Annotated in this window: 39 protein-coding genes and 2 tRNA genes; 11 read left to right on the top strand and 30 right to left on the bottom strand. The window is 73.3% G+C overall.

What is annotated here, in order from left to right; genetic code table 11:
- From PUR61_RS33965 to PUR61_RS33930, 8 genes are all read right to left on the bottom strand, one after another.
- The coding region (locus PUR61_RS33965; protein ID WP_329883372.1) for an NAD-dependent epimerase/dehydratase family protein at nt 1-149 on the bottom strand (149 nt) is incomplete at its 3' end.
- A gap of 325 nt (nt 150-474) precedes the next feature.
- The gene (locus PUR61_RS33960) at nt 475-1143 is read right to left on the bottom strand and encodes a response regulator transcription factor (protein ID WP_329883360.1); all 669 of its coding nucleotides are present in this window, start codon (nt 1141-1143) and stop codon (nt 475-477) included.
- 169 nt (nt 1144-1312) lie between these two features.
- Nucleotides 1313-1385: transfer RNA gene (locus tag PUR61_RS33955), tRNA-Thr, on the bottom strand.
- A 109-nt stretch (nt 1386-1494) separates the two neighbouring features.
- Nucleotides 1495-1905 (bottom strand): winged helix-turn-helix transcriptional regulator, encoded by a 411-nt coding sequence (locus PUR61_RS33950; protein WP_329883359.1) that lies wholly within the window; start codon nt 1903-1905, stop codon nt 1495-1497.
- 211 nt (nt 1906-2116) lie between these two features.
- Nucleotides 2117-3457 (bottom strand): MFS transporter, encoded by a 1341-nt coding sequence (locus PUR61_RS33945; protein ID WP_329883358.1) that lies wholly within the window; start codon nt 3455-3457, stop codon nt 2117-2119.
- A gap of 158 nt (nt 3458-3615) precedes the next feature.
- Nucleotides 3616-4794 carry a type VII secretion-associated serine protease mycosin gene (gene mycP / locus PUR61_RS33940; RefSeq protein WP_329883357.1) on the bottom strand — a complete coding sequence of 393 codons (1179 nt, stop codon included), beginning with the start codon at nt 4792-4794 and terminating at the stop codon, nt 3616-3618.
- Nucleotides 4795-5034: 240 nt separating this feature from the next.
- Entirely contained in the window at nt 5035-6684 is a 1650-nt protein-coding gene (locus PUR61_RS33935; RefSeq protein WP_329883356.1) for a WXG100 family type VII secretion target, read from the bottom strand.
- A 44-nt stretch (nt 6685-6728) separates the two neighbouring features.
- Nucleotides 6729-7280 (bottom strand): hypothetical protein, encoded by a 552-nt coding sequence (locus PUR61_RS33930; protein WP_329883355.1) that lies wholly within the window; start codon nt 7278-7280, stop codon nt 6729-6731.
- A 408-nt stretch (nt 7281-7688) separates the two neighbouring features.
- On the opposite strand from PUR61_RS33930, the gene PUR61_RS33925 reads away from it, so the two are divergent.
- On the top strand, nt 7689-9695 hold the full coding sequence (locus tag PUR61_RS33925; protein WP_329883354.1) for an FUSC family protein: 2007 nt from the start codon (nt 7689-7691) through the stop codon (nt 9693-9695).
- Nucleotides 9696-9852: 157 nt separating this feature from the next.
- On the opposite strand, the gene PUR61_RS33920 is transcribed toward PUR61_RS33925, so the two are convergent.
- The 7 genes from PUR61_RS33920 to rsmI all read right to left on the bottom strand — a co-directional run bounded on the left by PUR61_RS33920 (nt 9853) and on the right by rsmI (nt 18425).
- Complete coding sequence (locus PUR61_RS33920) at nt 9853-11667, bottom strand: ABC-F family ATP-binding cassette domain-containing protein (protein WP_329883353.1); 1815 nt, start codon at nt 11665-11667, stop codon at nt 9853-9855.
- Between the two features lie 165 nt (nt 11668-11832).
- Nucleotides 11833-12765 (bottom strand): 4-(cytidine 5'-diphospho)-2-C-methyl-D-erythritol kinase, encoded by a 933-nt coding sequence (locus PUR61_RS33915; protein ID WP_329883352.1) that lies wholly within the window; start codon nt 12763-12765, stop codon nt 11833-11835.
- A gap of 9 nt (nt 12766-12774) precedes the next feature.
- Nucleotides 12775-13644 carry a 16S rRNA (adenine(1518)-N(6)/adenine(1519)-N(6))-dimethyltransferase RsmA gene (gene rsmA, locus PUR61_RS33910; RefSeq protein WP_329883351.1) on the bottom strand — a complete coding sequence of 290 codons (870 nt, stop codon included), beginning with the start codon at nt 13642-13644 and terminating at the stop codon, nt 12775-12777.
- Between the two features lie 278 nt (nt 13645-13922).
- The gene (locus tag PUR61_RS33905) at nt 13923-14801 is read right to left on the bottom strand and encodes a TatD family hydrolase (RefSeq protein ID WP_329883350.1); all 879 of its coding nucleotides are present in this window, start codon (nt 14799-14801) and stop codon (nt 13923-13925) included.
- A 37-nt stretch (nt 14802-14838) separates the two neighbouring features.
- Complete coding sequence (gene metG, locus PUR61_RS33900) at nt 14839-16464, bottom strand: methionine--tRNA ligase (RefSeq protein ID WP_329883349.1); 1626 nt, start codon at nt 16462-16464, stop codon at nt 14839-14841.
- A 267-nt stretch (nt 16465-16731) separates the two neighbouring features.
- A complete protein-coding gene (locus PUR61_RS33895) occupies nt 16732-17199 on the bottom strand; it encodes a hypothetical protein (protein ID WP_329883348.1) in 468 nt (155 codons plus the stop codon).
- A 359-nt stretch (nt 17200-17558) separates the two neighbouring features.
- Nucleotides 17559-18425 carry a 16S rRNA (cytidine(1402)-2'-O)-methyltransferase gene (gene rsmI / locus PUR61_RS33890; RefSeq protein WP_329883347.1) on the bottom strand — a complete coding sequence of 289 codons (867 nt, stop codon included), beginning with the start codon at nt 18423-18425 and terminating at the stop codon, nt 17559-17561.
- A 289-nt stretch (nt 18426-18714) separates the two neighbouring features.
- Between rsmI and PUR61_RS33885 the strand changes: the two genes are divergently transcribed.
- The gene (locus PUR61_RS33885; protein WP_443035287.1) at nt 18715-20481 is read left to right on the top strand and encodes a dolichyl-phosphate-mannose--protein mannosyltransferase; all 1767 of its coding nucleotides are present in this window, start codon (nt 18715-18717) and stop codon (nt 20479-20481) included.
- A 179-nt stretch (nt 20482-20660) separates the two neighbouring features.
- Nucleotides 20661-22433, top strand: coding sequence for a penicillin-binding transpeptidase domain-containing protein (locus tag PUR61_RS33880; protein ID WP_329883345.1), 1773 nt, complete (start codon nt 20661-20663; stop codon nt 22431-22433).
- Between the two features lie 94 nt (nt 22434-22527).
- Here the strand turns inward: PUR61_RS33880 and PUR61_RS33875 are convergent, their stop codons facing one another.
- The 5 genes from PUR61_RS33875 to PUR61_RS33855 all read right to left on the bottom strand — a co-directional run bounded on the left by PUR61_RS33875 (nt 22528) and on the right by PUR61_RS33855 (nt 29436).
- Nucleotides 22528-23937: a glycosyltransferase 87 family protein gene (locus PUR61_RS33875; RefSeq protein WP_329883344.1), complete on the bottom strand. Its 1410-nt coding sequence runs from the start codon at nt 23935-23937 to the stop codon at nt 22528-22530.
- Nucleotides 23938-24061: 124 nt separating this feature from the next.
- Nucleotides 24062-25561, bottom strand: coding sequence for an amino acid permease (locus PUR61_RS33870; protein WP_329883343.1), 1500 nt, complete (start codon nt 25559-25561; stop codon nt 24062-24064).
- A 285-nt stretch (nt 25562-25846) separates the two neighbouring features.
- Nucleotides 25847-27397 carry a penicillin-binding transpeptidase domain-containing protein gene (locus PUR61_RS33865; protein WP_329883342.1) on the bottom strand — a complete coding sequence of 517 codons (1551 nt, stop codon included), beginning with the start codon at nt 27395-27397 and terminating at the stop codon, nt 25847-25849.
- Entirely contained in the window at nt 27397-28725 is a 1329-nt protein-coding gene (locus PUR61_RS33860; RefSeq protein WP_329883341.1) for an FtsW/RodA/SpoVE family cell cycle protein, read from the bottom strand. Before PUR61_RS33860 ends, PUR61_RS33865 begins: the two co-directional genes overlap by 1 nt.
- Before the next feature lie 198 nt (nt 28726-28923).
- Nucleotides 28924-29436, bottom strand: a complete 513-nt coding sequence (locus tag PUR61_RS33855) for a DUF1269 domain-containing protein (RefSeq protein WP_329883340.1) — start codon at nt 29434-29436, stop codon at nt 28924-28926.
- 288 nt (nt 29437-29724) lie between these two features.
- Between PUR61_RS33855 and PUR61_RS33850 the strand changes: the two genes are divergently transcribed.
- From PUR61_RS33850 to PUR61_RS33840, 3 genes are all read left to right on the top strand, one after another.
- Nucleotides 29725-31041, top strand: coding sequence for a VWA domain-containing protein (locus tag PUR61_RS33850; RefSeq protein ID WP_329883339.1), 1317 nt, complete (start codon nt 29725-29727; stop codon nt 31039-31041).
- A 2-nt stretch (nt 31042-31043) separates the two neighbouring features.
- Complete coding sequence (locus tag PUR61_RS33845) at nt 31044-31928, top strand: peptidase (RefSeq protein WP_329883338.1); 885 nt, start codon at nt 31044-31046, stop codon at nt 31926-31928.
- Nucleotides 31929-32016: 88 nt separating this feature from the next.
- A complete protein-coding gene (locus tag PUR61_RS33840) occupies nt 32017-32454 on the top strand; it encodes a universal stress protein (RefSeq protein ID WP_329883337.1) in 438 nt (145 codons plus the stop codon).
- A gap of 222 nt (nt 32455-32676) precedes the next feature.
- On the opposite strand, the gene PUR61_RS33835 is transcribed toward PUR61_RS33840, so the two are convergent.
- The 8 genes from PUR61_RS33835 to PUR61_RS33800 all read right to left on the bottom strand — a co-directional run bounded on the left by PUR61_RS33835 (nt 32677) and on the right by PUR61_RS33800 (nt 39245).
- Nucleotides 32677-32750 (bottom strand) — tRNA-Ala (locus tag PUR61_RS33835).
- A gap of 92 nt (nt 32751-32842) precedes the next feature.
- Complete coding sequence (gene sepX, locus PUR61_RS33830) at nt 32843-33916, bottom strand: divisome protein SepX/GlpR (protein ID WP_329883336.1); 1074 nt, start codon at nt 33914-33916, stop codon at nt 32843-32845.
- A 151-nt stretch (nt 33917-34067) separates the two neighbouring features.
- Nucleotides 34068-34694 (bottom strand): GNAT family N-acetyltransferase, encoded by a 627-nt coding sequence (locus PUR61_RS33825; protein WP_329883371.1) that lies wholly within the window; start codon nt 34692-34694, stop codon nt 34068-34070.
- The gene (locus tag PUR61_RS33820) at nt 34691-35194 is read right to left on the bottom strand and encodes a MogA/MoaB family molybdenum cofactor biosynthesis protein (protein WP_329883335.1); all 504 of its coding nucleotides are present in this window, start codon (nt 35192-35194) and stop codon (nt 34691-34693) included. The genes PUR61_RS33825 and PUR61_RS33820 overlap by 4 nt, the downstream gene beginning before the upstream one ends.
- The gene (gene moaC, locus PUR61_RS33815; RefSeq protein WP_443035286.1) at nt 35191-35631 is read right to left on the bottom strand and encodes a cyclic pyranopterin monophosphate synthase MoaC; all 441 of its coding nucleotides are present in this window, start codon (nt 35629-35631) and stop codon (nt 35191-35193) included. Before moaC ends, PUR61_RS33820 begins: the two co-directional genes overlap by 4 nt.
- Nucleotides 35632-35832: 201 nt before the next feature.
- Complete coding sequence (glp, locus tag PUR61_RS33810) at nt 35833-37197, bottom strand: molybdotransferase-like divisome protein Glp (protein WP_329883333.1); 1365 nt, start codon at nt 37195-37197, stop codon at nt 35833-35835.
- A gap of 26 nt (nt 37198-37223) precedes the next feature.
- Entirely contained in the window at nt 37224-38144 is a 921-nt protein-coding gene (gene galU / locus PUR61_RS33805) for a UTP--glucose-1-phosphate uridylyltransferase GalU (RefSeq protein WP_329883332.1), read from the bottom strand.
- A gap of 12 nt (nt 38145-38156) precedes the next feature.
- Nucleotides 38157-39245 (bottom strand): GGDEF domain-containing protein, encoded by a 1089-nt coding sequence (locus tag PUR61_RS33800; protein WP_329883331.1) that lies wholly within the window; start codon nt 39243-39245, stop codon nt 38157-38159.
- 107 nt (nt 39246-39352) lie between these two features.
- On the opposite strand from PUR61_RS33800, the gene PUR61_RS33795 reads away from it, so the two are divergent.
- Entirely contained in the window at nt 39353-39928 is a 576-nt protein-coding gene (locus PUR61_RS33795) for a 5-formyltetrahydrofolate cyclo-ligase (RefSeq protein ID WP_329883330.1), read from the top strand.
- Nucleotides 39929-40017: 89 nt separating this feature from the next.
- On the opposite strand, the gene PUR61_RS33790 is transcribed toward PUR61_RS33795, so the two are convergent.
- Complete coding sequence (locus PUR61_RS33790; RefSeq protein WP_329883329.1) at nt 40018-42735, bottom strand: penicillin acylase family protein; 2718 nt, start codon at nt 42733-42735, stop codon at nt 40018-40020.
- 315 nt (nt 42736-43050) lie between these two features.
- Between PUR61_RS33790 and PUR61_RS33785 the strand changes: the two genes are divergently transcribed.
- The 4 genes from PUR61_RS33785 (at nt 43051) to mscL (ending at nt 47773) form a co-directional block, all read left to right on the top strand.
- Entirely contained in the window at nt 43051-44538 is a 1488-nt protein-coding gene (locus PUR61_RS33785; protein ID WP_329883328.1) for a potassium/proton antiporter, read from the top strand.
- 403 nt (nt 44539-44941) lie between these two features.
- Nucleotides 44942-46288 (top strand): MFS transporter, encoded by a 1347-nt coding sequence (locus tag PUR61_RS33780; protein ID WP_329883370.1) that lies wholly within the window; start codon nt 44942-44944, stop codon nt 46286-46288.
- A gap of 138 nt (nt 46289-46426) precedes the next feature.
- Nucleotides 46427-46723, top strand: coding sequence for an FmdB family zinc ribbon protein (locus tag PUR61_RS33775; protein WP_329883327.1), 297 nt, complete (start codon nt 46427-46429; stop codon nt 46721-46723).
- Between the two features lie 630 nt (nt 46724-47353).
- Nucleotides 47354-47773 (top strand): large conductance mechanosensitive channel protein MscL, encoded by a 420-nt coding sequence (gene mscL / locus PUR61_RS33770; protein ID WP_329883326.1) that lies wholly within the window; start codon nt 47354-47356, stop codon nt 47771-47773.
- A gap of 23 nt (nt 47774-47796) precedes the next feature.
- Here mscL and PUR61_RS33765 read toward each other — a convergent pair whose 3' ends face one another.
- The gene (locus PUR61_RS33765) at nt 47797-48087 is read right to left on the bottom strand and encodes a hypothetical protein (protein ID WP_329883325.1); all 291 of its coding nucleotides are present in this window, start codon (nt 48085-48087) and stop codon (nt 47797-47799) included.
- Nucleotides 48088-48217 lie beyond the last annotated feature (130 nt).

Raw genomic sequence — 48217 nt, 5'->3', positions numbered from 1 at the left:
TCGACGAACTCCGCACCGGACGGCACGCCCGCACGGAAGCCCGTGGAGAGATCGTCCAGGACGGTCACCTGGTGACCCGCCTCCAGCAGGTGGGCGGCCACCACACTGCCGACATAGCCGGCGCCACCCGTGACCAGGTACTTACTCATGCTCGACCTCCAGCGGACGATGGTTTCCGCCGTCGGCGGGCCATCGGAGACTTACGTACGACTGCGGCCCATTCTCCCCGGCCCCCAGGGTGCTCCGGACCATCGGGACGGCCACCCTATGCCAGGTTTGACCCGGTTCCGGATGCCCGTACGAGCCCCGTACGCCCGCACGACACTTCGGGCTTCGCGCCCGCAGCCGGGCCGCGCGTTCCCGAACGGCGGAGCACCCCGGTCCGGGGCCCGCAGCGGAGGCCGGAGCCGGGCCGGGCGCCCGGAGGCGGGACCCGGGCCGTGGAACCGGGGCGGATTCGGCGCCGCGCCACGCTCAGGGCCGGGCCATCCGGTCCAGCAGCCCGGTGCGCGCCGCGACCGCCGCCGCCTCCAGGCGGGTCCGGGCACCGAGCTTCATCAGCACCCGCTGGACGTGCGTCCGCGCCGTGCTCGCGGCGATCCGCATCCCCGCCGCGATCGCCGCGGTGTCCTCGCCGTCCGCGATCCGCGCCAGCACCTGGACCTCACGCCGGGTCAGCAGCCGCAGCAGCCGGACCGCCTCGTCGTCCGGCTCCGCCGCCGGCCTGAGCAACTGGTCGAAGGCGCCCCGGAGCACCTCCACGGTGACCGCCGCCTCGCCCGCCCGGGCCCGGGCGATGGCCCGCTCGACCACCTCGATCCGCTCGTCGCTCGGCACGTAGCCGGCCGCACCAGCGGCGAACGCCCCTGCCACTCCCCGCAGTTCACCAACCGGACCGAGGACGATGACGGCCACCTCGGGCCGCTCCCGGCGGATCCGGCGCAGCCCCTCGAAGGCCCCCGGATCGGCCGGCGCGGACACGCCCAGCAGGCACACCTCCGGCCGCCGGCCCGCCACCAGGTCGGCCGCCGACCCCGCCGGGGAGCCGACCGCGAGCACCCGGTGACCACGTAACTGGAGCGCGGTGGCCAGCGCCTCCGCCAGTAGCCGGTGGTCGTCGACCACCACGAGTCGAACACCCATGAGGCCCTCCAGGTCGGCGTCCGGCCCGCGCCCCCGCCCGCTCGGGACAGGTGGCCGATGACGCACCATCACAGCGCATTCCGTACCCGACTTGCTAGGCCGTCTCACCGCCACCGCGAGGGCGGACACACGAAAAAGACCCCCGCCTGATGGCGGAGGTCCTTTGCCGAGCCCCCATGCGGAATCGAACCGCAGACCTTCTCCTTACCATGGAGACGCTCTACCGACTGAGCTATAGGGGCTTGTTCACCTCGTCCGTGCCGGCCTGACCACTGCCCGCTCGAACAAGGAAGACACTACACGGCCCGGCGCCGGAAAGGGAAATCGACCCGGGCCGGGATCCGGCCGCGTTCAGCCCTCCCCGTTCGCCCGGTCGACCCCCTCCCGAACGGCCAGCATCGCCGGGGCGTGCTCCTCGGTCCAGCGACCGAGCGGCGCGACCAGATCGGCCAGCTGCAGGCCGAGCGGCAGCAGCTCGTAGACCACCCGCGGCGGCGTCTCCGGGTACACCGTACGCCGGACCAGCCCGTGCCGCTCCAGCGTGCGCAACGACTGGGTGAGCATCTTGCGACTGATCCCGTCGACGGCTCGCCGCACCTCGGAGAACCGCTGCCCGCCCACCTCGCCGAGGCTCATCACGATCAGCAGGGCCCACTTGTCCGCCAGGACGGCGAAGACGACCCGGCTGGGACAGAGCCGGGCGAAGACATCGAGCCCCTGCGCCTGCCCGACCACCGCCGGACGGCGCTCCTGTGTCGTCATGCCGCCAGCGTAGCGATCCGGGTCCCCGATCCCCCTCGGTCACCAGAGGGGACCCGGTCCCCCGCCCGGACACTCCGCCTTCCCTTCCTTCCCGGCGGCACGGGCTCGCCGCCACCGGCCTCACCAACTCGGCCTCCGGGAGCGGCGACCGGAGCACGGCCCGGGCCACCGCGCCTGCGCCGACCCCCGGCCGACCCCCCGCCACCGCGCGCTACGCCGCCGGGTCCGCCCCCGCCCCCAGGCGGCCGGTCACCCGGCGACGCCCGCCGTGCGCCCCGGCCACCGCCAGGTCCGTCCCGCTCGTCTCCGGCAGCAGCCGCAGGCAGAGCAGTGCCACCACCCCCCACACCGCCAGGTACCAGCCGACCGGCTCCGCCGTCCCGTACGCCTCCGTCAGCCTGGTCGCGATCAACGGGGTGGTCGCCCCGCCCACCACCCCGCCCAGGTTGTAGGTGAGCGCCGCCCCCGTGTACCGCACCCGGGTCGGGAACAGCTCCGGCAGGAACGCCGCCAGCGGACCCAGCAGGCACCCCAGCACCACCATCGCGCCCGCCAGCGCCAGGAACATCAGCGGCCGGCGCACCGTCTCCAGCAGCGGGAACAGCACCAGACCCCACGCCACCGCCAGCACCGTCGCCAGCTGCAGCGTCCGCCGCCGCCCCCACACGTCACTGCGCCGCGCGCTCAGCCACACCGTCACACCCTTCCCCGCCGCGCCCGCCAGCAGCATCGACAGCACCAACGTGCTCGGCACCCCGAGTCCCGTCGTGGCGTAGGCCAGCGCGTACGTGGTGGTCAGGTAGAACAGCGCGTACCCCACGGTGATCGCGCCGCAGCCGAGCAGCACCGTCCGCCAGTGCCCGCGCAGCACCTCCATCACCGGCGCCCGCTCCGCCCCCGTCCGCACCTCCCCCTTGAACAGCGGCGTCTCCTCCAGCCGCAGCCGCACGAAGAGCCCCACCGCCACCAGCGCCAACGACGCCAGGAACGGCACCCGCCAACCCCAGGACCGGAACGCAGCCTCGTCCAGGCCCAGTTGGAGCGCCAGGAACACCCCGTTGGCCAGCACGAAGCCACTCGTCGGCCCCAACTGCAGATACGCCCCGTACCGCCCGCGCTGCCCGGCCGGCGCGTTCTCCGCCACCAGCAGCGCCGCACCGCCCCACTCGCCGCCCAGACCCACCCCCTGGCACACCCGCAGCACCACCAGCGCCACCGGCGCCCACCACCCCCACACCGCGAACCCCGGCAGCAGTCCCACCGCGGCCGTCGACAGCCCCATCAGCAGCAACGACACCACCAGCGTCGTCTTCCGCCCCAGCCGGTCCCCGAAGTGCCCGAACGCCACCGCCCCCAGCGGCCGGGCCAGGAACGCCACCGCGTACACCGAGAACGCCGCCAACAGCGCCCCCACCGTGCCCAGTTCAGGGAAGAAAACCCCGCCGAAGACGAGCGCGGCCGCCGTCCCGTAGATAAAGAAGTCGTAGAACTCGATCGCCGTACCGATCAGCGCCGCAGCCGCAGCCCGCCGCATCTGTCCCTTCGCACCCATACCACCACCCTGGCGACCTCCCGACGCCCCGGACCAGCCTCCACCCGAGTGACACCGGCGCCCTCGCCCCCACCACGCGCCGCCCCGCACGCCGGTCCGAACTCCCGCCCGGAGAAGGCCGCGTGCCGCGCAAGGCGCGGGGCGCACCTGCCGTCGGGCTACCGCACGTACGGGTGGTCACTCGGCGGCAGAGGCGGCACCCCGGCCACCCCGGGCCGCGCCGACCGCCGCCGCACCACCAGGAACGCCACCCCTCCGGCCACCAGCACCAACCCGCCGACCACCGCCGCAACCACCGGCACCACACCACCCGAGCCGGCCGCTTCGCCGACCGCCTTACCCTCCCCCGGAACACCCGAGGAACCCGACGGCCTCACCGGAGCCGCCGGAACGGCCGGAACGGCCGAGGACGGAGCGGGTGAGGATTCACCGACCGCCTGCTCCGGAATCGGATAGACATCCGCCGGCCCCGGATCCCCTGGCTCGGTCAGGGCAACTCGCGGGCGCACAATGCCGTATCCCACGATGTCATTCCGATGGGACCCGTCCGTCGGCTTCCCGGCGGTGTTGATGAGTACCCGCACAACTTGATTGGCACTCCATTCAGGGTGAACCGCCCACAGCAGCGCAGCGGAAGCCGAGACGATCGCTGCGGCATCGGACGTTCCGTGAGTCTTGCAGTACCCCGAAGGCCCAATACACGCGTTGTACATGTCGACACCGGGTGCAGCGACATCGACCTGCGGCCCCTGTTCCGACTCCGGCGCAACCCAGCCGTTCCGGTCGACCGCCCCGACACCGACCACTCCCGGCAATGCTCCTGGATACTCGATCGGATTGCCCGACTGCGCCGAGTTCCCGACGCTGGCGACCACCAAGGCACCCTTGGCGGCTGCATGCGAGACGGCACCCGTCATCGCCGCCATGTCGGCCTCCGACGCGCCAGCCAAGGTGCCGCCCTGGGAGATGTTGATGACCTTGGCACCCTGGTCAGCCGCATACGTAATGGCCTGTCCGATCTGCTTGAAGAACTCCGCCGTGGCAACCCGACCCGCGTTCGAGTCGTTCTTGATCTTCAAAGGCAGAACCCTTGCGCCTGGGGCCAGGCCGAATGCCCCCTTACCGCCCATCCCCTTGCCGGATCCAGCAATGAGACTGGCAATACCGGTGCCATGCCCATCAGAAGAGGTCCCCACCCCGCCTGGCAGACCGCTAAAGTCTTTCCCCGGTAAGAGCTGGCCGAGAAGGTCCGGATGCTCAAAGTTGAAACCACCGTCAATGACAGCGACTGTGATGCCCTGGCCTTTGCTGGTCGTCCAGATTTCGGGCACCTTCATGACATCAAGGTGCCATTGCTGCTCTCGGATCGATTCCACAGCAAGTGCAGGTCCCGCCACCGGACCGGCGACGATCCCTGCCGCGAGCACCGTCGCAGTGACCCCCCGCCCACGCGCCCATACGCTCGTCCGCCGCATCACAGCTCCCTCGTCGGTCTCGCCGTCAGGCAAGGACCACACCCCGGACAGGTCCGCACCGGCCACCAGGGTGAGCCCAACGGCCGGGCGATCGTTTCCGCGCTACTCGATCACGCCCGGATTACTCCTCGGAGTACCGGTGGTCCAGGTCTCCTCGTCCTCGTGCAGGTAGTCGGCCCGCTTGCGGCGATCGCGGCCGCTCCGCCCCGCCGTACCGCCCATCATGCCCGGCCCCATCATGCCGTTCTGGACCTGACGCGCCCCGCCCTCGGCAGCAGCCCCGGCGCCTGGAGCCCGGTTCCGTAGGCCACTCCCGCCAGGCGTGAACTCCCCGCCGGCCACCGGGCCGCTCTGCCCACCGATGACACCGCCACCGGTAGAACCGGAGCCGCGACCACGCGAGCCACCTCCCACCACACTGCCGCCGCCAAAACCGCCCATGCCCGGTTGAACACCACCGCCCACACCGCCGGTGCCGCCCTGACCACCGGCCGTGCCCGCCCGGCCCTGAGCCTCGCGCGTCCCGAAGATCGGGCCGGACCCACTCGGTCCCGAACCACTGTTTCCCGCAGGAAGGTTCCCGCCTCCGAAGATGCCTGCACGGTTCGGCGGGACAGATCCGCCACCACCCTTGACGGGCGCGACAGCGCCACCGAACGGACCGGCCCCTCCGAACGGGGCAGGCCCACTAACGGGGTGAAGGACGGGATCGTTGCCGGGAGTGGTCGGATACCCGGGCACGCCCCCTTGGCCGTGCGGTGACACGGAACCGCCATAGCCAGGGCCCGCAGAGCCGGTCGGAGTCGGCGCGGGCGGAAGGCCATCGAGGCCGGTACCGGGCCGGTCAGTGGGGTACCACGGGGACGGGGACTCTGCCGACTCGCTCGGGTATCGCGGCAGCGGCGCCGATCCACCGGGAGACGAACTCGGTGGGACGTGGCCCAAAGGGCCGGCTCCCTGCGAAGCCGACGCAGACGGATGACTCGCCATGGAGCCGCCACCAGCGACGTAGCCGGTACCTGCTGGGCTGTAGCTACCACCGCGGTAGCCACCACCACTTCGCGAACCGCCCGTGGAGCCACCGGATCCTACGTACGCACCACCACCAATCGTGACGTTCTCCTCACTGTTACGTGCGCCATGGCTTGATTCGCCCGGCAGCTCAGGCAGCTTGAGGCCGTTCAGTTTGGTGGTCGCGGCCTCGTACGCCTGCCCCAACTTCTCCATCTGGTGGATGGCTTCCTGGTGCGCGGCCTCGACGCGCTTGTGGGCCGCCGCGGCCTCCGCGTAGGAGACCCAGGTCGGGTCCTCCTTCTTCATGATCGCGTCGGTCATCACGGACGGGTTGCCGATCCCGGCCACACTCACCGTCGAGGGCTTCAGGCAAGGCTGCCTGGAGTGGCGGTCCACCGTGTCGATGTCGGTCTTCGGCGGTTCCGGCACGCCGGTCTTCGCGGTGCTCAGCGCCTCGCCGGCCTGGACCATCGCGTCGCCGGCCCCCTTCGAGTACTCGCTGATCATCGCCGCCGACCTGTTCAGGTCCGTGGCCCAGGTCTTGAAGCTCTCGGCGGCCGGGCCTTCCCACTGGATCTGGCCGAGGTGGGCGGCCAGCGCCCGGCTGAGGTCGTCCAGGACCCGGCTGGCCGCCTTGAGCTGGTTACCCCGGCTGGTCACCTTCGTCGGATCGCTGTTGATGACCATCGACTTGAGCCTGGCGTGCTCGATTCCCTCGAAGTTCGTCCCGCCTGCCATCAGTTGCTCCCCGTGTCACTGGAACTCTTCCCCCCGGAGCGGCGTCATGAGAAAGACCCGCCACCGCCCTGCTTCGGCGCCGGTCCGTGCGGTCCGGCCGCCGGAATGTAGGTGTCGGCGTTCTTCGCGACCGCCTTGACCGCCGCCGTCTGGTGTTCCTCGTTGCTCCCGTACGTGCCCGCCGTCTGGGCGACCGCCGCGCTCATCCTGCCGATCTGGTCGGCGAAGGCCTTCGAGAGCTGGGCGATCGCCGCGTGCGTCTTGTCGTACGCGGCCATCAGGTCCTTGGACTCACTGAAGCCGGTGCCGAGGTTCCCCTCCGCCAGTTTCTGTTCCTTGACCTTGTGCTGGGCGGCCTCCGACCCCTCCAGGGAGGCCAGCAACGCGTCGACCTTCTTCTTGAAGTTGATCAGCGTGTCGAGTTCGACCTTGACGTCCTTGGATCCGAACGCCGCCACCAGCGCTGTGGCGCTGACGTCGACCTGGACCTGACTGGCCGTCCTGCCGATCCAACTGTTGTCGAGCGGCCACGGCTTCACTTCGCCGTTGGGGCCGTCCGCCCAGCCCGCGCCGCCCGGTCCAGCCTCGCCTGGCACAGCAGTCCACCTCTCCCCCGTTCGCGGGGCGCCCCCGGCGCCACGCCGCGACGTACCGTCAACTACACGGCTGTGCAAGCGGAACGGGCCCGACGAGCATCGTCCCGCCCGGGCGCGACGAGCATCGTCCCGCCCGGGCGCACTCGTCCGCCCGTAGGCCGGGTGCCGCCCCGGCCATGGTAGCCACCGCCCCGTCGGACGGGCAGGGACCATGGCCCGCCTGTAGGCGTTCGGTACGAACGTGACACACGGCGAGGGGCCCCGCGCCCCGGGGCAGGCCGGCCCGCGGCCCCGCCCGCGGCCCCCGACAGCCGGGGACACCCGGCGGGCGCACCCGGAGGACGCCCCGCCCCGACGGTTAGACTGATCGGGTCCGGTTCCGCCGGATACGACCTCATCTGCCGCGCAATGTCGCACAGCAGCGATCCGGGCCGCCCCGCCCTCCACCCGGGGCAGGCCCCGCAGCAGATCGGACGCAGCCTCGTGACCGCCGCCCCGCCCGCCGACGCCCCCTGGTGGGCCCGCGCCGCCCGGCCGGCGCGGCCTCCGCTGCCGCTCGCGCTGATGGTGCGCGCCGCGTTCGGCATGGCGGTGCCGCTGGCGGTCGGCCTGCTGACGCACCGGGTGGACCTCGGTGTGTTCGCCGGGCTGGGTGCGATGCACGCCACCATGAACGACCGGATCGAGCCGGTCCGGCTGCGCGCCCCGCGAATCGGCGGAGCCGTCCTCGTGTCGGCACTCGGCATGCTGATCGGCACCGCGCTGCAGCACCTCCAGCCGACTGCGCTCACGCTGGGCGCCGTGTTGACCGTCACGGCCTTCGTCTCGGGGGCGCTGAGCGCGACCGGCCCGCGGGGTTCGGCGGCCGGCATGCTGCTGCTGGTGTCGGCGGCATTGGGCAGTGGCATGCCGCTGCCTCACCCCTGGTGGGCGGCGGCGCCGATGATGCTGGCCGGTGCGGCGTTCGTGGTCCTGCTGGGCCTGCCGTCGCGCAGTTACCGGCGGCCCGCGGCGGATCCCCGCAACCGCGCGCTGGCGGCCGCGTACGACGCGCTGGGCCGGGTGCTGGCCGATCTCGGTACGCCGCAGGGCGCGTCCTCCCGCCAGGTGCTGACGGCCCGTCTGAACCAGGTGCAGGACCTGCTGCCCCCGCCCCGCCCCCGTCTGCCCGATTCGCCGCGCACGGTCCGGCTCCGCCGGATGTACGAGGCGGCGCTGGCGGCGACCGAGGCGGCGGCCGGTCTGCTGTGGGCGTGGCGGCCGGTCCCGGCCGAGGTGGCGGAGGTGCCTGCCCGGCTGGCGCGGGCCGTGGAGCGCGGCGGCGGCGAGGTGCCGGTGCCGGACTGGCTGCCGGACACGCCGTCGCGGCGGGCGTTGGACGTGGCTCTGCGGGCGGCCTCGGAGACGGTCGCGGGCCGCGAGGCGGCGCCGGGCACCGCGCCCGCCCCGCCGCCGGATCCGTGGCGGCTGCGGGTGCGGCTGCTGTCGGCCGCCTCGGTCCGGTACGGGCTGCGGGTGGCGCTCTGCATCGCGGTCGGCTCGGCCGTCACGGCGTCGCTGCCGCTCAGCAAGAGCTACTGGGTGCCGATGACGATCGCCTTCGTGCTGAAGCCGGACCTCGGGTCGGTGTTCCTGCGTGCGGTGAGCCGCTCGGTCGGAACGGTCCTCGGGGTGGCGGTGACGGCGGGTCTGCTCTCGCTGACCACCGACGCCTGGGCGCTGACCGGGATCGCCGCGCTCTGTGTGGCCCTGCTGCCGTACGCGACGGCGGCGCACTACGGGCTCAACACCGTGGTGATGACGCCGATGGCGTTGGTCCTGTTGCAGTTGGGCGGGCAGAGCGGGGCGGCCGAGTTCTGGCCCCGGCTGCTGGACACCGTACTGGCCAGCGCGATCGTGCTGCTGTTCGGCTACCTGCTCTGGCCGGAGCGTGCGCGTCACCGGATCGAGCCGCGCCTGGTGACGGCGGCTGCGGCGCTGGAGTCCTACCTGGCCTCCGTGGCGCAGCCGGACGGTCCCCAGCCGCTCGCCGAGGTGTGGTTGCGCCGGACCGCCTACCGGGCGCTGGCCGACGCCCGGTCGGAGGTGGAGCGGGGGCTCTCCGAGCCTCCGCCGACCGGGCGGCTGGCCGCGCAGTGGCTGCCGGCGACGGCCGCGCTGGAGCGGCTGAGCGGCGCGGTGGCGGCGTTCGCGGCTCAGCGCCGGTACGGCGGCCGGGTGCCGGATCCGGTCGAGGTGGCGCGGGTCCGGCGGGCGCTGGACGATCTGACGGCGGCGGCCCGCGCGCATCGTCCGCCCACGCGCGCGGCGGTGCGGCCGACCCGGCCGCACGACCCGACGCGCAGCGCGCTGGGCCGTGCGGCGGACGAGCTGGACACGCTTCTCGGCAGTGGTCGGCCCGACGGTGGCCGGTAGGCACCCGCAGGCCGACCGCAGAGGGCAGGCGGACGCCACCGGCCCGGCACCCGCAGGGCGCCGGGGGCCGCCTCGCCGGACGTGGACCGACCCAGCGCCGACCCAGTACCGGCCTGGCACCGACCCAGATCCGGCCTAGAGCCGGCCTGGTACCGGCCTAGACCTGCTCGGCCAGCTCCAGCCAGCTCAGCTCCAGCTCCTCCTTCTCCTCCCGCACCGCCCGCAGCTGGGTGTCCAGCTCGGCGACCTTGGAGAAGTCCGCGGCGTGCTCCGCGAGCTGGGAGTGCAGCTTGGACTCCTTCTGGTCCAGCTTGGCGATCTGCCGCTCCAGCTTCTGCATCTCCTTCTTCGCCGCCCGGGCGTCGCCGGACGACAGCCCGGTGGCGTCGGTGGCGGAGCCGGAGGCCGCAGCGGGGACGGCCGGGGCCGAGGCGGCGGCCATCCGGGCCCTCCGCTCCAGGTACTCGTCGACGCCGTTCGGCAGCATCCGCATCCGCTGGTCGCCGAGCAGCGCGTGCGTGACGTCCGTGGTCCGCTCGATGAAGAAGCGGTCGTGGCTGATGACGACCATGGAGCCGGGCCAGCCGTCGAGGAGGTCCTCCAGCTGGTTGAGCGTCTCGATGTCGAGGTCGTTGGTGGGCTCGTCCAGGAAGAGCACGTTGGGCTCGTCCATCAGCAGCCGGAGCAGCTGGAGCCGGCGTCGCTCGCCGCCCGACAGGTCGCCGACCGGGGTCCACTGCTTGTCCTTGCCGAAGCCGAACTGCTCGCAGAGCTGGCCGGCGCTCATCTCCCGGCCCTTGCCGAGGTCGACCCGCGAGCGGACCTGCTCGACGGCCTGGAGGACCCGGATGTCCGGGTCGAGCTCGACGACCTCCTGGGAGAGGTAGGCCAGTCGGACCGTCTTGCCGACCTTGATCACGCCGGACGCGGGCTGGACGTCGCCCTCCGAGGCGTACGCGTCGCGCATCGCGCGCAGCAGCGAGGTCTTGCCGGCCCCGTTGACGCCGAGCAGGCCGATCCGGTCGCCGGGGCCGAGCTGCCAGGTCAGGTTCTCCAGGAGCAGCTTGGGCCCGGCCTTGACGGTCACGCCCTCCAGCTCGAAGACGGTCCGGCCGAGGCGGGCGTTGGCGAACTTCATCAGCTCGCTCTTGTCCCGCGGGTCGGGGACGTCGGCGATCAGGGCGTTGGCGGCCTCGATCCGGTAGCGCGGCTTGGAGGTGCGGGCGGGGGCGCCGCGGCGCAGCCAGGCGAGCTCCTTGCGGGCCAGGTTCTGGCGCTTCTGCTCCTCGACGGCCTCGATCCGGGACCGCTCGGCGCGCGCGAAGACGTAGTCGGAGTAGCCGCCCTCGTACTCGTGGACGGCGCCGTTCTGGACGTCCCACATGCGGGTGCAGACCTGGTCGAGGAACCAGCGGTCGTGGGTGACGCAGACGAGTCCGGAGCGGCGCGCCTGGAGGTGCTTGGCGAGCCAGGCGATGCCCTCGACGTCGAGATGGTTGGTGGGCTCGTCGAGGACGATCAGGTCGGGCGAGCCGAGCAGCAGCTTGGCGAGGGCGATCCGGCGGCGCTCGCCGCCGGAGAGCGGGCCGATGACGGTGTCCAGGCCGTTGGGGAAGCCGGGCAGGTCGAGTCCGCCGAAGAGTCCCTCGATGATGTCGCGGATGCGCGCGTCGCCGAGCCACTCGTGGTCGGCGCGGCCGGCGATGACCTCGTGCCGGATGGTGGCCTCGGGGTCGAGCGAGTCGTGCTGGGTGAGGACGGCGAGCTGGAGGCCGCCGGAGTGGGTGATCCGTCCGCCGTCCGGTTCCTCCAGCTTGGCGAGCATCCGGATCAGGGTGGTCTTGCCGTCCCCGTTGCGTCCGACGACGCCGATCCGGTCGCCCTCGCTGACGCCGAGGCTGACCCCGTCCAGAAGGGCCCGGGTGCCGTAGACCTTCGTGACGGACTCGATGGTGGCGAGGTTGACGGCCACGTGTGCTGCGCTCCAGGGTTCGAGGAATCGGGGCTCGGGCGGAGCCCCGATCCTCCCCAGCCTAGTGGGCCGCCTCGGCCGACCCGGCCGCCGAGCGGTTCGCCGGGGCGGGGCCCGCCCCGCTCGGAGCCGTCCGCGCCCCGCGGGACGAAGCCCCCGGCCGCCTCACCCGGCGAGGACCGCCGCCCCGGGCACCGGCCCGTGGGTGGCGTGCGCGGCCCGGCAGCTGCCGGAGGCGCGCAGCGCGGTGGCGACGGCCTCGGCCGCGTCGGCGTCCTTGGCCAGGAAGGCGCAGGTCGGTCCGGAACCGGAGACCAGGGCCCCGAGCGCGCCCGCCTCGGTGCCGGCCCGCAGGGTGTCGGCCAGGGCCGGCCGCAGGGAGAGCGCGGCGGGCTGGAGGTCGTTGGCGAGCGCCCCGGCGAGGGCGACGGCGTCACCGCCGGCGAGGGCGGCGAGCAGGGCCGGGTCGGCGTCGGGGGTGGGTACCTCGGTGTCGGCGGAGCCGGTGCCGGCCTCCTCGCGGAGGCGGTCGCACTCGCGGAAGACGGCGGGGGTGGAGAGGCCGCCGTCGGCGACCGCGAAGACCCAGTGGAAGGTCCCGGTGACGGGCAGCGCTTCGAGGATCTCGCCGCGGCCGCGGCCCAGGGCGACGCCGCCGGCCAGGGCGAACGGCACGTCCGAGCCGAGCTCCGCCGCCAGGTCGAGCAGCACGTCCGCAGGCGTGTCCAGGCCCCACAGGGCGTCGCAGGCGACCAGCGCCGCCGCACCGTCGGCGCTGCCGCCGGCCATGCCGCCGGCCACCGGGATGGCCTTGGCGATGTGCAGGTGGACGTCGGGCTCGGCAAGGCCGTGGTGGGCGGCGAGCAGCCGGGCGGCGCGGGCGGCGAGGTTGTTCCCGTCCAGCGGGACGGCGTCGGCGTCCGGACCGGTGCAGCCGAGCGTGACGCCCTGCCCGGGCTCGCCCCGGGTCGCCGTCACCTCGTCGCCGAGGGCGACTGCGAAGAAGACGTTGGCCAGGTCGTGGAAGCCGTCGGCGCGCAGTCCGCCGACTCCCAGCTGGACGTTGACCTTGGCGGGGACTCGTACCGTGACGCTCACTGAGGGCCCTTACTCCGGTTTGTGTTCGGCGATCGCGGCGAACTGCTCCACCGTCAGCATCTCGCCGCGCAGCTTGTGGTCGATCCCGGCGCCGGCGAGTGCCTGCTCGGCGGCGGCGGGGGAGCCTGCCCAGCCGGCGAGTGCGGCGCGCAGGGTCTTGCGGCGCTGGGCGAACGCGGCGTCGACGACCGCGAACACCTCGTCCCGGGTGGCGGTGGTGACGGGGGGCTCGTGGCGGATCAGCGAGACCAGCCCGGAGTCGACGTTGGGCGCGGGCCAGAACACGTTCCGCCCGATGGCCCCGGACCGCTTCACGTCGGCGTACCAGTTGGCCTTGACGGACGGCACGCCGTATACCTTGTTGCCCGGCTTGGCGGCGAGCCGGTCGGCGACCTCGCTCTGCACCATCACCAGCGTCCGTTCGATGCTGGGGAAGGTGGCGAGCATGTGCAGCAGCACCGGCACGGCCACGTTGTACGGGAGGTTGGCGACCAGCGCGGTCGGCGCGGGGCCGGGCAGCTCGGTGACCACCATGGCGTCGCTGAGGACCAGGTCGAAGGCGTCGGCCTTGCCGGGCATCCGGGCGGCGACGGTGTCCGGCAGGTGCCGGGCGAGCACCGGGTCGATCTCGACCGCGGTGACGTGCCGGGCGGCCTCCAGCAGGGCCAGGGTCAGCGACCCGAGCCCGGGCCCGACCTCGACCACCGCGTCCTCGGCGGTCACCCCCGCGGCCCGGACGATCCGCCGCACGGTGTTGCCGTCGATGACGAAGTTCTGCCCGCGCTGCTTGGTCGGCTTGACGCCGAACGCTTCCGCCAGGGCCCGGATGTCCGCGGCGCCGAGCAGATGGCTGTCAGGGGTGGGGTCGGTGGTGCTCACGCGCCAAGGATACGGGCGCGGAGGGTGCTCGGAGTTCGACGACCGCCGCGAGGTCGATCTCCACGGGGTACGGCACCGAGGTCCGCAGCACGCCCTCGTGCTGCGCGACGGGCAGGTGGACGCCCTTCTCCTCGTCCCGGTGGAACTCGTGGACGCTCGGCAGGTTGTCGGCGCCGCGACTCCCTCACTGCACTGATGCCGGCCAGCCCAGGGGTGCCCCGGGACTGCCCCGGGAGTGCCGAACCGTTCCTCCGGAACCCGATGTTCGTTCGATCGGATCAGTACCCGAACGCCCGGGCCGTGTTCGCCGCGAGGGCCGTGGACAGCTCGTCCTCGTGCAGCCCCAGGGTGTCCGCCATCGACCGCACCGTGACCGGGATCAGGTACGGGGCGTTGGGGCGGCCGCGGTAGGGGTGCGGGGTGAGGAAGGGCGCGTCCGTCTCGACCAGGATCCGGTCGAGCGGGGTGACGGCCAGCGCGTCGCGCAGCGGCTGGTTGGCCTTGAAGGTGACCGGTCCGGCGAACGACAGGTACCAGCCGTGCTGGGCGCAGACCTTGGCCATCCCGGCGTCGCCGGAGTAGCAGTGGAAGACGGTCCGCTCGGGGGCGCCCTCCGCCAGCAGGACGGCGATGACGTCCTCGTGCGCGTCCCGGTCGTGGATCACCAGGGCCTTGCCGTGGCGCTTGGCCATCTCGATGTGGCGGCGGAACGACTCCTTCTGGATCTCCACGCCCTCCGGCCCGGTACGGAAGTAGTCGAGGCCGGTCTCGCCGACCGCGACGACCTGCGGCAGCGCGGCGAGCGCGTCGATCTCGGCCAGCGCCGCGTCCAGGGCGGCGGCCCCTCCCGGGGCCCGCCGCTGACCGGACCAGCCGTCCGGGTCGCCGAGGAAGATCCGCGGCGCCTCGTTGGGGTGCAGCGCGACGGCCGCGTGCACCTGCTCGTACTGGGCCGCCAGCTCGGCGGCCCAGCGCGAGCCGGGCACGTCGCACCCGACCTGGACGACGGTGGTCACCCCGACCGAGGCGGCGCGCGCCAGGCCCTCGGCGGGGGTGCCCGACTGCATGTCCAGGTGGGTGTGCGAGTCGGCCACCGCCACCGCCAGCGGGGCCGGCAGCGGAGGCGGGGTCGACCGGTCGTCGTCCTTCTTCGGCATCAGTCGTCGTCCTTCTTCTCTGCCGCGAGGGCAGGCCTCAGGAGGCCGGCTTCTCTTCGAGCCGCGGGAACAGGATGTCGCCCTTGGTGACGGTCGAGCCGACGGGCAGCAGGCCCCATCGGGCGGCACCGACGACGTCCTGCTCCGCGAGCGCGCCCAGGCCCTCGGCCGCGCCCAGCGAGAGCCAGAGCTTCTCGGCGGTGGCCGGCATCACCGGGTTGAGCAGCACGGCGGTGGCGCGCAGGGACTCGGCGGCGGTGTAGAGGATGGTGGCCAGGCGGGCCCGGCCCTCGGCCGACTCGTCCTTGGCGACCTTCCACGGTGCCTGCTCGGTGAGGTAGCCGTTGACCTGCTTGACGAACTCGAAGATCGCCGCGAGCCCGCCGGCGAAGTCCAGCTCCTCGCCGATCTTCCGGTCGGCGGTCCGCACCGCCGCCGCGAGGCCGTCCGCGACGGCCTGCTCGGCGTCGCCGTGCGCGGTCGCGGCCGGGAGCGCGCCGTCGTAGTACTTGCCGACCATCGCCGCCACCCGGGAGGCGAGGTTGCCGAAGTCGTTGGCCAGCTCGGAGGTGTACCGGGCGGCGAAGTCCTCCCAGGAGAACGAACCGTCGGTGCCGAACGGGATCGCCCGCAGGAAGTAGTAGCGGTACGCGTCGACGCCGAAGTGCGAGGTCAGGTCGGTCGGGGAGATGCCGGTCAGGTTGGACTTGGACATCTTCTCGCCGCCGACCATCAGCCAGCCGTTGGCGACGACCCGCTTGGGCAGCGGCAGCCCGGCGGCCATCAGCATCGCGGGCCAGATCACCGCGTGGAAGCGGAGGATGTCCTTGCCGACGAGGTGTACGGAGGCGGGCCACAGCTCGGCGAACCGCTCCGGGTCGGCGCCGTAGCCGGCCGCGGTGATGTAGTTCTGCAGCGCGTCGACCCACACGTAGAGGACGTGCTTCTCGTCCCAGGGCAGCGGGACGCCCCAGTTGAAGGTGGAGCGGGAGATGGAGAGGTCCTGCAGGCCCTGCTCGACGAAGCGCAGCACCTCGTTGCGGGCCGTCTCGGGGGCGATGAAGCCGGGGTTCTCCGCGTAGAACTCCAGCAGCTTCGGGCCGTACGCGGAGAGGCGGAAGAAGTAGTTCTCCTCCTCCAGCCACTCGACCGGCTTCTTGTGGATCGGGCAGAGCTTCTCGTCCTCGGTCGCCCCGTCGAGCAGCTCGGCGGGGAGCTTGTACTCCTCGCAGCCGACGCAGTACGGGCCGGAGTAGCCGCCCTTGTAGATCTCGCCCTTGTCGTACAGGTCCTGGACGAACTCCTGCACCCGGGCGGTGTGCCGCTCCTGGGTGGTGCGGATGAAGTCGTCGTTGGCGATCTCCAGGTGCTGCCAGAGCGGCTTCCACGCCTCCTCGACCAGCTTGTCGCACCACTCCTGCGGGGTGACGCCGTTGGCCTCGGCGGTGCGCAGGATCTTCTGACCGTGCTCGTCGGTGCCGGTCAGGTACCACACCTTCTCGCCCCGCTGGCGGTGCCAGCGGGTGAGGACGTCGCCCGCCACGGTGGTGTACGCGTGGCCGAGATGGGGGCGATCGTTCACGTAGTAGATCGGGGTGGTGACGTAGTACGCGGAGGTGGTGCCCCCGGTGCTGCTGGTGCTGTGGTCTGCAGTGGCCGCCATGGTCGGAAAGCTTAGTCGGGTGCGCGGACCGCCCTCGACCGGCCGCTCGGCGAGGGGCCTCGCCGCAGCCTCGGGCAGGACCTGTCCGAGGGGCCGGACCGCCCGCGCGACCGCCCGGCCACCACTGCCCGGCCCTCCGGCCGTCCACCCCTGGAGCCCCGCGAGCGCCGCGAGCGCCGCGAGCCCCGATAGCCCCCGTAAGCCCGCGCGAGCCCCGAGAACCCTTCGGTCCCTTCGCTCCCCGCGGCCTCGCAGCCTCGCGGCCGATCAGCCCCGCAGCCGCGCCCAGAACCGCGACCAGGCTCCTCCCGCCGCGCCGGCACCCTCCGCCGCCCCGCGCGCCCGGACCGGCCGGGCGACGACCGGCCCGGCGGGCTCGGCGTGGTCGGGGTAGCCGGGGGCGTGCTGGCCGGTCCGCTCGGCGACGGCCACCCGGCCCTCGCGCATGATCCGCACGGTGTGGCCGCCGCAGCCCGGGCAGGTCGGCTTGAGCAGCGGCGACGGCACCCGGACACCGTTGGCGTGGTACTCGAACACGACGTGCCCGTCACGGGCCACGTGGTGCTCGATGTCGTACGCCTGCTCCCACCCGTACCCGCAGCTCAGGCACGCGAAGGAGTAGGCCTCCCGGACGGTCTCGACGGGAGTGTGCGGCCGGCCGGTCGGGCCGGGGCTGCTCGGGCCGGGGTCGCTCAGGGCGTTGCCGCCGCGGGGGCTACCGATCGTCTCGCTCATAGCCGTCTCCCAGCGCCCGCCGGACGCTCGCCCGGCTGGGTCTTTCCATCCCAGGAAATGCCCGGAACCTCCCCGCCGATGCCCGTCTTGTGAAGACTTGGAGGCGGGTTGGGAATCCCTATACGAAAGGGTGGTTCCTGCCCGAAAACCTCGACCGAAACTTCAGCTGGGTGGGCGTTTACCGGGGCCTTCTCTCCAAGGTACGCGCCGGTCCGTCCACCGGCACCCCCGCGCGCCGGACGGCCGGGGCGGCGCCGGGGTCCGGCCCGCCGCGGCGCACCGCCCCGGCCCCGACCCGGACCCCGGCTCAAACCCCCGGCTCAAACCCCTGAACCAAGCCCCCGAACCAAGCCCCCGGTTCAGGCCCCGGCCGCCGCCGCGTTCTTCGCCGCCACCACGGCGTCGAACACGTCCCGCTTGGGCAGCGCCAGCTCGGCCGCGACCGCCGCGATCGCCTCCTTGCGCCGCTCGCCGGCCTCCTCCCGGACGGCCACCAGCCGGGCCAGCTCGGCCGGGGTCAGCTCCTGCGGCGCGGCCGGCGGGGCGCCGGCCACCACCACGGTGATCTCCCCCCGCACGCCCTCGGCCGCCCAGGCCGCCAGCTCGCCGATCGGCCCGCGCTTGACCTCCTCGTAGGTCTTGGTCAGCTCGCGGCAGACGGCCGCGGGCCGGTCGGCCCCGAACGCCTCGGCCATCGCGGCCAGCGCCTCGGCGATCCGGTGCGGGGCCTCGAAGAAGACCATCGTGCGCGGCTCGGCGGCGACGGTGGCGAGCTGCCGGGCCCGGTCCCCGGTCTTGCGGGGCAGGAAGCCTTCGAAGGTGAAGCGGTCCACCGGCAGGCCGGACAGCGCCAGCGCGGTGAGCACGGCGGACGGCCCGGGCACAGCGGTGACCTTGATGTCGGCGGTGACCGCGGCGGCGACCAGCCGGTAGCCGGGGTCGGACACCGACGGCATCCCGGCGTCGGTGACCAGCAGCACGCGGGCGCCGCCGAGCAGCGCCTCGACCAGCTCGGGGGTGCGGCCGACCTCGTTGCCCTCGAAGTAGGAGACGACCCGCCCTGCCGTGGTCACCCCGAGCGCCTGGGTGAGCCGGCGCAACCGCCGGGTGTCCTCGGCGGCGATCACGTCCGCGGTGGCCAGCTCGGTGAGCAGCCGGGGAGGGGCGTCAGAAACGTCGCCGATGGGGGTGCCTGCGAGAACGAGTACTCCTGTCACGGACCCCATCCTTCCAGCAACCGGCGCCCGGGTGCTTTTGGTGACGATTCGGGCAGCTTCGGAGGGAGCCGTCCCACGCTCACGGCACACCCCTACCATGTGGCTGGTGAATGGCGACACGGCGGCCCAGACGCCTACTGGTACAGACCACACCCCGCGAGGTGACGTCGGCGTGCCGGTCCTGACGGACCAGCCGTCGTCCGCCCTGCCGGGTCCGCGCGAGGCCGCCCCGGGGGACGACCCCGGCCCCGGCCCCGTCTCCGACCGCGTTCGGGGCCACGCCGAGGGCCCCGAGCCGTTGGCCGGCACCGGCACGAGCACCGTCACGAGTACCGCCGGCGACACCGCCGGCGACACCGAGGCCGACGGCGCCCGGGAACCGCGCCCGGCCTGGCTGCGCGGTCTCGCCCGGTTCGGCTACACCCCGGCGCTCAAGGCGTCGCAGGCCGAGCGCCTGGCGCCACCGATGCCGGACGGCCGGGGCGTGACGCCGAAGCGGGTCCCGCCCTCGCCGCTCCTGCTCCGCCTGGGCATATCCCTGCCGGCGCCGTTCTGGTCCTGGCTCTGTCGCTGGGCGGGCTGGCTCGGCCCGCTCGCGGTGGCCCTGTTCGCCGGACTGCTCCGGTTCACCGGCCTCGGGCAGCCGAACGCGATCATCTTCGACGAGACGTACTACGCCAAGGACGCCTACGCGCTCTGGCACGGCGGCTACGAGATCAGCTGGCCGGAAGGCGCCAACGACAAGATCATGGCGGGCGCCGGGGTCCCGTACCAGTCGAACCCCTCGTACGTGGTGCATCCGCCGGTCGGCAAGTGGATCATCGGGGCCGGCGAGCAGCTGTTCGGGATGAACCCCTTCGGCTGGCGGTTCGCGGTGGCCCTGCTCGGCACCCTCTCGGTGCTGATGGTGGCCCGGATCGCCCGCCGGCTCTTCCGCTCCACCCTGCTGGGCTGCGTGGCCGGGCTGCTGCTCGCGGTGGACGGCCTGCACTTCGTGCTCAGCCGGTCCGCCCTGCTGGACCTGGTGGTGATGTTCTGGATCCTCGCCGCCTTCGGCTGCCTGCTGCTGGACCGAGACCGCACCAGGGCCCGGATCGCCGCCCGGATCGGCGACGGCCCGGACACGGGGCTCGCCCACCGGCTCAACCTGGGCTGGCGCCCGTACCGGATCGCGGCCGGCGTCTGCGTGGGCCTGACCTGCGCGACCAAGTGGAGCGGCCTGTACGTGGCGGCGGCCTTCGGCCTGCTGACGGTGCTGTGGGACGTGGGCTCGCGCCGGCTGGCCGGCGCGAGCCGCCCGTACCTGTGGACGCTGGTGCGCGACGCGGTGCCCGCCTTCGTCTCGATCGTGGGCACCTCGGTGGTCGTCTACATCACCTCCTGGTGGGGCTGGTTCGCCAGTAGCATCGTCCCCAACCAGGGCGGCTACGGGCGGGACTGGGCGGTCGGCCGGTCCACCGACTTCCCCTGGATCCCGGAGGGCCTGCGCGCGCTCTGGCACTACCACTCGACGGTCTACGACTTCCACACCCACCTGAGCGACCCGCACACCTACCAGTCGAACCCGTGGAGCTGGCTGGTGGTGGGCAGGCCGGTCTCGTTCTTCTACGAGTCGCCGAAGCAGGGCCAGGCCGGGTGCACGGTCAGCGAGTGCGCCCGCGAGGTGCTGGGCATCGGCACCCCGCTGCTCTGGTGGACCGGCGCCGTCGCCCTGGTCTACTGCCTCTGGCGCTGGGCGGTCCGCCGCGACTGGCGGGCCGGCGCCGTGCTCTGCGGCCTGGCGGCCGGCTACCTCCCCTGGTTCGTCTACCAGCAGCGGACCATCTTCCTGTTCTACGCGGTCTGCTTCGTGCCGTTCCTGGTGCTCGCGGTGACCATGCTGATCGGTGCGATGATCGGGCCCGCGGGAGCCTCCCGGGACCGCCGGATCATCGGCTCGGCCGGTGCCGGTCTGCTCGTCCTGCTGATCATGTGGAACTTTCTCTTCTTCTACCCCCTGTATACGGGCGAGACGATTCCGATGGACGACTGGCGACAGCGGATGTGGTTCAACAGCTGGATCTGACGGACCCCGGGCACGGGGCGGGGAGGGTACCGGAGCGGTGTGCGACACGTACCAGATCCGTCACAAGACCCGGGCGTTTCGTCGGCGCACGGAGTTCGGCTGCCTAGGCTGGGCACCGAACGCGCATCCGGCCACCTCCGGCTGCGGCCCGATCGCCCGACCCTTGGGGGAGCAGCACCATGCGCAGTGGCGCGAAGACCGGCATCATCACCGGCGTGGCCGTCGCCATGCTGGCGGCGGGCGGCTACGGGGCGTACAGCCTCGTCGGCGGCTCGGGCGACTCGGACGAGGCACCCGCCAAGAAGCCGCGCACGGTGGTCGCCGAGCCCCCGAGCGCCGAGCAGGCGGCGGCCGGCGCCAAGGACTTCCTGGCGGCCTGGGCGGCGGGCGACCTCGCCAAGGCGGCCTCGCTGACCGACGACCCGGCGACCGCGACCACGGCGCTGACCGCCTTCCGGGACCAGGTGAAGCCGAGCGGGCTGACCCTCGCGCCGGCCGGCCCGGCCACCCCGGCGGCCTTCGCCTCGGCGACCGGCACCCCCTCTCCGGCGAAGCCGTCGGCCCCCGCCGCCTCCGGCACGGCCGCGCCGACCGCCGCCGCCACCGACACGCCGTCGGCGGCGCCGACGCCCGGGCCGACCGGCGTGCTGATGGGCTTCAAGGCCCGCGCCGAGTTCGAGGGCACCAACCGGGTCTGGGACTACAACGGCTTCCTCAACGTCGTGAAGATGAGCGACGACACCCCGGCCGTGCACTGGGCGCCGACGGTCCTGCACCCGCACCTGGCCCCCGGCGAGGTGATCGCCACCCAGCCGGTCCTCGCCCCGCCCGGCAACGTCGTGGACCGCAACAACAAGGCGTTGAACAGCCCCTCGATCACCGCGTCGCTGGTCACCGAGGCACAGACGAAGGTCCAGAAGCTCCTCGCGGAGCAGAACAAGGACCAGAGCGACGCGGGCAGCGGCGTGGTGATCACCAACCCCGCCGACCCGAACAGCGCCGTGGACCGGCTGTTCACCATCGTCGAGCCCAAGCCCGCCAAGCCGTTCAAGCTGACCGTCGACGCCACCCTGCAGGCGGCGGCCGAGAAGGCGATGACCGACCTCGGGGGCAAGAAGGGCTCGATCATCGCCATCGAGCCGAGCACCGGCCAGATCCTGGCCTTCGCCAACGCGCCCGTGACCGGTCAGAACCGGGCCTTCCAGGGTCAGCTCGCCCCGGGTTCCACGATGAAGATCGTCACCTCGGCCGCGCTGCTGGAGGCCGGGGTCAACCCGGACACCGTGGTGGCCTGCCCGGCGAAGAGCAGCAACCCGCAGGCGATCCCGAACTCGTTCAAGGAGGTGTACCCGAACAACACCCTCCAGCAGGACTTCATGATCTCCTGCAACACCGCCTTCATCGACCAGGGCCTGGCCAGCCTCAAGCCGGGTGCGCTGACCACCACCGCCAAGGACGTCTTCGGCCTCGGCCTGAACTGGCAGACCGGCCTGCGCAGCAGTGACGCCCAGGTGCCGGACGCCGGCACCAACAAGGACGAGCAGGCCATGCAGTCGATCGGCCAGGGCAAGGTCCAGATGAACCCGCTGGCCATCGCCTCGGTGGCCGCCACCGTGCAGAGCGGCACGTTCAAGCAGCCGATCCTGGTCGCCGAGCTGCCGCAGCAGAAGGCCGCCCGCGACCTCTCCCCCGACGCCGCCGCGAAGCTGAAGGCCATGATGGCGGCCACCGCCAAGGACGGCACCGCCAAGGACGTGATGGCCGGGATCTCGGACAACGCCGGTGCCAAGACCGGCTCCGCCGAGGCGACCGGCATCACCACCACCAACAGCTGGTTCACCGCCTTCCGGGGCAACATCGCCGTCGCCGCCGAGGTCGAGGGCGGCGGTCACGGTGTGGACGCGGCCGGACCGGCCGTCGCCTCCGTCATCAAGGCGGCCGGCAACCGCTGAGCCGCGCACCGCGGCCGCTCCGCACCCGCCCTCCCCGGACCCGCCCGTCCCGCCCGCGCCCCGGAGGCCCGACCGGCCCCGGGGCTCCGGCGTCTCAGCGCCCCGGGAGGGCGGGTTCCGGCCGGGCCAGCAGGCAGCCGACCGGGCGGGGTGGCCGGGCGGTCCACCGCCGGGCCGCCAGCCGGGGCCAGATCATGAGCACCACCGGCAGCGCCAGGTACCCGAACCGTCCGGCCGGGGCCAGCATGAACGCGATCGCCAGCCCGGCGGCCAGCAGGTCGGCGGCGGCAATCGCGGAGACCGGCGGACGGGCCAGCAGCCAGATCGCCACACCGAGCCCGCCCACCGTCAGCAGGACCAGCGAGGCGGTGTGCCCGGTCGGCCCGAACCCGGCCAGCACCTTGCCGGGCAGCGGGCTGCCCGCCGGTGTCTGGATCGCGGTCAGCCCGAGCGGGAACCGCACCACCTGCTCGCGCAGCGCGTCCGCCCGGACCAGCGCGATCGGGGCCATGACGACCAGGCCGGCGCCGAGGGCGGTGAGCCCGGCCTTGCCGGCCGGCCGCCGCCCGTAGAGCCGCCAGAGCAGCAGGACGGCCACCGGCAGCGCCGGCCAGACGGTCCACTTGAGGGTGCCGGCGAGCGCCAGCACCAGTCCGGCGGGGACGGTGCGGTCACGCTCGGCCAGGGCCATGGCCAGGCAACAGAGCCCGATCAACGGCAGGTCCACGCCGCCGCCGACCAGCGCGAGGGCGATCAGCGGCGAGGCGGTGAGCACGGTCAGCGGCAGCAGCGGCGCACGGTCCCGGGACGGCCGCAGCAGCCGCCAGCCCGCCACCAGGCAGGCCACGAAGGCCAGCGCGAACCAGATCCGGGCGTCCCCGGCCAGCCGCGCCACCGCGTTGCCGTCGCCGAGCACCGCGCGCGGCACCCCGAACACCGCCATCCCCGGCAGGTACGGGTTGTAGTCGGTGACCGTCACCGGGTCCGGCAGGTACGGGCTGCCGGTGGTGAACAGCAGGTGCGCCGAGCGTTCGACCACCATCACCTCGGACTGGTGGCGGCCCTGGAGGGCGAGCACGGCCAGCGGCACCAGGACGGCGCCGAGCAGGGCGACCGCGGCTGCGCTCCGGGCGGCGACGCGGCGCGGGAGGGCCAGGCAGAACAGCCCGGCGAGGAGGTAGGAGGGGGCGGCGACGGCGCCCCAGAGCCTCTGGTTGGGCAGGTCGGAGACGACCGGGAAGGCGGCGGCCCAGCCGGCCGCGACCAGACAGCCGAGCAGTTGGACGCCCCGGTGCCCGGCGAGCCGGGCCGGATTCAGCCGATCGAGCGGGACCGGCGGACCGCTCTCGCCGCGCTGGTGGGGGAACGGACGATGGGGCGGACGGCCCCGCAGCCGGGCGCGTCTGGCCGGGGGGACGTCGGGGCCGGGCGGGTCCGGGGTCCCGCCCCGACCGGTGAAGCGGCCGCGCGGGCGGGAGTAGCCGGGCGTGCGGGTGCTCACCATGGTGGAAGGTTAGGGCCGGGGGCGGCGCCCTGTCGCCATGTCTGCGCCGCGAGTATCCCCAGGTGCGAACGGGGCCGTCCGGGGGACGGAACCCCCGGACGGCCCGGTTCTCTGCTCAAGGGACTCAGCCGGCGTTCGTGTCGGTCGGCTGCCCCGGACCGGCCGGCCGCCCGGCCCGCTCCAGCTTGGAGTGCTTGATGCTGTAGCCGAAGTACACGACGACCGCGACGACCAGGGCGATCGCACCGGCCCGGAAGGTGTCGGCGTGCAGGCCGGTGATCAGGTAGACGCAGAAGCCGATGCTGATCAGCGGGACGACCGGGTAGCCGGGCACCCGGAAACCGCGCGGCAGGTCGGGCTGGGTGCGGCGCAGGATGATCACGCCGATCGAGACCACCGAGAAGGCGATCAGGGTGCCGAGGCTGGTGATGTCGGCCAGGACGTTGAGCGGGATGAAGGCGGCCAGCGCACCGACGCCGATACCGACGACGACGGTGTTCCAGACCGGGGTGCCGGTCCGCGGCGAGAGCTGGGCGAAGCGCTTGGGGAGCATCCCGTCGCGGCCCATCGAGTACAGGATGCGGGTCTGGCCGTAGATCACCACGAGGGTGATCGAGAAGATCGAGATGATCGCGCCGAACGCGAAGACCATCGCGGGCCAGCTCTGGCCGGTGATGTCCTGGAGGATCTGGGCGAGGCCGGCCTCCTGGCCGTCGAACTTCTCCCAGGGCTGGGCACCGATGCCGGCGACGGCCACCAGGATGTACAGGACGGTGACCACGACCAGCGAGATGATGATCGCCATCGGCAGGGTGCGGCGCGGGTTCTTGACCTCCTCACCGGCGGTGGACACGGCGTCCAGCCCGATGAAGGAGAAGAAGATGCTGGAGGCCGCGACCTGCACGCCGCCGATGCCCAGCGGCATGAACGGGGTCAGGTTGCCGGAGTGGAAGCCGGTCAGCGCGACGCCGATGAAGAGCAGCAGGATGAGGATCTTGATGCCCACCATGGCCGCGTTGACCTTCACCGACTCGCTGACGCCGCGGATCAGCAGGAAGCACACCATGGCGACCAGCAGCAGCGCGGGCAGGTTGAACCAGTGCCCGTCCCCGGGCGCGCCGGAGAGCGCCTCCGGGATCTGGAACCCGAAGGCCAGGTCGAAGAACTTGTTCAGGTACTCGGCCCAGCTGACCGCGATCGCGGAGGCCGAGACCCCGTACTCCATCAGCAGGCAGATGCCGACGCCGAACGCGACGCCCTCGCCGAGGGTGGCGTAGGCGTACGAGTAGGAGGACCCGGAGACCGGGATGGCGGAGGCCATCTCGGCGTAGCAGAGCGCGGTGAGCCCGGCGGTGACGGCGGCGATCACGAAGGAGAGGATCACGGCCGGGCCGGCCGAGGGCACCGCCGTGCTGAGCACGAAGAAGATGCCGGTGCCGATGGTGGCGCCGATGCCGATGGCGGACAGCTGCCAGAGCCCGATCGAGCGTCGCAGGTGGATGCCGGAGCGTCCGCCCTCCTCGGGCGCACCGGCGGGCGGGCCGTCGCGGCCTTCGGTCTCGGCGATCAGGGTGGAGACGGGCTTGCGCCTCATGAGGCGCGCGCCGAGGGTGTTGCTGGCCAAAACGAGGGTCCTTCTAGGCGAGGGAGGGTGTCCCAGGGAGGGTGTCCTAGCGGCCGGTCACTCGACGCGCCGTGGGGTGCCATCGGGGACCAACCGAACAAAGATGGGACAGGACCGCGCGAAAGCACCAGTGTCGCAAACGAACAGTCCCGCGGCGCGCATTGTACGAACCGTCGCATCCGCCTACACAAACCGGACACTTCGCAAACGGCGGATCTGCCATCGAGCAGATAAAGCAGCAGGTCAACCCGGTGGACGCGGGGCCGGCACGGGGAGGTGAGGGCCTCATCCGGCGAGCACCGCCTGCATCACCGCGCGGGCGACCGGCGCCGCGAGCCCGCCACCCGTGACGTCCGTGGCGTCACTGTCCGCGATCACCACGGCGACCGCCACCGGCGGTACCCCGCCGGAACCGGCCGGTTTGGCCCAGGAGACGAACCAGGCGTACGGCGTCCCGCTGTTGTCCGGCCCGTGCTGGGCGGTGCCGGTCTTGCCGCCGACCACCGCGCCGTCGATCCGGGCGTTCCGTCCGGTGCCGTTCTCCACCACGTCCGTCATCAGCCGCTGCACCTGCCCGGCCGTTCCCGGGCTCATCGCCTGCCGGTACACGGACGGCTTCATCAGCTGGACGGCGGTGCCGTCGCTCTTCGTCAGCTTGTCGACGAGCTGGGGACTCATCACGGTGCCGTTGTTGGCCACCCCCGCGGCGACCATCGCCATCACCAGCGGGGTGGCGGCGGTGTCGAACTGGCCGATCGAGGAGAGCGCCAGCTGCGACGCGTTCATCCGGGTGTCGAAGTTCGAGCGGGCCGCCCGCACCGGGGTGTCCAGCCCGGCGTCGTTGAAGCCGAAGTCCTCCGCCATCGCCGTCATCCGCTCCAGACCGACCTGCACACCGAGGTGGCCCAGCACGCTGTTGCAGCTGCGGACCATCGCCGCGTCCAGCGACTGCCCGGGCTCGTCGCAGGCCCGGGTGTCGTTGACCAGCGGCGTGGTGGTGCCCGGCATGACGTACGGGAAGGGCGCGTCGGTGGGCGCGTCGATGTCGGTGACCACGCCGCTCTCCAGCGCCGCGGCCGCGGTCACCACCTTGAACGTCGAGCCGGGCGGGTAGGTCTGCCGCAGCGCCCGGTTGAGCATCGGCTGATCGGCGTCGGCCTGCAGCCGGTTCCAGGCCTCCTGGTCGTCGGCCGAGGTGCCGGCGAAGCTCCCCGGGTCGTACGACGGCGTGGAGGCCAGCGCCAGGATCCGCCCGGTGGCGGGCTCGATCGCGGCGACCGCGCCCTTCTGCCGGCCAAGCCCCCGCATCGCGGCCTGCTGGGCGGCCCGGTCGACGGTGGTGTGGACGTCCCCGCCGGGGTTCTGCCGGCGCGCCACCGCGTCCCAGACCGCCCAGCTCGCCAGCCGGAGGTCGGTGCCGGAGAGCAGCTCGTCCTCGGTCCCCTCCAGCTGGGTGTTGCCGTAGGTCTGCGAGGAGTAGCCGGTGACCGCCGCGTACAGCGGACCGTCGGTGTAGGTGCGCTTGTAGTCGTAGCGCCCGCCGGTGGGCTCGGAACCGGTGACGGTGTCGGCGCCGACGCGGATGTCGCCCCGCGGCTGGGAGTAGCGCTCGATGGTGAGCCGCTGGTTGGCGCTGTTGTGGTTCAGCTCCCCGGCCCGGAACACCTGCACCCTGGTGGCCTGGGCGCAGAGCACCACGATCAGCAGCAGGCAGAACGTGCCGGCCCGGCGGCCGGTGACGGAGATCCCCGGCAGGCCCTGCGGCCCGTCCCCCGGCCGGCCTCCCCCCGGCCGGTCGCCGGCGGGCCCCCCGCGGCCGGCGCGGTCGCGCGCCATCAGACCTCCCCGGGGGCGGGCCGCCGGGCGATGTCGCTCATCCGCACCAGCAGCGCGACGATGATCCAGTTGGTGACGACCGAGGAGCCGCCCTGGGCGACGAACGGCAGGGTCATCCCGGTCAGCGGGATCAGGTCGAGCACCCCGCCCGCCACCACGAACACCTGGAGGCCGACGATCGCCGCCAGCCCGATCGCCAGCAGCCGCCCGAACGGGTCCCGCAGCGCGATCCCGGTCCGGAACCCGCGCGAGACCAGCAGCGCGTAGAGCAGGAAGAGCGCGACCAGCCCGGTCAGCCCGAGTTCCTCGCCGATGGTCGCGAGGATGAAGTCGGACTTGGCGGCGAAGCCGATCAGCGCCGAGTGGCCGTTGCCCAGCCCGGCACCGAGCTCCCCGCCCCAGGCGAAGGCGAACAGCGACTGGGCGATCTGGTTGGCCCCCCGCCCGGCGGCGATCGATCCGAGCGGGTCCAGCCAGTCGTTGACCCGGCTGTGCACGTGGGGCGAGAGCAGGCCCACCCCGACCGCGGCGATCCCCGCCAGGAAAAGCCCGATGGCGATCCAGCCGGTCCGCGCGGTCGCCACGTACAGCATCACCACGAACAGGCCGAAGAAGAGCAGCGAGGTGCCGAGGTCGGTCTCCAGCACCAGCACGCCGACGAACGCCGCCCAGATCACCAGGACCGGAGCGAGCACCCGTCCGCGCGGTAACTGGAACCGCCAGACCCGCCGCCCGGTGAGCGCCAGCGCGTCCCGGTGCACCGCCAGGTAGGCGGCGAAGAAGACCGCCAGCAGGATCTTCGCGAACTCGCCCGGCTGGAAGGAGAGCGGCCCCAGGGTGATCCAGATCCGCGAGCCGTACACCGGGGGGAAGAAGATCGGCAGCACCAGCAGGACGAGCGCCGCCAGCGCCCCGATGTACGCGTAGCGCTGAAGCCGCTTGTGGTCCCGCAGCAGGAACAGCACCAGGATGAACAGGCCCACCCCGAGCGTGGACCAGAGCAGCTGGGTGGGCGCCGCGTCACCCGGGGTGGAACGGTCCAGCCGGTAGATGACGACCAGTCCGATGCCGTTCAGCAGCACCCCGATCGGCAACGGGAGCGGATCCGCGTACGGCGCCTTCCAGCGGACCGCGGCGTGCGCCAGCAGGGCGAGCACGCCGAGCGCGGCCCCGTACTCGCCCGCGTCGGCGGGCACCGTGCCGTCGATGTTGAGGCCGACTTCGGCGTACCCGAGGACGGCGGTCAGCACCGCGGCCAGGACCAGCGCGAGTTCGGTGTTGCGCCGGGTCCGCACCGTCCGGCGCGGCCGGCGGGCGGTTGTCGTCACGGCGGAGGGTGTCGCCACGGACCGTCCTGGGTGTCGATCTGCGGGAGTTCCTGCTGCGGGTCGGCCCGGTGCGGGAGCCCGGGTCCCGGGCTCCGGACCGCCGGGAGGTGACGATCGGGGCGGACGGGCGGCGGGCCCGTCCGCCCCGACGTGAGCGGCTGGTCAGGTGGGGGCCGGCCGGCCCCGTGCGCCGAGGGCTCAGGCGGGAGCCGGTGCGGCGTTCGCCCGGGCGGCCTCGACGGTCGCCTTCAGCTCGGCCTCGGCGGCCGACGAGAGCGAGGTCTGGATGATCTTCCCGCCGTACTGGGCCAGCTCGGGCACGACCTTGTCCGCGGTCGCCTTGCGGACCAGCAGGAACACTGCGGCGGTGCCCGGCTGGAGGTGCTCGCCGACCTGGCGCATGAAGTCATCGTCCACCCCGATGTCGGTGGAGGCCCCGACCGCGGCACCGGCCGCGCCGCCGACGGCCGCGCCGAGGAACGGCATGAAGAACAGCAGGCCGATCACCCCGCCCCAGAGCGCGCCCGACGCGGCGCCCGCCCCGGTGGTGCTCACCTGCTGGTGCAGCTTGATCCTGCCGTCCTCGCGGCGCTCGACGACGACCGCGTCCTCCAGCTCGATCAGCTTCTGCGTCTGCAGCCCGACCGCCGCGTTGCGCACCGCCTTGGCGGTGGCCAGATCCGGATAGGCGATCGCGAAGAGGTTGCTCACGTGCGGGTCCTTCCCTCAGTCGGACGTTCCGGCCGGGCCCGGGCGCCGGTGCGGCGGCCCCCGCGGCCCGCTCGTCACCCTAACGAGCGCTATCCATATTTATCGGTTCATCCGTCCGGTGTGTCCCGGATTGCCCGCCAGGCCCGCCCGGTATCCGTGCGACCGGCGCACGACCGGGCGCCCCCGCCCCGATCCCCCACCGGCGCCCACGAGTTCGCGCCGGTGTCCGGCGGTTCGCGCACCGGACCGTGTTGGCCACGGGGAACTGATGATCCCTAGGATCGACGGGTGACTACCGGACGACGACCGAAGGCCAGGCTCGGCAGCCTGCTGGCCGCCCTGGCGATAACGGGCGGGGCGCTGCTCAGCGGCCTGCCCGCCCATGCCGACGAACCATCAGCCGGCTCCGCCGGCAAGGAAGCACCCCGGGTCGACCTCGTCCTGGATGTCAGCGGCTCCATGCGGGAAGCCGACATCCAGGGCAAGAGCCGCATCGCGGTGGCCCAGCAGTCGCTGAACGAGGTGATCGACGCCCTGCCCGCCGAAACCGACTTCGGCATCCGCACCCTCGGCGCCAACTACCCCGGCAACGACAAGGCGCAGGGCTGCCTGGACACCAAGCAGCTCTTCCCCGTCGGCAAGACCAACAAGACCGAGGCCAAGACGGCCGTCGCCACCCTGCGGCCCACCGGCTGGACCCCGATCGGCCTGGCCCTGCGCGGCGCGGCCGAGGACCTCGGCAAGGGCGAGACCACCCGCCGGGTGGTGCTGATCACCGACGGCGAGGACTCCTGCGCCCCGCCCGACCCGTGCGACGTCGCCCGCGAACTCGCCGCCCAGGGCATCCACCTGGTGATCGACACGCTCGGCCTGGCCCACGACGACAAAACCCGTCAGCAGCTGCTCTGCATCGCCAACGCCACCGGCGGCACCTACACCGACGTACGCACCCAGGAGCAGCTCACCGAGAAGGTGAAGCAGCTCGTCGACCGCTCCAACGACACCTACACGGTGGCCCCGGTGAAGACCACCGGCACCGACAAGTGCGAGTCGGCACCGGTCCTCGCCCCCGGCGTCTACAGCGACCGCGAGAAGTTCTCCGAGCACCGCACCTACCGCGTCCCGGTCAAGGCCGGCCAGGAGCTGCGCGCCTCCGTCAGCGTCGCCCTGGACCGCCCGGTGGCCCGCGACTACGGGGTCCTGCTCCAGGCCACCAGCACCACCGGCCAGGAGCTGGTCCGCGGCACCGACGCCGGAAGCGGCCGGACCGACGTGATCTCCACCGGCCTGCGCTGGTCCACCGACGACTCCAAGGGCTACGCCACCGCGACCCCGTCCGCCTCGGCGAGCGGCAAGCCGGAGACCACCGTCTGCCTCGTGATCTCCAACTCGCTGGCCGCACAGCCCGGCATCGCGGCCGACCCCGGCCTGCCGCTGGAGCTGACGGTCGACCTGACCGCCGCCTCGCCCTCCCCGGACGGCCCGGCGATGGGCCTCGGCCGCGGCTGGATCCTGCTGCTCGTGCTCACCCTGGCCGGCCTGCTGACCGGCCTGCTGTTCGGTTGGATCGCCCGCTGGCGGATCGCTGTCTGGCAGGAGAACTGACCATGACCCACTCGACGATCCGCGCCTCCCTGCGCGGCGCGGTGGCCGCGCTGGCCCTGCTCCCCGCACTCACCCTCGCGGCCCCGGCCGCCTCCGCCGCCTCGCCCTCCCCGAGCGCGAGCGGCACCCCGGCCCCGGCCAACAAGGCCGGCACCTCCTTCCTGACCGCCGTCAACCTGGCCCCCGGCCAGGACGCCGCCGTCGCCGCCTCCACCGGCGACTACCTGTACTGGGCGTTCGGTGCCTCCGAGGGCCAGACCCCGACGGTCGGCCTGTCGGTCACCCTGCCCCCGTCCGCGGACCGGCACGGCCCGCAGACCTGGAGCGTCGAGGTGTTCGACGGGCTGCGCCGCCGCCAGTCCTGCACCGCCGGCACCCAGGTCTCGACCGCCGAGCAGGCCACCGCCTCGCTCGCGCTGAGCTGCACCCTGCGCGAGGTCCGCTCCTGGGCCGAGCCCTGGTCCGGCGACCCGCTGCCCGGCACCTACTACGTGCGGCTCTCGGTCGCCGACGCCCCGCAGCCCGACCTCGGCCTGGCCGCCTCGGTCAAGCTGCACGTGGCGGCCAAGGGCGACGCCGACAACGCCCAGCCCGAGGGCGGCGAGCTCAAGGCCCCGCTGGTCCCGCCGGCCGGCGGCGGCGCCGCGACCGTCAAGGCGGCGGCGCCCGAGGAGCCCGAGGACCACTGGTACACCGGCTGGTTCTCCGGCTGGAACAGCCGCTGGTTCTGGACCCTGGCCGGCGGCATCCTCGCCGCTCTGGCCGGTGTCGCCGGCTACACCCTCACCCGGCACCCGCGCGGCCGTCGCCCGGCCCGCTACGGCTCGGTGCCGCCGCAGTCCGGCGCACCGCAGCCGGGCCCGTACGCCGGCTCCGGCCAGCCCTGACCGACCCCGCCCCGAGGGCCGGCCGAGCACCCGCTCGCCGGCCCTCGGCCGTCTCGCCGTCCCCTCCGGGCCGCCCTACGCTCGGACCATGACCCCGCGACCGGACGGCAGGATCGTGGTCGGCGTGGACGGCTCCCGGCTCTCCCTCGCCGCCGTCCGCTGGGCCGCCCGGCTGGCGGGCTTCACCGGCGGCCCGCTGGAGGCGGTCACCGTCTGGGAGTTCCCCCTGCGGCAGGACGAGCACGGTCTGGTCCCGCCCGCGCTGGACGGGTTCGAGTCCGAGCGCCGCGCCGCCCGGATCCTCGACGAGTCCCTCTCCGCCGCCCTCTCCCCCACCGCCCCGGCCGTCCTGCGCCACCTCAAGGCCGGCCCGCCGGGCCCCGCCCTGACCGCCGCCGCCGAGGGCGCCGCTGTGCTCGTCCTCGGCAGCCGCGGCCGCACCGCCCCGCCCGGCGCCCCGCTCGGCACCACCAGCCACTACTGCCTCCACCACGCGCGCTGCACCGTGGTCGTCGTGAAGGAGTGACCGCCGCCGAGCCGTGCCGCGCGGCGGTCGTCCGCAGCGGTGCGCCGCCTGGCCGGGCACCGGCGTCCCGCCCGGCCCCGGGGTGACCGGTACTCAGCAGGCCGGGTCCGGCGTCACCCTGACCGCACGACCGGGGCCGGTGCCGCCCGCACAACGCGAAATCCCGCCCGGTGGAGTCCACCGGGCGGGATTTCGTGAACCGGTCGGAACCGGTCCGTTGGGTGGAGCTGAGGGGATTCGAACCCCTGACCCCCTCGATGCGAACGAGGTGCGCTACCGGACTGCGCCACAGCCCCAACGAGAAGAAACTCTAGCACCTTTCGGAGGGGGCTCGTGACCACCCCCGGGCGGCGTCCCAGGTCGGGGGTGCCGCGGCACCCCCGACCGGTCACTCGTTGGCCGCGCGGGGCCGGGCCTCCGCGGCGGAGGGCTCGGCGTACTGGTCGAAGAGCGGGGTGTTGCGGGCCTCGGCCGGACGACCGGCGGTCCAGGTGCCGGGCGCCGACAGGTCGAGACCACGGCTGACCCGGGGGGCCACCGGCGCGGTCACGTAGGTCGGCAGCGGGACGGGCACCGGCTCCCAGGAGTCCGGCCCGGCCGCGCCGCGCTCGCGCATGCCGTCGACCCACTCCTCGTGCTCGGTCGCCTCCGCGACGGCCGAGGCCGAACCGGGTACGGCGGTCGCCCGGGCGGCGTCGGCGTCGGTGGCCAGCCGCAGGTGCGGACGGCCGCGTCCGGTCCGCGGCGCGGGCTCCGGCTCGGCCGCCGGGGCCGGGGCCTCGGCGGCGACGCGGGCGGCCTCGGCGCGCTGCTTCTCGCGCTTGCGCAGCCGCTCGGCGGCCTGGGCCGCGCGGACCCGGTCCAGCTTCACGGCGTACCGCTGGCGCTCCAGCCGGCGCAGGTGCCCGATGTAGAGGGTGAGCAGGGCCGCCGGGACCGCGGGGACCCAGAGGAAGGCCAGTCCGGCCACCGCCGCGACCACCGCGCCGACGGCGAAGACCAGGAAGAGGACGGTGACCATCCGGCGACGCCGGGCCAGCAACCGGGCCCGCCGCTCGGGGCCGCCGGCCGTACCTGCGGGCCGTCCCTCGGTGCGCTCCGCCGGGCCGGGCGCCGGCTCGTCCGCCGATCCGCCCCCGGCCGGAGAACCGGTGGAGGGATCGTCGGCGAGGTCGCCGGCGAGGCCACCGGAGGGCTCGTCGGAGGGGTCGCCGACCGCGGCCTCGTCCCGTTCGGGAGGGCCGTCGTCGCTGCTCTGCTCGTCGTCACGCGGTTCGTCGCTCAGGGCCCGGGACGCCCGCCGCTCCAGCGCCGAACGCCCGGCCAGCAGGCGGATGGCGGTGCTGAAGCGTTCCGTCGGGCGCGCCTCGTTGAGCTCGTCCTGCCTGCGGAGCCACATCGGCACCAGATAGGCGGCCCAGGCCCCTACGATGACGGCGTAGATAAGGCCGCTACTGCTCACGTTTCACACCGTACGGGCGCGGGGGAAGGGCCGGTAGCAATTTGGCACGGCGTGTCGTGTGATCAAGCTGATTCTCCGACTAATTTGCCGGCATTTGTGCCCGTCCGTCGCCACGCCGATGCCATATCGATATTTCTTTTCGAACATACATTCAATTTCTGGGCCGACGCACCGAACTGAGGGCCCGCCAGCGGTCCAGCATCCCCTCCGGCACCTCGTCGGCGGTCAGCGCGAACACCAGGTGGTCCCGCCAGTCGCCGTCGATGTGCAGATAGCGCGGCCGCATTCCCTCCGAGCGGAAGCCCAGCTTTTCCACCACCCGCCGGCTCGGGGTGTTCTCCGGCCGGATGCAGACCTCGATCCGGTGCAGGCCGAGGGTGCGGAAGCAGTGGTCCACCGAGAGCGCGACCGCGGCCGGCATGATGCCCCGCCCCGCCACCGCCTCGTCGATCCAGTAGCCGACGTTGGCCGAGCACATCGAGCCCCAGGTGATCCCGCCGACGGTCAGCTGACCGACCAGCCGGCCCTTGTGGAGGACGACGAAGGGCAGCATCCGGCCGGCCGAGGCCTCGCTGCGCAGGTAGCGGACCATCTGCCGGTAGGTCGGGCGACGGCCGGCGCCGTGGGCCGCCGGGCCCGGGGGCACCGTCGCCTCCCAGCGCCGCAGCCAGTCCCGGTTGCGCCGGCTGACCTCCTGCCAGTCGCCCTGGTCGCGGGCCCTGATCGGGCGCAGCGCGACGTCCCCCTCGTGGAGCTCTACCGGCCAGCCGGCGTTCAGTGCGCTCTCCCGGAAGCTGGTGCGTCGGGCCGGGGGTGGTCGCCGCCGCCGAGCTGGTCGACGGCGTGCGCGAGCAGCGGCTCCAGGACGGCCAGGCCGTCCTTGACGCCGCCGGTCGAGCCCGGCAGGTTGACGATCAGGGTACGTCCGGCGAGGCCGGCCAGCCCGCGGGAGAGCGCCGCGGTCGGCACCTTTTCCCGCCCGTGGGCCCGGATCGCCTCGGGGATGCCGGGGATCTCGCGGTCGAGGACGCGGGCCGTCATCTCGGGGGTGAGGTCCGTCGGGGAGATGCCGGTGCCGCCGGTGGTCAGCACCACGTCGTACCCGGCCGCGACGGCCTCGCGCAGGACGGCCTCGACCGGTTCGCCGTCCGGGACGACCCGGGGGCCGTCGACGGTGAAGCCCGCCCCGCGCAGACCGGCGACCAGCAGCGGGCCGCCCTTGTCCTCGTACACGCCGGCCGAGGCGCGGTTGGAGACGGTGACGGCGAGCGCCCTCACGCGGACACCTCGGGGGTGCTCCAGTCGCCGCTCTTGCCGCCGGTCTTGCCGAGCACGCGGACGGACTCGATGGCCGCGCCCTTGTCGACGGCCTTGACCATGTCGATCACGGTCAGCCCGGCCACCGCCACGGCGGTCAGCGCCTCCATCTCGACACCGGTCCGGTCGGTGGTCCGCACGGTGGCGGTGATCTCGACCGCGTCGTCGGCGACGGAGAGTTCCACCGTGACGCCGGAGAGGGCGATCGGGTGGCAGAGCGGGATCAGTTCGGGGGTCTTCTTGGCGCCCATGATCCCGGCGATCCGGGCGACGGCCAGCGCGTCGCCCTTGGGGACGCCCTCGCCGCGGAGCAGGTCGACCACCCGGGGAGCGACCCGGACCCGGCCGGCCGCGACAGCGGTGCGCGCGGTGACGGCCTTCTCGGAGATGTCGACCATCCGGGCCGCGCCCTGTTCGTCGACATGGGTGAGGCGGTCGCCGGGGGGTGAGGTGGTCACGGGTGGCTCCAGGGGGCGCGCAGGTCGAATACCGCGCTACCGTACTCCTCGCCCCGGCCGGGGCGTGGGACGGGCCGCGCCGGTGAGACGGCCCGCCGCGGTGGGATCCGGGCCGGCCCGCGGTACGACCGGCCCCGGGGTTCAGCCGCCGAGCAGGACCACGTCCACCGCGCTGCCGGCCGGCAGTTCGGTGACGTCCTCGGGGACGGTGATCAGGCAGTCCGCCCTCGCCAGCGCGCCGACCAGGTGCGATCCCTCGCCGCCGACCGGCTCCACCACGCCGTCGGCCGCGGAGTACCGGCCGCGCAGGAACTGCCGCCGTCCGGCGGGCGAGCGCAGCGCCACCGGGCAGTGGGCCCGGACGACCGGACGGTTGACGTCGTCGGCGCCGAGCATGGTCCGGATCGCCGGACGGACGAACAGCTCGAAGGAGATGTACGCGCTGACCGGGTTGCCGGGCAGCGCCATCAGCGGCACTCCGGCCCCGGGGCCGATCCGGCCGAAGCCCTGCGGCTTGCCGGGCTGCATCCGCAGCCGTCGGAAGTCCACCCCGCCGTACTCGGCGAAGACCTCCTTGACCACGTCGTACGCGCCGACGCTGACGCCGCCGCTGGTGACGATCAGGTCGGCCCGGCCGAGCTGGTCCTCCAGGACGGCGCGCAGCCGGGCCGCGTCGTCGGGGACGCCGCCGACCCGGTAGGCGATCGCGCCGGCGTCGCGGGCGGCGGCGGTGAGGGTGAAGCTGTTGGAGTCCGCGATCTGCCCGGGGCCGACCGGGTCGCCGGGCTGGACCAGCTCGCTGCCGGTGGACAGCACCACGACCCGCGGGCGGGGGCGGACGGTAACGGTCGGCCGGCCGACCGCGGCGAGCAGGCCGAGCTGGGCGGGGCCGAGCCGGGTACCGGCGGTCAGGACCCGGGTGCCGGCGGCGATGTCGCTGCCGCGGCGGCGGATGTGGGCGCCCTCGGTGACCGGGCGCAGCACCCGGACCTCCTCGCCCTCGACCGGCGCGGCCATCGAGTCGGCGGCGCGGCCGGTTCCGGTGCCGCCGTCGGTCCACTCGACCGGGGCGACGGCCTGGGCGCCGGGCGGCACGGGGGCGCCGGTCATGATCCGGGCGGCCTGGCCGGGGCCGACCTTGGGGAGTGCGTCGGCACCGGCGGCGATGTCGCCGACCACGGCGAGCACCGAGGGGTACTCGGTGGTCGCGCCGGCGGTGTCGGCGGTGCGGACGGCGTAGCCGTCCATCGAGCTGTTGTCGAAGGACGGCAGGTCACCCTCGGCGACCACGTCCTCGGCCAGCCGGCAGCCCTGCGCGTCGAGCAGCTGGAGCTCGATGGCGGGCAGCGGGCCGACGGCGGCCAGGACGTCGGCGAGGTGCTCGTCGACCGTCCAGAGGGCGGCCGGACCGGACGGGCCGGCCGCCGGGCGGGCGCCCGGTGCCGGGTCCGCGGAGCCGTCGCAGCAGGCTGCGGGGGTGGTACCGCTCTCCGTGGACCCGGTCATCGGCGCGCTCGCTCTCGGTCGGTGTGTCAGTCCTGCAGCTCGGTGGCCACGAACTCGCGCAGCCAGCTGCGGAAGCCCGGGCCCAGGTCCTCGCGCTCGGAGGCCAGTCGGACGATAGCGCGCAGGTAGTCGGCGCGGTCGCCGGTGTCGTAGCGGCGGCCCTTGAAGAGCACGCCGTGCACCTGGCCGCCGACCGCGGCGTCGCGGGTGGCGAGCTCGCGCAGGGCGTCGGTGAGCTGGATCTCGCCGCCGCGGCCCGGCGGGGTCTCGCGCAGCACGTCGAAGACGGAGGGGTCGAGGACGTACCGGCCGATGACCGCGTAGTTCGACGGCGCGTCGGCGGTCTCCGGCTTCTCGACCAGGTCGGTCACCTGGAAGACGTCCTCGCCGAAGCCGTTCGGCTTGACGGCGGCGCAGCCGTACAGGTGGATCTGGGAGGGGTCGACCTCCATGAGCGCGACGACCGAGCCGCCGAGCTCCTGCTGGACCTCGATCATGCGGGCCAGCAGCGGGTCGCGCGGGTCGATCAGGTCGTCGCCCAGCAGGACGGCGAACGGCTGGCCGGCGACGTGCTGCTCGGCGACCGAGACGGCGTGGCCGAGGCCCTTCGGGTCGCCCTGGCGGACGTAGTGCATGTTGGCGAGGTCGACGGACTCGCGGACCCGGCGGAGACGGTCCTGGTCGCCCTTGCGGGCGAGCAGCTCCTCCAGCTCGTAGGCGCGGTCGAAGTGGTCCTCCAGCGCGCGCTTGTTACGGCCGGTGACCATCAGTATGTCGGACAGCCCTGCGGCGGCTGCCTCCTCGACGACGTACTGGATCGCCGGCTTGTCGACGACGGGCAGCATCTCCTTCGGAGTGGCCTTGGTGGCCGGCAGGAAGCGGGTGCCCAGTCCTGCCGCGGGGACCACGGCCTTGGTTACCGGGATTCGGGACTTCGACGTCGTCATGCGTTTACCTTACTAAGGCACGTGTTTCGCCTGGCCGGGCGTCGTTGAGCGGTGCTGGGACAGCACGTCGCCAGACCCGGCCGCAATGGCAGGCAAAGGGGACGTGACGGGTGGGGCGAGGGGGTCCCCTCCGGCACAGGGCGACAGACTACCCGGCTTTTCCGAACGGTTACGTTCGGCTGCGAAGACACCGTCCGGACGCGCGGGGAAGGCCGGGGAGGCACCCGGGGAAACGCCTGCGGGGACGGCTCCGGAATGGTCCGCGGAGGTCCTCCGGAAGGCGGTCGGGGCAACGGTCGGGGCGGTCGGCGAGGTGGTCGGGGCGGCAGCGGACGCGGCGGCCGGGGCGGAGTCCGGCGAGGTGGTCGGCGAGCCGGCCGGGGCGGAGGTTCCCCGCCAGCAGTCGCCGCCGGCCCCGCGGGCCACCGCCAGCGCCCGGTCCGCGGCCCGGAGCAGCACGGCCGCGTGGGCGCCGTCCTCGGGCAGGACGGCCAGGCCGACCGCCGCGGTGAGCCCGTTGCCCTCCGGGTGGCGGCCCTCCCTGCTGCCCGAGGACCAGTCCAGCAGCAGGTGGCGGCGGACCGACCAGACCAGCCGGTCGGCCACCTGGGCCGCGCCCTCGGCTCCGGTGTCCGGCAGGACGACCAGGAACTCCTCCCCGCTGTACCGGCCCAGGGTGTCGGAGCGGCGGATCTCCATGCCGAGCCGTTGGGCGAGGTCGCGCAGGACCGTCCCCGCGCGGGCCCGGCCGTGCTCGGCGACCACCGCGTCGAAGCCCGCGATCTCCAGCAGCAGGACCGCCAGCGGCCGGGGCCCGTCCTGCTGTCCGTGCTGCTCGGCCCGGCGGGCCCGCTCGATCTCCCGGTCCAGGGTGAGCTGGAGGTGCCGGTAGTTCCAGACGCCGGTGAGCGGGTCGCACGAGGCGGTGCGTTCCAGCTCGGCGCAGCGGGCCTCCAGTTCGGCGATCCGCTCGCGGAGCCCGGCCTCGCGGTCGGCCGCGCCGGACGCGCCGCGCCGCAGGCGGGCGCCGAGCAGGACGGCACCGGCCAGCGCGGGGGCGCTCAGCACGGCCAGGGCCTGGACCAGCAGCGGGGTGGACATCGGGGCGCCTTCCGCATGTCAGGCTCTGAGCGTCACGGGCCCGGAGCACGGGTCGGAGCGATGGGCGGGGCGGGGATCGGAGCGGTGGAGGAGCGGTGGAGCATCCCATGCACAACGAGAAGGGCGCGCTGAGGACACGGCTGCTGTCCGAACGTCGGGCGCTGGCGGCAGAGGCCCGGGAGCGGGCCGCCACGGCGCTGGCCGGGCACGCCGGGGAACTGGCCGGGCCGGGCGCCACGGTGGCCGCGTACGTCTCGGTGGGCGCCGAGCCGGGCACCCGGCCGCTGCTGGACGCGCTCCGGGCGCGCGGGGCGCGGGTGCTGCTGCCGGTCCTGCTGGCCGACAACGACCTCGACTGGGCGGAGTACGCGGGCCCGCAGGAGCTGGCCCCGGCCGGGCGCGGGCTGCTGGAGCCGGTCGGCGATCGGCTCGGGCCGGAGGCCGTGACCGGGGCGGCACTGGTGCTGCTGCCGGGGCTGGCGGTGGACCGCCGGGGGCTGCGGCTGGGGCGGGGCGGGGGCTCGTACGACCGGGTGCTGACCAGGCTGGAGCGGGCCGGGGTGCGGCCGGTGCTGGCGGTGCTGCTCTACGAGCACGAGCTGCTGGACCGGGTGCCGGCGGAGCCGCACGACCGGCCGGTGGACCTCGCGCTGACCCCGTCGGGGCCCCACCGCTTGGGGTGAGCGGCCACCCGAGGGCGTACGTCGACGGCCCCGCGCCCCCGGAGGTCCGGGGGCGCGGGGCCGTCGTGGCGGAAGCCGGCCGTCGGGCGTCAGCCGTTGGTCAGCGTCAGCTTGTGCTTCGCCGACTTCTCGACCGCGTCCGGCGAGAACGACCAGGTCAGGAGCTTGCCCTTGAGCCAGAGGTCGGTCTGGTCGTTGTAGTTGGGGTGATAGGCGTGGCCCGAGGCACCGCCGACGTTGATCCAGCGGGACGCGTCGAGGTCGCTCAGGTCGATCACCATCCGCATCGACGGGATCCAGTCGACCTGGTACCCGGCGGCCGCGTTCCAGCCGGCCGCGTCGACCGCCGCCGAACCGCCGGAGAGGCGGTACGGGCCGCGGTTGAGCAGCTTGTGGACGGCGCCGGAGGCGATCGAGGAGTCGTCCGAGCCGAGGGTGCGCTCGCGCAGCTCCAGCTTGTGCAGGCGGCCCCAGCTCCAGGTGGAGATGTCCTTGGTGAGCAGCGAGGTGAGCTCCTGGCGGGCGTTCTTCATCGCCTCGCGCAGGAGGTTGTCCAGGCCCTTCTGCTCCTTGTGCTGGGAGTCGATGTACGTCCACCAGCCGCTGTCGGGCTTCTCCAGCTGCTGGCGGACCACCTCGGTCCAGCGGTCGCCGCCGTCCGGCTGGGCCTTGCCCGGGTCACGGGTGCCGCACTCGGTGACGATGTCCGACTTGCTGTCCGGCTTGGTCGGGTCGGCCTGCTGGCGCACCAGCAGGCAGTTGTCCTCGGCCCGCAGGTCGGCCGGGAACTTCTGGCCGAAGGCGAGCGTGAGCAGCTGGCGCCAGACGCCGTTGTAGTAGGCGGCGGCGGCCGAGTCGGCGTCCTGGTGGTAGTTCCAGTCCTTCAGCAGGTCCTGCGCCTCGCGCACGTAGGGGTCGTCGATCTCGACCTTGAGCAGCCTCGGGACCAGTGTCTTCGCGAGGATGCTGGTGTTGTCGAGCTGCATCTCCTGCATGTCGTCCGGCGAGATCTTGCCGTTGTTCTTGAGCCGGGCGTCGATCTGCTCGGTGATCTCCTTGGCCCGGGTGCCGTACTCCCAGTCCTTGGTCAGCATGTACTTGTACGACGGGTCGACCACGGCCTGGTTGGCGGTGACGATGTAGCCGCCGGACGGGTTGAAGCTGTACGGCAGGGCGTTGAACGGGACCGGGTCCTTCTTCCACTGGTAGGAGGAGTCCCAGCCCGGTGCCGGGTTGCGGCCGTCGCCGTTGCCGCGGACCGGGACGTACCCGGGGGCCTGGTAGCCGATGTTCCTGGCGTCGGCGTAGATCAGATTCTGGGCCGGGACGGCGAAGTCCTTGGCGGCCCCCCGGAACTCGTCCCAGTTCTTCGCACGGTCGAGCCCGAAGACGGCGTCCATGGTCTTCCCGGGGATGAGCGCGGCCCACTGCAGGGCGACGCCGTAGCCGGTGGTGCCGCGGTCCGGGGCGGAGGTGCCGTTGGGCGCGTACTTGCCGACGTTCTGCTGCTCGGTGCTGGGGTCGGAGATCAGCGGGGCTCCGGTCCGGGTGGTGCGGACGGTGATGGTCCGGTCGTCACCGCCGGCGACCTTGATGGTCTCCTTGCGGAGCTCGAACTTCTCCTCCTTGCCGTCCACCAGGTAGGTCTCCGGGCCGGTCACCTTCTCCAGGAAGAGGTCGGTGACGTCGGCGCCGAGGTTGGTGAGGCCCCAGGCGATGTCCTTGTTGTGGCCGATCACCACGCCGGGCATGCCCGCGAAGGTGAACCCGGAGACGTCGTACTGGCAGCCGGGCGAGGCGGTCCGGCAGTGCAGGCCCATCTGGTACCAGACCGAGGGCAGGCCGGGGCCGAGGTGCGGGTCGTTGGCCAGCAGCGGCTTGCCGGTGGTGGTGTGGGTCCCGGCGACCACCCAGGAGTTGGAGCCGATGCCCTGGCCGTTGCGGCCGAGCATCTCGGGCAGCGCGTCGATCCGGGTGGTGACGCCCTTGAGCAGCGCCTCGGTGGTCGTCGCGCCCTGCGCGGTGCCGGTGCCCGGGGTGCCGGCCGGGGCGGAGCCGTCGGCGGGGCGGTAGGTGTCGCTGCTGACGGTGCCGGTCTTCACGATCGTGCCGTTGCGGGCGTACGGGTAGTCCGGGTACAGCTCGGCGATCTTCTCCGGGCTGAAGTCCTGGGCGAGCAGCGCGCGGTCGATCTCCTCCTGGAGGTTCCCGGAGAGGTCCCAGGCCATCGCCTTGAGCCAGGCCACCGAGTCGACCGGGGTCCACTGCTCGGGCTCGTAGTCGCCGTTGACGACGCCGAGCAGGGTGTACTCCAGGGAGGCGCGCGACCCGCCCGGGTGCTCGACGAGCCAGGCGTTGACACCGTCCGCGTAGGCCTGGAGGTACTTCTTGGTCTCGGCCGAGAGCTGGGTGTCGAACTCCTTCTGGGCCACCTGGCGCCAGCCCATGGTGCGGATGAAGGAGTCGGTCTCGACCTGGCCGTCGCCGAACATCTCGGACAGTCGGCCCGCGGTGATGTGCCGCCGGACGTCCATCTCCCAGAACCGGTCCTGCGCCTGGACGTAGCCCTGGGCGCGGAAGAGGTCCTCGGAGGTGTCGCCGTAGAGCTGGGGGATGCCGTTGGCGTCCCGCTTGACGTCGACCGGCGCGCTCAGGCCCGCCACCTTGACGCTGCCGTCGACCTCCGGGAAGGACGCGCGGACCGCGGCCACCCCTCGGTAGCCGCCGTAGCCGGCGCCGGCCACCAGCAGCACGACCAGCACGATCACGATCAGACGGGCGCGCCGGAACTTCTTCGAGCGGGGCATCTGGGTCCTTGCGGTCCTCACTGGGGGGCGGGCGGACATGTCAGGAGCACGGGGCCGTGACAGGGCACCACATTAGGCCGACTCGGCTGGCGGGCGTGCACGGGGGACGCTCACGGTGGAATCGGAGGAGGTCAGAACCCGAGGTGACGGGCCGCACAGCCGGGAAACCTAAAGATATGGCAAAATGTTAGACTGCGTAACGATCCGCAAGGGGAGTAATCGGCGCCGGCCGCCCCCGCCCCTGTCGATCGAGCGCTCCCGGCCTCACCGCCACCAGACACCCCGTCCGCCCCTGCCAGCCCGAGGTGCCCCTGCGTGAATGTCGACCACCTGAACCAGCTGCTCCTCGAATTCTCCGTGATCCTGCTGGTCGCGGTGGTCGCCGTGCGCATCTCGACCAAATCCGGGCTGCCCAGCCTGCTGATCTACCTCGGCATCGGCGTGGCACTCGGCCAGAACGGGCTCGGCATCACGTTCAACAACGCCGAGCTCACCCAGGTGCTCGGCTACGCCGCCCTGGTGGTGATCCTCGCCGAGGGCGGCCTCAAGACCAACTGGCGCGAGGTCCGGCCGATGATGCCGGCCGCCACCGTGCTCGCCACCGTCGGCGTCGGCGTCAGCGTCTTCGTCACCGCCGCCGGCGCGCACTGGCTGGTCGGCCTCGACTGGCGGACCTCGCTGCTGCTCGGCGCGATCGTCTCCTCGACCGACGCCGCGGCCGTCTTCTCCGTCCTGCGGATGGTCCCGCTGCCGCACCGGCTGACCGGCCTGCTGGAGGCCGAGTCCGGCTTCAACGACGCGCCCGTCGTGATCCTGGTCGTCGCCTTCGCCACCACCGGGGAACTGGACTCCTGGTACGTCCTGGTCGGCACCATCCTCGCCGAACTCGCGATCGGCCTCGCGGTCGGCCTGGCGGTCGGCAAGGTCGGCGCCTACGGGATCAAGCACGTCGCCCTGCCGTCCTCCGGGCTCTACCCGATCGCCGTCATGGCGCTCACCGTGCTCGCCTACGCCGGCGGCGCGATGCTGCACGGTTCCGGCTTCCTCGCCGTCTACGTCAGCGCCGTCATCCTGGGCAACGCCAAGCTGCCGCACGGACCCGCCGTCCGCGGCTTCGCCGACGGCCTGGCCTGGATCGGGCAGATCGGGATGTTCGTGCTGCTCGGCCTGCTCTGCACCCCCGAGACGATGGGCTCGGCCGTGGTGCCGGCGCTGGTGATCGGCGCGGTGCTGGTCTTCGTGGCCCGGCCGCTCTCGGTGGTGACCACCCTCACGCCGTTCCGGCTGCCGGTCCGTGAACAGGCCCTGCTGAGCTGGGCCGGCCTGCGCGGGGCGGTGCCGATCGTGCTCGCCACCATCCCCCTGGTCGCCGGCGCGCCGATGGCCCAGGAGGTCTTCAACATCGTCTTCATCCTGGTCGTGGTCTTCACCCTGCTCCAGGGGCCGACCCTGCCCTGGGTCGCCAAGTGGCTGCGGATCGGCGAGGGCTCGATGGGCCAGGACCTCGGCATCGAGTCGGCGCCGCTGGAGAAGCTGCACGGCCACCTGCTGTCGGTGGCGCTGACGCCGAACTCCCGGATGTCCGGCGTGGAGATCGGCGAACTGCGGCTGCCGGCCGGCGCGGCGGTGACCCTGGTCGTCCGCGAGGGCAACAGCTTCGTGCCGGACAAGGACACGGTGCTGCGCGGCGGGGACGAGCTGCTGGTGGTGACCACCGACGAGGTGAGCGAGGCGGCGGAGCGGCGACTGCGGGCCGTGGACCGTGGCGGCAAGCTCGCCGGGTGGCTGTACGGGCGGGAGTGAGCCCCCGGGCTCATGAGCGCCGGGCGCCGGGGGCCGGGAGCCGGGGCGGGTGGCTCCGCCCGGTGACGCCGGCCCGACCGACGCCGTGGGGTGTTCGGCCGGCGTTCACCTTCGATCGACAGGACAGTTTTGGACGAGCCCTGTATTGTGGAGGTAAGCGCGCCATCTACGCGCGTATAGCTACTCGGAATGACACACCCAGCATCTGCCTGATGCAGAGTTGGCGCGACCGTTCGGCGGCCGCGGTCCGGCCCTCGGCGACCCCGCGGCCGGCCCGGTATCTACCCCGGTCGACGCGCGAGAGGACGACTCTCGGCGCCGTCGGGGCTTTTTCATACCCTGCCGCGCTACCAGGCAGTAGGAAGGACCGACCGTGACGGCCCGCCGAACGGTCGACGACACCATGCCCGGGCACGACCTGCCCGCCGCGCCCGGGGACCGCGCCGACGCCGCCCCCACCCGGGTCGGGTACGGCGCGCTGCTGCGCACCCCCGGCGTGTGGACGTTCCTCGTCCCCGCCTTCGCCGCCCGGCTCCCCTACGCGATGCTCAGCCTCGGCATCCTGCTGCTGATCCGCGACACCCACGGCTCCTACGGCACCGCCGGCACCGCCGCCGCCGTCTCGGCCGTCGCCCAGGCCCTGGTCGGGCCGCAGACCGGCCGGCTGGCCGACCGCCTCGGCCAGGCCGCCGTCCTGGTGCCGACCGTCGTGGTGCACGCCGTCTCGGTCGGTGCGCTGATCGCCCTGGCACTCGGCCACGCGCCGGTCTGGAGCCTCTTCCTCGCCGCCGCGGCGGCCGGCGCCTCCGTGCCGCAGATCGGCGCGATGGTCCGGGCCCGCTGGGTGGCCAGGCTGTCGGCGGAGGGCACGCCCCCGGCCAAGCTGAACACCGCCTTCGCCTTCGAGTCCGTGACCGACGAGTTCACCTTCGTGATCGGCCCGGTGCTGGCCTCCGCCATCGCCACCACGGTCAACCCGGCCTCCGGACTGATCGTCGAGGCCACGCTGACCGTCGTCGGCGGGCTCGCCTTCGCCGCCCAGCGACGCACCGCGCCCGCGCTGCACCCGGCCGTTCCGGGCGCCCGCCGGGTCTCCGCCCTCGCCTCCCCCGGCGTCCGGCTGCTGGCCGGCGCGTTCCTGGGCGTCGGCACCGTCTTCGGCGCGATGCAGGTCTCCGTCGCCGCGTTCACCGAGTCGGCCGGACAGCCCGGGGCCAGCGGCACCGTGTACGGGATCTTCGCCGGTGGGTCGATGCTGGCCGGCGTGCTGTACGGCATGATCGCCTGGCGGCACGCCGCCCGGCACCGGATGCTCGCGAGCTACGCCCTCCTGGTCATCGGCTGCTCGACGCTCTGGGCGATGCCCAACCTGGTCTCGCTGGCCGTCGCCGGCCTGTTCTGCGGTCTCGCCATCGCACCGACCCTGATCACCGGCTACACGCTGGTCGAGACGCTGGTCGAGGACGGCGCCAAGACCGAGGCGTTCACCTGGCTGACCGGCGCCATCGGGCTGGGCCTGGCGGTCGGGTCCATGGTCGCCGGGCAGCTGGTCGACGGGAGCGGCCCGTCGGCCGGGTTCCTGGTGCCGGTGGCCGGCGCCGGGCTGGGCCTGGCCGCGCTGGTCTCCCTGCGGGGGCTGCTGGTCGCGCCGGGGACCGGGAGCGCGGCAACCGCCGACGCGGGCGCCGCACCCGGTCCGGGCACGGGCGCGGGCGCCGCTCCGCAGCTGGTGGGCGCCGCCAAGGGCTGATCACCGGGCGGCGCGGGACGGCGTCCCGCCGACGGGCCGGACTCATCTCACACCCGAGTCGCTGGACTGATCCAGCGGAATGCCGCATCATTGACCATCGTTAGCACTCATCAGGCGAGAGTGCCAGGAGGAAGACAAGTGCCCACGTACCAGTACCAGTGCACCGAGTGCGGCAACGGCCTGGAGGCGGTGCAGAAGTTCACCGACGAGCCGCTGACCACCTGCCCCGACTGCGAGGGGCGCCTGCGCAAGATCTTCTCCGCCGTGGGTGTGGTCTTCAAGGGCTCCGGTTTCTACCGGACCGACAGCCGCTCCTCCTCCAGCAGCTCGGTGAGCACCGGCTCGTCGACCTCCTCGTCGACGTCGACCTCGTCGTCGTCCTCCTCGTCGGGCGGCTCCGCGCCCGCGGCGAGCCCCGCTCCCGCAGCGGGCTGACCTCCGCGACGAAGCCCGGACTGCCGGACTGCCGAAACAGAACGACCGAACGGCCCGTCGACCCGCAATATGCGGGTCCGGCGGGCCGTTCGCATTCCCAGATTCTCTAAATTCCCCCGAACGGCGCAGAAGTGCACCCGTTCGGCGGAGGCCGGTCCTCCCCGGGCCCGAGTTTTCCACAGGGCAGGGAAAGGGGCTTCCGACCACCGGGCCAACGGCCCAGAGTGTGCGTCACGAGAAACCGGCCCGCCGCCACCCGGAAACGGACCCGGTGGGGGCCGGCACCCTGCGACCACCGGTGGTGCCCGTGCCGACCAGGAACCCCTCCCGCCCGCTCCCCTTCCCGCTGCCGCCACTGCCCGCGCCGAGCGTCCCGCCACGACAGCCGGTGCCGTCGTTCCCGCCGATCAGACGCGGAGCCGGGCGCGGACACCGACTCCGACAGGCGCTCCGGCAGGGCCCAGGGGCCCTGGCCGTCCTCGTGCTCGCGGCGGCCGTGGCACTCACCTTCGGCCCCGCGCGAGCGGGCCTGCCACCGCCGGAGGCGGCCTCCGTCCACCGAACGGGTTGTCCATCAGAGGGAGCGGAAGATCACCCGTAACCGGATTTCGACTTCGTCGTTCACGCGGCATGAAAGGCTTCAAGGAATTCCTGCTGCGTGGAAATGTCGTCGAGCTGGCCGTCGCCGTGGTCATCGGCGCCGCTTTCACCAACATCGTCAACGCCTTCGTCAAAGGCGTGATCAACCCGATCGTCGGCGTGTTCGGCGCCAAGGATCTCGCGGCCTACAGCTCCTGCCTCAAGGGGCCCTGTGAGGTGACCGCGGCCGGTGAGGTCACCACCGGCATCCTCATCCTCTGGGGCAGCGTGCTGAGCGCGGTCCTGCAGTTCCTGATCACCGCCGCCGTCGTCTACTTCTGCCTGATCCTGCCGATGACCACCTATGCCGCCCGGCGCAAGACGCCGGCCGAGATCCGGGCGGAGGCCGAGGCCAAGGAGGTCCTCCTGCTCACCGAGATCCGCGACGCCCTGGTCACCCGGACCCTCTGAGGCGCACCGGGCCCGGCCGCCGGTCAGTCGCCGTGGTGCGGCGGGCGCTGGCTCAGGTACCAGTCCAGCCCCCGCCCACCGTTCTCCCCCGCCTCCGGGCGGCTGCCCCAGCCCGCGTCGGTGTCGTCCCGGGACTGCTGGTCCAGCGGGTCCCGGAAGACCAACCGCGCCCGGTCCGCCCCGGCGCCGCCCGCCCGGGCGCCCCGGGCCTGCTCCCGACCGTCCGCCGACGCCCCGTCCGCCACGGCTCCGCCCGCCGGATCCTTCTCCACCGCCGCGTCTCCGCCGTCCATGCCGCTCACACCGTCACCCATGCCGTCCACCGCCTTCGCCGATCCCCCGCCCGTCCCTACAGCCTAGAAGGCCCTGCCCCGCCGCCGCGGACGCACGTGGGCCCGGTGCGGAGCGCTCCGCACCGGGCCCACCACGCCCCGTTCTCCCGAC

The organism is Streptomyces sp. BE20, assembly GCF_036322525.1.
Classification (GTDB): Bacteria; Actinomycetota; Actinomycetes; order Streptomycetales; family Streptomycetaceae; genus Kitasatospora.
This window is presented reverse-complemented; position numbering and strand designations above follow the sequence as displayed.

What these genes read in the sequence shown, in the direction of transcription:
- PUR61_RS33960 (WP_329883360.1), bottom strand. Translation starts at nt 1,143, where the DNA reads ATGGGTGTTCGACTCGTGGTGGTCGACGACCACCGGCTACTGGCGGAG.
- PUR61_RS33950 (WP_329883359.1), bottom strand. Translation starts at nt 1,905, where the DNA reads ATGACGACACAGGAGCGCCGTCCGGCGGTGGTCGGGCAGGCGCAGGGG.
- PUR61_RS33945 (WP_329883358.1), bottom strand. Translation starts at nt 3,457, where the DNA reads ATGGGTGCGAAGGGACAGATGCGGCGGGCTGCGGCTGCGGCGCTGATC.
- mycP (WP_329883357.1), bottom strand. Translation starts at nt 4,794, where the DNA reads ATGAAGGTGCCCGAAATCTGGACGACCAGCAAAGGCCAGGGCATCACA.
- PUR61_RS33935 (WP_329883356.1), bottom strand. Translation starts at nt 6,684, where the DNA reads ATGGCAGGCGGGACGAACTTCGAGGGAATCGAGCACGCCAGGCTCAAG.
- PUR61_RS33925 (WP_329883354.1), top strand. Translation starts at nt 7,689, where the DNA reads ATGTCGCACAGCAGCGATCCGGGCCGCCCCGCCCTCCACCCGGGGCAG.
- PUR61_RS33905 (WP_329883350.1), bottom strand. Translation starts at nt 14,801, where the DNA reads ATGCCGAAGAAGGACGACGACCGGTCGACCCCGCCTCCGCTGCCGGCC.
- metG (WP_329883349.1), bottom strand. Translation starts at nt 16,464, where the DNA reads ATGGCGGCCACTGCAGACCACAGCACCAGCAGCACCGGGGGCACCACC.
- PUR61_RS33895 (WP_329883348.1), bottom strand. Translation starts at nt 17,199, where the DNA reads ATGAGCGAGACGATCGGTAGCCCCCGCGGCGGCAACGCCCTGAGCGAC.
- rsmI (WP_329883347.1), bottom strand. Translation starts at nt 18,425, where the DNA reads ATGGGGTCCGTGACAGGAGTACTCGTTCTCGCAGGCACCCCCATCGGC.
- PUR61_RS33880 (WP_329883345.1), top strand. Translation starts at nt 20,661, where the DNA reads ATGCGCAGTGGCGCGAAGACCGGCATCATCACCGGCGTGGCCGTCGCC.
- PUR61_RS33875 (WP_329883344.1), bottom strand. Translation starts at nt 23,937, where the DNA reads ATGGTGAGCACCCGCACGCCCGGCTACTCCCGCCCGCGCGGCCGCTTC.
- PUR61_RS33865 (WP_329883342.1), bottom strand. Translation starts at nt 27,397, where the DNA reads ATGGCGCGCGACCGCGCCGGCCGCGGGGGGCCCGCCGGCGACCGGCCG.
- PUR61_RS33845 (WP_329883338.1), top strand. Translation starts at nt 31,044, where the DNA reads ATGACCCACTCGACGATCCGCGCCTCCCTGCGCGGCGCGGTGGCCGCG.
- PUR61_RS33840 (WP_329883337.1), top strand. Translation starts at nt 32,017, where the DNA reads ATGACCCCGCGACCGGACGGCAGGATCGTGGTCGGCGTGGACGGCTCC.
- moaC (WP_443035286.1), bottom strand. Translation starts at nt 35,631, where the DNA reads ATGGTCGACATCTCCGAGAAGGCCGTCACCGCGCGCACCGCTGTCGCG.
- glp (WP_329883333.1), bottom strand. Translation starts at nt 37,197, where the DNA reads ATGACCGGGTCCACGGAGAGCGGTACCACCCCCGCAGCCTGCTGCGAC.
- galU (WP_329883332.1), bottom strand. Translation starts at nt 38,144, where the DNA reads ATGACGACGTCGAAGTCCCGAATCCCGGTAACCAAGGCCGTGGTCCCC.
- PUR61_RS33800 (WP_329883331.1), bottom strand. Translation starts at nt 39,245, where the DNA reads ATGTCCACCCCGCTGCTGGTCCAGGCCCTGGCCGTGCTGAGCGCCCCC.
- PUR61_RS33795 (WP_329883330.1), top strand. Translation starts at nt 39,353, where the DNA reads ATGCACAACGAGAAGGGCGCGCTGAGGACACGGCTGCTGTCCGAACGT.
- PUR61_RS33790 (WP_329883329.1), bottom strand. Translation starts at nt 42,735, where the DNA reads ATGCCCCGCTCGAAGAAGTTCCGGCGCGCCCGTCTGATCGTGATCGTG.
- PUR61_RS33780 (WP_329883370.1), top strand. Translation starts at nt 44,942, where the DNA reads ATGCCCGGGCACGACCTGCCCGCCGCGCCCGGGGACCGCGCCGACGCC.
- mscL (WP_329883326.1), top strand. Translation starts at nt 47,354, where the DNA reads ATGAAAGGCTTCAAGGAATTCCTGCTGCGTGGAAATGTCGTCGAGCTG.
- PUR61_RS33765 (WP_329883325.1), bottom strand. Translation starts at nt 48,087, where the DNA reads ATGGGTGACGGTGTGAGCGGCATGGACGGCGGAGACGCGGCGGTGGAG.